This window comes from Amycolatopsis dongchuanensis (assembly GCF_039542405.1).
GTDB classification, from domain to species: Bacteria; Actinomycetota; Actinomycetes; order Mycobacteriales; family Pseudonocardiaceae; genus Amycolatopsis_E; species Amycolatopsis_E sacchari.
This window is the reverse complement of the sequence record NZ_BAABIB010000055.1, coordinates 1-55,650: the sequence shown is the minus strand read 5'-3', so window position 1 is coordinate 55,650 and position 55,650 is coordinate 1. Positions and strand designations below refer to the sequence as shown.

The 55,650-nt window shown below is 71.2% G+C and carries 53 protein-coding genes (1 of these 53 only partly in view); 32 read left to right on the top strand and 21 right to left on the bottom strand.

Annotated features, from left to right (window positions below; translation table 11 throughout):
- Positions 1 to 69 carry the 5' end (the start) of an SAM-dependent methyltransferase gene (locus ABFX51_RS12250; protein WP_091515637.1) on the bottom strand. It extends 783 nt beyond the left edge of the window, so only the first 69 of its 852 coding nucleotides appear in the window; its start codon is at positions 67 to 69; its stop codon lies beyond the left edge, outside the window.
- 89 nt (positions 70 to 158) lie between these two features.
- A complete protein-coding gene (locus ABFX51_RS12245) occupies positions 159 to 845 on the bottom strand; it encodes a helix-turn-helix transcriptional regulator (protein WP_245783396.1) in 687 nt (228 codons plus the stop codon).
- 92 nt (positions 846 to 937) lie between these two features.
- Here ABFX51_RS12245 and ABFX51_RS12240 point away from each other — a divergent pair, with 92 nt between their 5' ends.
- The 6 genes from ABFX51_RS12240 to ABFX51_RS12215 all read left to right on the top strand — a co-directional run bounded on the left by ABFX51_RS12240 (position 938) and on the right by ABFX51_RS12215 (position 8,337).
- Positions 938 to 3,313: a helix-turn-helix domain-containing protein gene (locus ABFX51_RS12240; protein WP_346053776.1), complete on the top strand. Its 2,376-nt coding sequence runs from the start codon at positions 938 to 940 to the stop codon at positions 3,311 to 3,313.
- A 161-nt stretch (positions 3,314 to 3,474) separates the two neighbouring features.
- Positions 3,475 to 4,677, top strand: coding sequence for a branched-chain amino acid ABC transporter substrate-binding protein (locus ABFX51_RS12235; RefSeq protein ID WP_425425884.1), 1,203 nt, complete (start codon positions 3,475 to 3,477; stop codon positions 4,675 to 4,677).
- A 25-nt stretch (positions 4,678 to 4,702) separates the two neighbouring features.
- The gene (locus ABFX51_RS12230; protein WP_091515646.1) at positions 4,703 to 5,692 is read left to right on the top strand and encodes a branched-chain amino acid ABC transporter permease; all 990 of its coding nucleotides are present in this window, start codon (positions 4,703 to 4,705) and stop codon (positions 5,690 to 5,692) included.
- Positions 5,689 to 6,750, top strand: a complete 1,062-nt coding sequence (locus ABFX51_RS12225) for a branched-chain amino acid ABC transporter permease (protein ID WP_346053775.1) — start codon at positions 5,689 to 5,691, stop codon at positions 6,748 to 6,750. The genes ABFX51_RS12230 and ABFX51_RS12225 overlap by 4 nt, the downstream gene beginning before the upstream one ends.
- Positions 6,747 to 7,637, top strand: coding sequence for an ABC transporter ATP-binding protein (locus ABFX51_RS12220; protein WP_091515650.1), 891 nt, complete (start codon positions 6,747 to 6,749; stop codon positions 7,635 to 7,637). Before ABFX51_RS12225 ends, ABFX51_RS12220 begins: the two co-directional genes overlap by 4 nt.
- Complete coding sequence (locus ABFX51_RS12215) at positions 7,624 to 8,337, top strand: ABC transporter ATP-binding protein (protein ID WP_428832468.1); 714 nt, start codon at positions 7,624 to 7,626, stop codon at positions 8,335 to 8,337. The genes ABFX51_RS12220 and ABFX51_RS12215 overlap by 14 nt, the downstream gene beginning before the upstream one ends.
- A gap of 297 nt (positions 8,338 to 8,634) precedes the next feature.
- Here ABFX51_RS12215 and ABFX51_RS12210 read toward each other — a convergent pair whose 3' ends face one another.
- Genes ABFX51_RS12210 through ABFX51_RS12200 form a run of 3 tightly spaced genes read right to left on the bottom strand, consistent with a single transcriptional unit; the run spans position 8,635 to position 10,890 of the window.
- Positions 8,635 to 10,047 carry an alpha/beta fold hydrolase gene (locus ABFX51_RS12210; protein WP_091516320.1) on the bottom strand — a complete coding sequence of 471 codons (1,413 nt, stop codon included), beginning with the start codon at positions 10,045 to 10,047 and terminating at the stop codon, positions 8,635 to 8,637.
- A gap of 9 nt (positions 10,048 to 10,056) precedes the next feature.
- Positions 10,057 to 10,548 carry a ribonuclease E activity regulator RraA gene (gene rraA / locus ABFX51_RS12205; protein ID WP_091516323.1) on the bottom strand — a complete coding sequence of 164 codons (492 nt, stop codon included), beginning with the start codon at positions 10,546 to 10,548 and terminating at the stop codon, positions 10,057 to 10,059.
- 48 nt (positions 10,549 to 10,596) lie between these two features.
- Positions 10,597 to 10,890, bottom strand: a complete 294-nt coding sequence (locus tag ABFX51_RS12200) for a hypothetical protein (RefSeq protein ID WP_177228997.1) — start codon at positions 10,888 to 10,890, stop codon at positions 10,597 to 10,599.
- A 177-nt stretch (positions 10,891 to 11,067) separates the two neighbouring features.
- Here ABFX51_RS12200 and ABFX51_RS12195 point away from each other — a divergent pair, with 177 nt between their 5' ends.
- Together ABFX51_RS12195 and ABFX51_RS12190 are read left to right on the top strand one after the other, a co-directional pair.
- Positions 11,068 to 11,796, top strand: a complete 729-nt coding sequence (locus ABFX51_RS12195; RefSeq protein WP_091516325.1) for a GAF and ANTAR domain-containing protein — start codon at positions 11,068 to 11,070, stop codon at positions 11,794 to 11,796.
- Positions 11,793 to 12,530, top strand: coding sequence for an ANTAR domain-containing protein (locus tag ABFX51_RS12190; RefSeq protein WP_346053774.1), 738 nt, complete (start codon positions 11,793 to 11,795; stop codon positions 12,528 to 12,530). Before ABFX51_RS12195 ends, ABFX51_RS12190 begins: the two co-directional genes overlap by 4 nt.
- Before the next feature lie 39 nt (positions 12,531 to 12,569).
- Here ABFX51_RS12190 and ABFX51_RS12185 read toward each other — a convergent pair whose 3' ends face one another.
- The 4 genes from ABFX51_RS12185 to ABFX51_RS12170 all read right to left on the bottom strand — a co-directional run bounded on the left by ABFX51_RS12185 (position 12,570) and on the right by ABFX51_RS12170 (position 16,318).
- On the bottom strand, positions 12,570 to 13,085 hold the full coding sequence (locus ABFX51_RS12185) for a lytic polysaccharide monooxygenase auxiliary activity family 9 protein (protein WP_346053773.1): 516 nt from the start codon (positions 13,083 to 13,085) through the stop codon (positions 12,570 to 12,572).
- Between the two features lie 127 nt (positions 13,086 to 13,212).
- Positions 13,213 to 13,917, bottom strand: a complete 705-nt coding sequence (gene phtC / locus ABFX51_RS12180) for a 3,4-dihydroxyphthalate decarboxylase (RefSeq protein WP_346053772.1) — start codon at positions 13,915 to 13,917, stop codon at positions 13,213 to 13,215.
- Positions 13,918 to 13,925: 8 nt separating this feature from the next.
- The gene (locus ABFX51_RS12175; protein WP_346053771.1) at positions 13,926 to 14,915 is read right to left on the bottom strand and encodes a substrate-binding domain-containing protein; all 990 of its coding nucleotides are present in this window, start codon (positions 14,913 to 14,915) and stop codon (positions 13,926 to 13,928) included.
- Positions 14,912 to 16,318, bottom strand: a complete 1,407-nt coding sequence (locus ABFX51_RS12170) for an MFS transporter (RefSeq protein WP_346053770.1) — start codon at positions 16,316 to 16,318, stop codon at positions 14,912 to 14,914. Before ABFX51_RS12170 ends, ABFX51_RS12175 begins: the two co-directional genes overlap by 4 nt.
- Positions 16,319 to 16,411: 93 nt before the next feature.
- Here ABFX51_RS12170 and ABFX51_RS12165 point away from each other — a divergent pair, with 93 nt between their 5' ends.
- Positions 16,412 to 16,990 (top strand): PadR family transcriptional regulator, encoded by a 579-nt coding sequence (locus ABFX51_RS12165; RefSeq protein ID WP_091516338.1) that lies wholly within the window; start codon positions 16,412 to 16,414, stop codon positions 16,988 to 16,990.
- A gap of 578 nt (positions 16,991 to 17,568) precedes the next feature.
- Here the strand turns inward: ABFX51_RS12165 and ABFX51_RS12160 are convergent.
- Positions 17,569 to 18,864: a hypothetical protein gene (locus tag ABFX51_RS12160; RefSeq protein WP_091516341.1), complete on the bottom strand. Its 1,296-nt coding sequence runs from the start codon at positions 18,862 to 18,864 to the stop codon at positions 17,569 to 17,571.
- A 196-nt stretch (positions 18,865 to 19,060) separates the two neighbouring features.
- On the opposite strand from ABFX51_RS12160, the gene ABFX51_RS12155 reads away from it, so the two are divergent.
- Both ABFX51_RS12155 and ABFX51_RS12150 read left to right on the top strand, forming a co-directional pair.
- A complete protein-coding gene (locus ABFX51_RS12155; protein ID WP_091516416.1) occupies positions 19,061 to 19,837 on the top strand; it encodes a crotonase/enoyl-CoA hydratase family protein in 777 nt (258 codons plus the stop codon).
- 265 nt (positions 19,838 to 20,102) lie between these two features.
- Positions 20,103 to 20,711, top strand: coding sequence for an Rv1733c family protein (locus tag ABFX51_RS12150; RefSeq protein ID WP_091516343.1), 609 nt, complete (start codon positions 20,103 to 20,105; stop codon positions 20,709 to 20,711).
- A 442-nt stretch (positions 20,712 to 21,153) separates the two neighbouring features.
- Here the strand turns inward: ABFX51_RS12150 and ABFX51_RS12145 are convergent, their stop codons facing one another.
- Positions 21,154 to 21,780, bottom strand: a complete 627-nt coding sequence (locus ABFX51_RS12145) for an alpha-ketoglutarate-dependent dioxygenase AlkB (protein ID WP_091516346.1) — start codon at positions 21,778 to 21,780, stop codon at positions 21,154 to 21,156.
- A gap of 42 nt (positions 21,781 to 21,822) precedes the next feature.
- Positions 21,823 to 23,013 (bottom strand): RtcB family protein, encoded by a 1,191-nt coding sequence (locus ABFX51_RS12140; protein WP_346053769.1) that lies wholly within the window; start codon positions 23,011 to 23,013, stop codon positions 21,823 to 21,825.
- Positions 23,014 to 23,056: 43 nt separating this feature from the next.
- Here ABFX51_RS12140 and ABFX51_RS12135 point away from each other — a divergent pair, with 43 nt between their 5' ends.
- A complete protein-coding gene (locus tag ABFX51_RS12135) occupies positions 23,057 to 24,223 on the top strand; it encodes an LCP family protein (RefSeq protein WP_245783419.1) in 1,167 nt (388 codons plus the stop codon).
- On the opposite strand, the gene ABFX51_RS12130 is transcribed toward ABFX51_RS12135, so the two are convergent.
- Positions 24,220 to 25,035 carry an alpha/beta fold hydrolase gene (locus tag ABFX51_RS12130; RefSeq protein WP_346053768.1) on the bottom strand — a complete coding sequence of 272 codons (816 nt, stop codon included), beginning with the start codon at positions 25,033 to 25,035 and terminating at the stop codon, positions 24,220 to 24,222. The two genes, ABFX51_RS12135 and ABFX51_RS12130, sit on opposite strands and share 4 nt — an antisense overlap.
- A 38-nt stretch (positions 25,036 to 25,073) precedes the next feature.
- Here ABFX51_RS12130 and ABFX51_RS12125 point away from each other — a divergent pair, with 38 nt between their 5' ends.
- Complete coding sequence (locus ABFX51_RS12125) at positions 25,074 to 25,586, top strand: CGNR zinc finger domain-containing protein (protein WP_346053767.1); 513 nt, start codon at positions 25,074 to 25,076, stop codon at positions 25,584 to 25,586.
- Positions 25,587 to 25,645: 59 nt separating this feature from the next.
- On the opposite strand, the gene ABFX51_RS12120 is transcribed toward ABFX51_RS12125, so the two are convergent.
- On the bottom strand, positions 25,646 to 26,365 hold the full coding sequence (locus ABFX51_RS12120) for an IclR family transcriptional regulator (RefSeq protein ID WP_177228998.1): 720 nt from the start codon (positions 26,363 to 26,365) through the stop codon (positions 25,646 to 25,648).
- Between the two features lie 132 nt (positions 26,366 to 26,497).
- On the opposite strand from ABFX51_RS12120, the gene leuC reads away from it, so the two are divergent.
- From leuC to ABFX51_RS12105, 3 genes are all read left to right on the top strand, one after another.
- Positions 26,498 to 27,910, top strand: a complete 1,413-nt coding sequence (leuC, locus tag ABFX51_RS12115) for a 3-isopropylmalate dehydratase large subunit (protein ID WP_091516359.1) — start codon at positions 26,498 to 26,500, stop codon at positions 27,908 to 27,910.
- Positions 27,911 to 27,929: 19 nt separating this feature from the next.
- Positions 27,930 to 28,529 carry a 3-isopropylmalate dehydratase small subunit gene (gene leuD, locus ABFX51_RS12110; protein WP_091516361.1) on the top strand — a complete coding sequence of 200 codons (600 nt, stop codon included), beginning with the start codon at positions 27,930 to 27,932 and terminating at the stop codon, positions 28,527 to 28,529.
- A gap of 220 nt (positions 28,530 to 28,749) precedes the next feature.
- Positions 28,750 to 29,373 carry an HU family DNA-binding protein gene (locus tag ABFX51_RS12105; protein ID WP_346053766.1) on the top strand — a complete coding sequence of 208 codons (624 nt, stop codon included), beginning with the start codon at positions 28,750 to 28,752 and terminating at the stop codon, positions 29,371 to 29,373.
- A gap of 1,243 nt (positions 29,374 to 30,616) precedes the next feature.
- Here the strand turns inward: ABFX51_RS12105 and ABFX51_RS12100 are convergent.
- The 3 genes from ABFX51_RS12100 to cofC form a co-directional block, all read right to left on the bottom strand.
- Positions 30,617 to 31,534: an NUDIX hydrolase gene (locus tag ABFX51_RS12100; protein ID WP_346053789.1), complete on the bottom strand. Its 918-nt coding sequence runs from the start codon at positions 31,532 to 31,534 to the stop codon at positions 30,617 to 30,619.
- Positions 31,534 to 33,717, bottom strand: a complete 2,184-nt coding sequence (locus ABFX51_RS12095) for an RNA degradosome polyphosphate kinase (protein WP_346053765.1) — start codon at positions 33,715 to 33,717, stop codon at positions 31,534 to 31,536. The genes ABFX51_RS12100 and ABFX51_RS12095 overlap by 1 nt, the downstream gene beginning before the upstream one ends.
- 116 nt (positions 33,718 to 33,833) lie before the next feature.
- Complete coding sequence (cofC, locus tag ABFX51_RS12090; RefSeq protein WP_428832467.1) at positions 33,834 to 34,469, bottom strand: 2-phospho-L-lactate guanylyltransferase; 636 nt, start codon at positions 34,467 to 34,469, stop codon at positions 33,834 to 33,836.
- A 58-nt stretch (positions 34,470 to 34,527) separates the two neighbouring features.
- Between cofC and ABFX51_RS12085 the strand changes: the two genes are divergently transcribed.
- The 3 genes from ABFX51_RS12085 to ABFX51_RS12075 all read left to right on the top strand — a co-directional run bounded on the left by ABFX51_RS12085 (position 34,528) and on the right by ABFX51_RS12075 (position 36,891).
- Positions 34,528 to 35,235 (top strand): lysophospholipid acyltransferase family protein, encoded by a 708-nt coding sequence (locus ABFX51_RS12085; protein WP_346053763.1) that lies wholly within the window; start codon positions 34,528 to 34,530, stop codon positions 35,233 to 35,235.
- Positions 35,235 to 36,245, top strand: a complete 1,011-nt coding sequence (locus ABFX51_RS12080; protein WP_346053762.1) for an NAD(P)H-dependent glycerol-3-phosphate dehydrogenase — start codon at positions 35,235 to 35,237, stop codon at positions 36,243 to 36,245. Before ABFX51_RS12085 ends, ABFX51_RS12080 begins: the two co-directional genes overlap by 1 nt.
- Positions 36,246 to 36,411: 166 nt before the next feature.
- Entirely contained in the window at positions 36,412 to 36,891 is a 480-nt protein-coding gene (locus ABFX51_RS12075; RefSeq protein WP_091516373.1) for a cysteine dioxygenase, read from the top strand.
- Here the strand turns inward: ABFX51_RS12075 and ABFX51_RS12070 are convergent.
- Entirely contained in the window at positions 36,869 to 37,525 is a 657-nt protein-coding gene (locus ABFX51_RS12070) for a pyridoxamine 5'-phosphate oxidase family protein (protein ID WP_091516375.1), read from the bottom strand. The genes ABFX51_RS12075 and ABFX51_RS12070 overlap by 23 nt on opposite strands.
- 72 nt (positions 37,526 to 37,597) lie before the next feature.
- On the opposite strand from ABFX51_RS12070, the gene pdxR reads away from it, so the two are divergent.
- Both pdxR and ABFX51_RS12060 read left to right on the top strand, forming a co-directional pair.
- On the top strand, positions 37,598 to 38,968 hold the full coding sequence (gene pdxR / locus ABFX51_RS12065; protein WP_346053761.1) for a MocR-like pyridoxine biosynthesis transcription factor PdxR: 1,371 nt from the start codon (positions 37,598 to 37,600) through the stop codon (positions 38,966 to 38,968).
- Between the two features lie 36 nt (positions 38,969 to 39,004).
- Complete coding sequence (locus tag ABFX51_RS12060; protein WP_346053760.1) at positions 39,005 to 40,099, top strand: D-alanine--D-alanine ligase family protein; 1,095 nt, start codon at positions 39,005 to 39,007, stop codon at positions 40,097 to 40,099.
- An 11-nt stretch (positions 40,100 to 40,110) separates the two neighbouring features.
- Here ABFX51_RS12060 and ABFX51_RS12055 read toward each other — a convergent pair whose 3' ends face one another.
- Together ABFX51_RS12055 and ABFX51_RS12050 are read right to left on the bottom strand one after the other, a co-directional pair.
- On the bottom strand, positions 40,111 to 40,650 hold the full coding sequence (locus tag ABFX51_RS12055; protein WP_091516383.1) for a DUF3515 domain-containing protein: 540 nt from the start codon (positions 40,648 to 40,650) through the stop codon (positions 40,111 to 40,113).
- Positions 40,651 to 40,653: 3 nt separating this feature from the next.
- Positions 40,654 to 40,887, bottom strand: a complete 234-nt coding sequence (locus tag ABFX51_RS12050; protein ID WP_091516423.1) for an Lrp/AsnC ligand binding domain-containing protein — start codon at positions 40,885 to 40,887, stop codon at positions 40,654 to 40,656.
- A gap of 116 nt (positions 40,888 to 41,003) precedes the next feature.
- Here ABFX51_RS12050 and ABFX51_RS12045 point away from each other — a divergent pair, with 116 nt between their 5' ends.
- The 6 genes from ABFX51_RS12045 to ABFX51_RS12020 all read left to right on the top strand — a co-directional run bounded on the left by ABFX51_RS12045 (position 41,004) and on the right by ABFX51_RS12020 (position 45,384).
- Positions 41,004 to 41,975, top strand: coding sequence for a thiamine-phosphate kinase (locus ABFX51_RS12045; RefSeq protein WP_245783421.1), 972 nt, complete (start codon positions 41,004 to 41,006; stop codon positions 41,973 to 41,975).
- A gap of 4 nt (positions 41,976 to 41,979) precedes the next feature.
- Positions 41,980 to 42,453 (top strand): GNAT family N-acetyltransferase, encoded by a 474-nt coding sequence (locus ABFX51_RS12040; RefSeq protein ID WP_091516385.1) that lies wholly within the window; start codon positions 41,980 to 41,982, stop codon positions 42,451 to 42,453.
- 124 nt (positions 42,454 to 42,577) lie between these two features.
- Positions 42,578 to 43,108 carry a gamma carbonic anhydrase family protein gene (locus ABFX51_RS12035; RefSeq protein WP_091516388.1) on the top strand — a complete coding sequence of 177 codons (531 nt, stop codon included), beginning with the start codon at positions 42,578 to 42,580 and terminating at the stop codon, positions 43,106 to 43,108.
- Between the two features lie 11 nt (positions 43,109 to 43,119).
- Positions 43,120 to 43,797 carry a uracil-DNA glycosylase gene (locus ABFX51_RS12030; RefSeq protein WP_091516390.1) on the top strand — a complete coding sequence of 226 codons (678 nt, stop codon included), beginning with the start codon at positions 43,120 to 43,122 and terminating at the stop codon, positions 43,795 to 43,797.
- A 67-nt stretch (positions 43,798 to 43,864) separates the two neighbouring features.
- Positions 43,865 to 44,227, top strand: a complete 363-nt coding sequence (locus tag ABFX51_RS12025) for an effector-associated constant component EACC1 (RefSeq protein WP_091516393.1) — start codon at positions 43,865 to 43,867, stop codon at positions 44,225 to 44,227.
- Positions 44,224 to 45,384, top strand: coding sequence for a caspase family protein (locus ABFX51_RS12020; RefSeq protein ID WP_091516396.1), 1,161 nt, complete (start codon positions 44,224 to 44,226; stop codon positions 45,382 to 45,384). The genes ABFX51_RS12025 and ABFX51_RS12020 overlap by 4 nt, the downstream gene beginning before the upstream one ends.
- A 5-nt stretch (positions 45,385 to 45,389) precedes the next feature.
- Here ABFX51_RS12020 and rpmB read toward each other — a convergent pair whose 3' ends face one another.
- Positions 45,390 to 45,581 carry a 50S ribosomal protein L28 gene (gene rpmB / locus ABFX51_RS12015; RefSeq protein WP_091516398.1) on the bottom strand — a complete coding sequence of 64 codons (192 nt, stop codon included), beginning with the start codon at positions 45,579 to 45,581 and terminating at the stop codon, positions 45,390 to 45,392.
- Positions 45,582 to 45,719: 138 nt separating this feature from the next.
- Between rpmB and ABFX51_RS12010 the strand changes: the two genes are divergently transcribed.
- The 5 genes from ABFX51_RS12010 (at position 45,720) to ABFX51_RS11990 (ending at position 55,425) form a co-directional block, all read left to right on the top strand.
- Complete coding sequence (locus ABFX51_RS12010) at positions 45,720 to 47,297, top strand: DAK2 domain-containing protein (protein WP_346053759.1); 1,578 nt, start codon at positions 45,720 to 45,722, stop codon at positions 47,295 to 47,297.
- 3 nt (positions 47,298 to 47,300) lie between these two features.
- Positions 47,301 to 49,454 (top strand): ATP-dependent DNA helicase RecG, encoded by a 2,154-nt coding sequence (gene recG / locus ABFX51_RS12005; RefSeq protein ID WP_346053758.1) that lies wholly within the window; start codon positions 47,301 to 47,303, stop codon positions 49,452 to 49,454.
- 58 nt (positions 49,455 to 49,512) lie between these two features.
- A complete protein-coding gene (locus ABFX51_RS12000; RefSeq protein ID WP_346053757.1) occupies positions 49,513 to 50,445 on the top strand; it encodes a S8 family peptidase in 933 nt (310 codons plus the stop codon).
- A 187-nt stretch (positions 50,446 to 50,632) separates the two neighbouring features.
- Positions 50,633 to 54,007, top strand: a complete 3,375-nt coding sequence (locus tag ABFX51_RS11995) for a pyruvate carboxylase (protein ID WP_091516408.1) — start codon at positions 50,633 to 50,635, stop codon at positions 54,005 to 54,007.
- Between the two features lie 125 nt (positions 54,008 to 54,132).
- A complete protein-coding gene (locus ABFX51_RS11990; RefSeq protein ID WP_428832469.1) occupies positions 54,133 to 55,425 on the top strand; it encodes a class I SAM-dependent methyltransferase in 1,293 nt (430 codons plus the stop codon).
- Positions 55,426 to 55,650 lie beyond the last annotated feature (225 nt).

Sequence of the window (55,650 nt, the reverse complement as noted above, 5' to 3'; positions counted from 1 at the left end):
GATGCTCGGCCTGGTCGGGTCGACCCCGACCGGGACCTGGCTCGGTGAGGTGGGCGGCGCACCGGTCATGACTGCCTCGCAGGACGTTCGCGTTCGACGCTGGACGTACTGAGAGTAGTGGCCCGTGACACACCCCAGGAAGGGGCCGTCCGGTGTGCTCAGATCAGGCCGTTGCGCAGGGCGTACGAGACGGCGTGGGTCCGGTTGCGCAGCCCCAGGCGCGTGGTCAGCTTGTGCAGGATGTTCTTCACGGTGCGTTCCGAGTACGACATCTCCGCCGCGATCTCCGCGGTGTCCTGGCCCTGCGCGAGCAGCCGCAGCACCGTGGTCTCCCGCGTGGACAGGCCGGTGGGCGTCAGCTCGTTCGGCACCAGCACGTCGCGGTGCAGCCGCGCCATGCCCTGCAGCACCTGCCCCAGCTGTTCCGGTGGCAGGTAGCCGAAGCCGCGGGCGGCGTCGGCGACGGCCTTGCGCAGCCGTTCCGGCGTCACCTCCTTGCGGGGCACGAGCACGACGAGGCCGCTCTCGATCGCCTTCCACAGTTCGGCGGGCTGGGGCGGGTCGGCGACGAGCACGAGCCGGGTGTGGCGGGCGGTCTCGCCGACCAGGTAGGGCAGCGTGCGGAGGTCGTCGGCGACGGCCACCAGCACCCCGGCCTGCCTCGGGTCACCGTCGGCGAGCCGCAGCCCCGGCTGGGTGCGCAGCACGCTGAGCAGTCCGGTGCGCAGCAGCGGGTCGGTGGCGAGCACGCCGACCGAAACCGCTCGGGTCGCGGGTGCGCTCGAGTGTGCCCTCGGAGTCAGCGAAGAGCCGGTGTCCTCCATCCGGGCGATACTGATTGACATGGCGCCAGGAAACCGCGAAGAAGGGTAGTCGGCCAGGAAGAACGACCAGCAGTTTTTCGCCTCCGCTACTTCTGCCGGTTTAATGGTCGCCGGTGAACGAGACTCCCCCTGCCGACGAACCGGGCTTCGGCGAGCTGCTCCTGCGGCTGCGCCGCGCCTCGGGCCTGACCCAGGCCGACCTCGCGGAGGCGTCCGGGGTGAGCGTCCGCGCCCTGTCCGACCTGGAACGCGGCCGCGCCAGGGCCGCGCAGCGGCGCTCCACGGAGGCCCTCGCCGACGCGCTCGGCCTGACCGGTCCCGAGCGGAGCCGCTTCCTGGAGCTGGCGCGCCAGGGCAGGCAGCGCGGGGCCCGCCCCGTCCCGCTGCCGCCCGCGGTCGCGCCGCTGCCGAGCGCGGTGCCGGATCTCGTCGGCCGCACCGCCGAGCTGGAGCGCTTGCGGGCGGCGGCGCTGGACGCCGCCCGGACGCCCGGGGGAGTGGTCGTCTCCGTCGTCGGGCACCCCGGCGTCGGCAAGACCGCGCTCGCCGCGACGGCCGCGTACGCGTTGCGGGAGGAGTTCCCCGACGGCTGCTTCTCGGTGGACCTGCGGGGGATGGACGACCAGCCGGTCGCTCCCCGGGCGGCGCTCGACCTCCTGCTGCGCGCGCTCGGTGTGCCGGTGGAGCAGATCCCGGTCACCGTCGAGGAGCAGACGGCCCTGTTCCGCTCGCTGCTGTCCGGACGGCGCACGATGATCCTGCTCGACAACGCCGCCGACGAGACCCAGCTGCGCCCGCTGCTCGCCCGCACCACCGGCTGCCTCACCGTGATCACCTGCCGCCGGGCGCTCGTGGGGCTGGAGTCGGGGCGGTGGATCTGGCTCACCGCGCTCAGCCAGGACGACGCGGCCTCGCTCGTCGGCACGATCATCGGGCACGAGCGCACGCGCGCCGAACCCCAGGCCGTCGCGGAGCTGGCGGAGCTGTGCGGGAACCTGCCGCTGGCGGTGCGGATCGCGGGCAACCGGCTGGCCAGCCGTCCACATTGGACTATCGAGCACCTGGTCACGCTGCTGCGGGACGAGCGCACCCGCCTCGCCGCGCTGTCGGCGGGAGACCTGCGCGTGCGCTCGGCGTTCGCGATGTCGCACCGGCGGCTGACCGGCGAGGCGCGGCTGGTGTTCCAGCGGCTGGCGCTGATCCCCGGCCCGGCGTTCGGCGTCGAGCTGGCCGCGATCGCCACCGGACTGCCCGAGCCCAGGGTGCGCCTGTACATCGACGAGCTGGTCGACGCGAACCTCCTGCAGGCCGGCGCCCAGGACGGCCGGTACTCCTACCACGACCTGATCAGGCTGTTCGCCCGCGAGCGGCTGGAGGCGGAGGAGGACCCGGACGACCTCGCGAAGGTGCGCACCGCCGTGGTGAGCTACCTGCTGGACACCGCCATGGTCGCCGCCTCGTTGCTGCACCCCGAGGCCACGAAGGGCAACCCGCGGTTCCCCGCGCGGGAGGACGCCGTGCGGTGGCTGGACGGCGAGGCCGCGAACTGGCTCGCCGCGCAACGGCTCGCCGCCCGCGACGGCGACCACCGCCGCGTCGTGGGGCTGGCCGAGGCGATGCACTGGTACTCCGACGTCCGCCAGCAGCACCACCCGTGGGACCAGGTGTTCGAGCTCGGGCTGACCGCCGCCCGCGCGCTGGGCGACCGGCACGCGGAGGCGAAGCTGCTGAACTTCGTCGGCTGGGCGCGGTACCTGCTGATGGACGACCACGAGGGCGGGTACGCCGCGCACCGCGAGGCGCTGGCCCTCGCGCGGGAGATCGGCGACTCCGTGGAGGAGACCTGGGCGCAGGGGTACCTGGGCGCCGTGCTCATGCGGCTCGGCAGGCCGGAGGAGGCGCTCGAGCACAGCAGGGTCGCCGCCGTCGCGCGCGGGCTCGGGTTCTGGGCGGGCCAGGCCCCGCTCCGCAACGTGCTCGGACAGGTCCTGACCGCGGCGGGGCGGCCGGAGGAGGCGCTGGCGGTGCACCGCGCGGTGCTCGCGGACGGCGAGCTGCAGCGTTCCGAGGCCAACCCCGAGACCTACCGGTTCCTGCGCTCGCTGACGTTCCGCTTCATGGGCAACGCGCACGTGAAGCTGGGGGAGTGGGCCGAAGCGGCCCGCGCCTACCGCACCGAGCGCGCCCTGTTCGACGAGGCGCAGGCGCCGATGGACGCGGCCGAGGCCGGGCTGCGGGAAGGCAGGGCGTGGCGCGAGGCGGGCGAGTACGAACCCGCCGTGCGGTGCCTGCGTGCGGCGCTCACCGCCTTCACCGAACCGTTCAGCCGGTGGTCGCGGGCGCAGACGCTGGCCGAACTGGCCTCGGTGCTCGAACTGGCGGGTGACGCCGAGGCCTCGCGGGAGTACCGTGAAGAGGCTGCCGTCCTGTGTGGACAGGTCGGCACCGAGGCCGCGGAACGGCTCGCCGCGGAGCTGGCGGGCGCCTGAGGCCCTTCGGGCATTCCTGCCGTCCGATCAGGAAGACGGATGCGCGGGGCGTTCCCCCATCCGGCCGTATCGGCATACTGGCTTCGCCACGGGGGAGCACGGCACATTCCGACCATCTCGTCGCGTGCTCCAACCCTACCTTTTTTTCAGGCGGAGGAACGATGTCTGCAACACGAATCAGCCGCGTCCTGGTGCTGGCGGCCGCGGCCTCGCTGGCGCTCGGAGCGTGTGCCGCGCGCGACAGCGGGGGCTCGGGCTCGGACGGCAACACGTCCGCCGCGGCACCTTCGCTCGCGGCCAACGCCGCCAACCCGGCGGGTGACGGCAAGGCCGTCTGCTCGGGCGTGTCGATCGCCTACATCGGCACGATCAACGGCAACAGCGCCGCGTTCGGGCAGAACTCGCTGCGTGGCATCGACCTCGCCGTGAAGCAGCACAACCAGGCCAACCCGAACTGCCAGGTCACGCTGAAGAAGTTCGACAGCGAGGGCAAGCCCGACAAGGCACCGGGTGTGGTCAACCAGGCCATCGCCGAGCCCGACATCCTCGGTGTCGCCGGCCTGCCGTTCTCGGGCGAGTCGAAGGCCGTGGGCAACCTGTTCAACCAGGCCGGCCTCGTGAGCGTGACGCCGATCGCGACGAACCCCGACCTCACCAAGAAGGGCTGGAAGACGTTCTTCCGTGGCGTCGGCAACGACTCGGTGCAGGGCCCCGCCGCCGTCAAGCTGATGACGGAGACGTTGAAGGCGAACAAGATCTGCGTCGTCGAGGACGACTCGGAGTACGGAATCGGCCTCGCCGCCCAGGTCACCCAGGCGCTGGGCAGCAAGGCTTCGTGCACCGACAAGGTGAAGACCGGGCAGACCGACTTCTCCGCCGTGGTCAACAAGATGTCCTCGGAGAACCCGGACGCGATCTTCTACGCGGGCTACTACCCCGAGGCCGCACCGTTCGCGCAGCAGCTCAACGACAAGGGTGTCACCGCCAAGTTCGTCGCCCCCGACGGCGTGAAGGACCCGGAGTTCCTCAAGGGCGCCGGTGCCGGTGCGAACAACGCCTACTTCACCTGCCCGTGCGTCCCCGAGGACAACTTCAAGGACTTCACCGCCGCCTTCAAGCAGGTCGAGGGCGCCGACCCGGGCACGTACTCCCCGGAGAGCTACGACGTGGCGACGATTCTGCTCAAGGGGATCGATTCGGGCGTCAAGGACCGTGCGGGCCTGCTGAACTTCGTCAAGAACTACGACGGCCAGGGCCTGACCAAGCACTACAAGTGGGACGCGACCGGTGAGCTGACCGAGACTCCCGTGTGGAGCTACCGCGTGCAGAACGGCAAGATCGTCAACAACGGCCAGCTGAGCTGACCGCTCCTCGCCCGGGAACCCGCAGATGAACGCGTTCTCCACAGACAGCTGGATCCAGTTCGACGTGCCGGGGCTGGCCGAGCAGTTCTGGAACAACACCGTCGACGGCCTGGCGCAGGGCGGTATCTACGCCCTCATCGCGCTCGGCTACACCCTGGTGTACGGGGTGCTCAAACTGATCAACTTCGCGCACTCGGAAGTGTTCGTGGTCGGGGCGTTCGCGACCTGGATCACGTTCTGGCTGCTGGGTTTCCGGGCGGGGACCACACCTGAGCTGCCCCTGCTCGAGGTCATCGGGTTCCTGCTCGTCGCGTGCGTCGCCGCGATGGCGGCGTCGGGGGCGACGGCCGTCGCGCTCGAACGGGTCGCCTACCGGCCGTTGCGGAAGCGGAACGCGCCGCGGCTGGTCTTCCTGATCACCGCGATCGGCGCGTCCTTCGCGATCCAGCAGACGCTGAAGCTGATCTTCGGGTTGAACCAGCAGCCCCAGATCCGCCTGCTGCAGCCCCAGCCGCTGTTCCGCGTGTTCGGCGCGGTCGTCACGAACATCCACCTGGTGCTGTTCCTCGCGGCGGTCCTGCTGTGGTTCGTGGCGGACTACTTCGTGAACAAGACCCGGCTGGGCCGCGGGATCCGTGCGGTGGCGCAGGATCCGGACACCGCGACGCTGATGGGGGTGAACAAGGAACGCGTGATCGTGGTGACGTTCCTGGTCGGTGGTCTGCTGGCCGGTGCGGCGGCGTTGTTCTACATGATGAAGATCCCGCAGGGCGCGATCTACAACGGCGGTTTCCTGTTGGGTATCAAGGCGTTCACGGCCGCGGTGCTCGGCGGTATCGGCAACCTGCGTGGTGCGCTGCTGGGTGGTTTCGTGCTCGGGCTGGTCGAGAACTACGGGCAGTCGCTGTTCGGCGGGGAGTGGAAGGACATCGTGGCGTTCGTGGTGCTGGTGATCGTGCTGATGTTCCGCCCGACCGGAATCCTGGGCGAGTCGCTGGGGAAGGCACGGGTATGAGCATCAGGGAGCGCTGGAACAGCCTGTCCCGGCCGGCGCAGTGGGGCATCCTGGTCCCGCTGCTGGTCCTGATCTACTTCCTGCCGGTGCTGAACCCGCCGATCATCGCGACGACCGGCACCGACTTCCCCACGGCGATGTTCGACGTGGCCCGCTACGCGCTGGTCGCGGTGGGGCTGAACGTGGTCGTCGGGCAGGCGGGCCTGCTGGACCTGGGTTACGTCGGGTTCTTCGCGGTGGGGGCGTACGTGGCGGCGTTGTTCACGTCGCCGAACTCCTCGCTGCACAAGCTGCCGTACCTGTGGACGCTGCCGCTGGCGATGGTGATCACGATGATCTTCGGGATCATCCTGGGCACGCCCACGTTGCGGCTGCGGGGCGATTACCTCGCGATCGTGACCCTGGGCTTCGGGGAGATCATCCGGCTGCTGGCCGACAACGTCACGCCGCTGCGCGGTCAGTCCGGCTTCGAGCGGGTCGGGACGAACAATGCGGGGCAGCCGTTCTACGACAACGCCACCGCCTGGTACTGGCTCACGGTGACGATCATCGTGGGAATCCTCTTGCTGGTCGGGAACCTGGAACGGTCCCGGGTGGGGCGCGCGTGGGTCGCGATCCGGGAGGACGAGGACGTCGCCGAGATCATGGGGGTGGCGACGTACAAGTTCAAGATCTGGGCGTTCGTGATCGGCGCGGCGATCGGTGGGCTGTCCGGGGCGTTGTATGCGGGCAAGCTGGGTTTCGTGAACAACCAGTCGTTCGACGTGGTCACCTCGATGCTGTTCCTGGCTGCGGTCGTGCTGGGTGGTGCCGGGAACAAGGTGGGTGTGCTGCTGGGGGCGGTGGTGGTGGCGTACCTGCCGCTGCGGTTCGTGCAGATCGCCGAGTACAACTACCTGATCTTCGGGATCGCGTTGATCATCCTGATGATCTTCCGGCCGCAGGGGCTGCTGGGCGCCCGGCAACGCTTGCTGGCCAAGGGGCGGCAGGCGTACCAGCGCCTCGTCGGCCGCGGTGAGCAGATCAGCGGGGACAGCGCGATGACGGAGACGCGATGAACGAGGACACCGAGATCCTGTACCACACGGGCGAACTCGACGCGCGGCTCCGGCACGAGGCGGAGGTCGCCGAGGCCGTCGCGCCGGACCGGCACATTTCCGCGCGCTTCGGGGAGACGTTGCTGCAGCTCACCGACGTGACGATGCGGTTCGGCGGGCTGACGGCGCTGGACCGCGTGTCCTTCGGCATCCGGCGTGGCGAGATCCTCGGCCTGATCGGGCCGAACGGCGCGGGTAAGACGACGTGCTTCAACGCGATGAGCGGTGTGTACCGGCCGACGTCGGGTCAGGTGCTGCTGGAGGGCAAGCCGCTGGGCAAGTCCTCGCGGCACGGCATCACGCAGCTCGGCATCGCCCGCACGTTCCAGAACATCCGGCTGTTCGGGGAGATGACCGCGCTGGAGAACGTGGTCGTCGGCGCGGACGCGCGTGCCAAGACGAGTGTGCTGGGGGCGTTGTTGCGCTTGCCACGGCACCACCGCGAGGAGCAGGAGGCGGTGGACCGGGCGATGGCGTTGCTGGAGTTCGTGGGCATCGCCGACCGCGCGGCGGACAAGGCGAAGAACCTGCCGTATGGCTACCAGCGTCGGCTGGAGATCGCGCGGGCGCTGGCGACCGAGCCGAAGCTGTTGTGCTTGGACGAGCCTGCGGCGGGGTTCAACCCGGCGGAGAAGGAAGAGCTGATGCAGCTCATCCGCAAGATCCGCGCCGACGGGTACACGGTGTTGTTGATCGAGCACGACATGAAACTCGTCATGGGCGTGACGGACCGGATCGTGGTGCTGGAGTTCGGGAAGAAGATCGCGGAGGGGCTGCCGGCGGAGATCCGGGAGAACCCGGCGGTGATCGCCGCGTACCTGGGGGTGCCTGACGATGACGTTGCTTGAGCTGTCCGGGGTTTCGGTGCACTACGGCCGCATCCAGGCGGTGTCGGAGCTGTCGATCACGGTGGGTCAGGGCGAGATCGTGGCCTTGATCGGCGCGAACGGCGCCGGCAAGTCCACCACGATGCGCGCGATCTCGGGTATCCGCCCGTTGTCGGCGGGTCGTATCACCTTCGCGGGCGAGGACATCACGCGGTTGCGGGCGGATCTGCGGGTGGTGCGGGGGATCTCGCAGGTGCCGGAGGGCCGGGGGGTGTTCCCGGGGATGACGGTGGCGGAGAACCTGGACATGGGCGCGTACGCGCGCAAGGACCGCAAGAACCTGGGTGCGGATCTGGAGCGGGTGTTCGCGTTGTTCCCGCGGTTGAAGGAGCGGCGGTCGCAGGCGGGGGGCACACTGTCGGGTGGTGAGCAGCAGATGCTGGCGATCGGGCGGGCGCTGATGGCCAAGCCGAAGCTGTTGCTGCTGGACGAGCCGTCGATGGGGCTGGCGCCGCAGTTCATCGCGCAGATCTTCCGGATCATCACCGAGATCAACCAGCAGGGCACGACGGTGTTGCTGGTGGAGCAGAACGCGCAGCAGGCGCTGTCGCGGGCGCACCGGGCGTACGTGCTGGAGACCGGCCGCATCACCCGCGCCGGCACCGGCCGGGAGCTGCTCGCGGATGCCGGTGTGAAGGAGGCCTACCTCGGGGTCGCCTGACGGCGGTGAGGTGGGGCGGTGCCGCGAAGGCGGCGCTTCCGCCTACCCGGCCGAGCCGGTGCCGCCAAAAACCTCGTGGCACGGCCACTGCCGTGAAGGCCGCCACCGCCTCCGGGGATGTGGCGGCCCCTCGACTACCGGGCCATGCCGCCAAGGCAGCGCGGCATCCACCCGCCCCCGCGCCCGTGCCGCCAAGACCTCCCGCTCCCGGCCCCGCCACCGCTGACCAGCGCCCCCGCCCCTACTGCCTCCGCTGACCACCGCCCCCGCCACCCGCGCCACCACGGCGAGGCCCCGTCACCCCACCGAAGCCCGCCGGAACTCCGCGCGCCACAGGTCCAGTTCCTCCACCCGCACGAGAGCCAGCCCGCCCGCGGCGAACGCCTCCACCTCCTCGCGGGTCAGCGGCCACGGCGGCCCCGCCTGCTCGCCCTCGTCCCGCCGCGCGATGACGAGCAGCGTGCCGCCCGGCGCCACGAGCGACGCCACCGCCGCCGTGGCCGCCGCGCGGTGCGTGCGGGGGAGCGCCTGCACCGTGAAGTTCTCCACCACCAGGTCGAAGGCGCCCACGAGCTCCGCAGGAAGCGCCAGCAGGTCCGCCACCCGGTAGTCCACTGTGGACTCCGGGTACCGCTTCGCCGCCACCTCGATCGCCGTCGGGGAGACGTCGAACGCCGTGGTGGCCCAGCCCAGCTCCGCGAGGTACTCGGCGTCCGCGCCCAGCCCGCAGCCGACCACCACCGCCCGTCCGCGTGCCGTCCGCTCCCGCGCCCAGTCCACGAGCAGCGGCGAGGCGCTTCCGCGGTCCCACGGCATCGGCACCTCCCCGGCCACTCCCGCCGAGTACAGCCGGTCGAACCAGCCCGTCGGATCGTCGCAGGCGATGGACCGTGCTGCGAGCCGTCCGGCCTGTGCGTCCCAGCCGCCCGAGGTGTGCCGCAACAGCGCGGGCACCACGGTGTCCCACGAGGACGGCGGTGGCATCTGGTGACCGACACCGTCGAGCGGCAGCAACTCGGCACCGGGGATCTCGCGTGCAAGCGCTTCCGCGTGCTCGAAGGGGAACAGCGGATCGGCCGTGCCGTGGACGACCAGTGTGGGCACCGCGATCTCGCCCAGCCTGTGCCGCACCGGCTCCGGCGGTTCGATCAACGCGTGGTTGGACGCGCACGCCAGCCCACCGGACCGCGCGATCACGCGCTCGGCCACGGCACGCGTGCGGGCTTCGTCGAAGTACGCGGGCGCGGCGAGTTGCCGTTCGAACTCCACCAGGTGCTCCGCGGTCGAGGGCATGGGCTGCACGGCGAAGTACTCCTCCAGCCGCGGGGACATCGGCGGCAGCCCCGCCCAGCCAGGGCTGGTGGAGATCAACGTCAGCGACTCGACCCTGGCGGGGTGGCGCACCGCGAGGTGCTGCGCGATCGTCCCTCCCATGGAGACACCGACGACGTGCGCGCGCTCGATCCCGTACTCGCCGAGCACCCGCAACGCGTCGGTGACCAGGTCGTCGAAGCCGTACCCCGGCTCACCCGGCGGGTAGTGCACGGACTCGCCGGTGTCGCGGTGGTCGTAGCGCAGCACGAACCGGGCGCCCTCGGCGAGCCGCCGGCAGAAGGCGGGATCCCACCAGTCCATCGTCGCGCCCCCGCCGCCGATGAGCAGGATCGCCGGATCCCGGGGTTCGCCGAACGCGTCGCTGCGCAGATCCATTCCCCGACACTAGGGACGGGACGGCAGCAGCACCACCCCGTCGTCGTCCGAATACAGGACGTCACCCGGATGGAACGTGATCCCGCCGAACCCGACCGGGACGTCCACCGCGCCCGCCCCGGCCTTGCTGCTCTTGCGCGGGTTCGTGCCCAGCGCCTTGATCCCGATCGGCAGCCCCGCGAGCACCGCGCTGTCGCGCACGGCACCGTTGATCACCAGCCCGGCCCAGCCGTTGTCCACGGCCGCCTTCGCGATCAGGTCCCCGGTCAGTGCGCTGTGCAGCGAACCGCGCCCGTCCACGACGAGGACGGCCCCCTCGCCGGGCGTGTTCAGCAGCTCCTTGACGAGCCCGTTGTCGTGGTAGCAGGAAACGGTCCGCACCGGGCCGGTGAAGGCCCGGTGGGCGCCGAACTGCCGGAACTGCGTGTCGCAGACCTGGAGCCGGTCCCCGTGCTCGTCCACCAGGTCCGCGGTGCTGAAGGAAGGTGTCACGGCCGCCATGATGCCCGATCGGCCACGACGGCGCGGGTCATGGTCCTCAGTAGACGGTCAGCGGAAGAACAGCCGGGCGACGAGACCCGTGACGACGACCCAGAAGATCGCGGCGAGCCCGTAGTTCACCAGCACGGCCAGCTGCGGGTTGTCGATGGGGAACAGGCCGGGGAAGAACAGGGCCAGCGGTTCCGCGATCGCGCGGATGAAGCGCGTGAAGGCGTTGCCCGCGTTGGCGCCCAGCAGGATCAGCAGGATGTAGATCACTTCGATGAGGGCGAACACGGCCCCGACGCCGGTGACGATCCTGGCGGCGGAGGCGCGGCCCGAGTATGTTCGTGTCCTGGTCATACCGGAGAAATTCCTCCCCTGGCCGGGTGAGAAACTCCCGTGGGGGCCAAATACTCCGTTCGTCGGCGGCCACTGCTCCATCCGCTCCAGCGCCGCCGGGATCCGCGCGGCCCCCGGAACTACTGTAGGTATTGTTCAGCCACCCTGGCCGGAGGACATCGAGGCGGTACGCGGGAGATGAACCAGGACAGGGCGGCCAGGGTCTGGTCGTCCATCGTCGAGTGCGCACGTCGGGAAGCCGCTGCCCTGTCACTGCGGCACGCGTGCCTGGCCTGCGCGGAGGCCGTCTCGGCCGATGCGGCGGTGTTGTTGCTGACCAGTAGTCTGCAGACGGGGCATCTCGTGTTCGCCACGAACCCACTTGGCGAGGAGCTGGTGGAGCTGCAGACCACATCGGGACAGGGTCCGGCGCTGGACGCCGCCGGCGGGTTCGGCCCTGTCCTCGTGCCGGACCTCGCGAGCGCCGAGAGCCGGGCCCGGTGGCCGGGCTACGCCCCCGAAGCGGTGCGGGCCGGCGCGCGGGCGCAGTTCTCCATCCCGCTGAGGATCGGTGCGGTGCGGGTGGGCGCGCTGGACCTCCACCGTCGTGAGGCGCGCGACCTGACCCCTGATGCACTGGCGGACACGATCGTCTACGCCGACGCCGCGCTCGCGATCGTCCTCGACAGCAGGGCGGGGACGAACGGTGGGGAAAGCGGGGAAACCTTCTTCGGACACGGGGCCGAACTCCACCAGGCCGCGGGCATGGTGTCGGTGCAACTCGGAGTACCGGTGGGGGAGGCCATGGTGCGGCTGCGCGCACACGCATACGCTCGCGGTGAGCGACTGGGGGCGGTGGCGAAGGCGGTTGTGCAGCGCCGGCTCAGGTTCGCTCCCAGTGACAAGTCCGAAGGGGAGCACCGATGAGCGGGCCCGACACGAGGGTGACACGGGTGTTCGTCGAACTCGCCGACACCCTGGTCGCCGACTTCGACCTGATCGACTTCCTGCACGGGCTGGCCGCCCGCTGCGTCGAGTTGCTCGCGGTCGACGCGGCCGGGCTGCTGCTGGCGGACGCGCACGGGGTCCTCAACGTCGTCGCCGCGTCCGACGAGCAGGCCCGGCTGCTGGAACTGCTGCAGCTGCAGAACGAGGAGGGCGCCGCGATCGACTGCTACCGGCTGGGCCGCCCGGTGCAGTGCGCCGACCTGAGCCAGGCGCAGCAGTGGCCGAGTTTCTCCCGCGCCGCGCAGGAGGCGGGCTACCAGGCCGTGGTGGCCGTGCCGATGCGCCTGCGGGACGACATCGTGGGCGCGGTGAACCTGTTCGCGGCCACGGCAGGCGAGCTGGGTGAGGAACGGATCAGCGTCGGGCAGGCGCTCGCGGACATCGCGACCATCGGCATTCTGCACGAGCGGACCCTGCGGCGGCACGAGGTGCTGGTCGAGCAGCTGCAGACCGCGCTGACCAGCCGGATCACGATCGAACAGGCCAAGGGGGTGCTCGCCGAGCGGCTCGGCATCGGTGTGGAGGACGCGTTCGTCGCGTTGCGGCTCTACGCCCGCAGCCACCGCCGCCGGCTCGCCGAGGTCGCGCTGTCCGTCGTGGAGCGGCGGCCGGAGGGTGACGACGTCGTGGCGGCGTACCTGCGCGCGCACTGAGGGCCGCGCCCGGTTGCCCGGCCGCGGCCCTCGTTCCGCTCAGCCGATCTGCAGGTCCACGCAGGAGTAGAACGCGTTGGTGGTGTCGGCGATGTTCCAGACGGCGAGCAGTTTCTGCTTGCCGCTGAAGCCGCCGAGGTTCACGCTGTGCGACACCGTCGTCGGAGGCTGTGCGTTGCCGCCGTCGACCGTCTGGACGAGCGTGTCGCCGATGTAGTACTCCCAGTTGCTGGTGCGGTGCGCCGCGGTCATCGTCCACGTGAACGTGACCGTCCTGCCGACCGACGTCACCCGCCAGCCCTTGGCGTCGTCGTCGAGTTCGGCGAAGCGGGTGTTGCCGCCGCTGCAGCTGCGCAGCCCCTTGGGTCCTTCGACGCTCTGCGGCTCGTACTTGATGTCGCCGCACGCGACGATGCCCTGCGCGCACTGCGCCTGGCGGCTCGGCGGGGAGTTGATGTAGCCGTGCGCGCTGGCGACGCCTGCAGGCAGTGCGAGCGCGACGAGCGGGGCGAGTGCCGCTCCGGCGACGAGGGTCCTGACGTGTTTCCCGAACATGGTCGCGCCTCCTCTTCCGCTGGCTGCGGGACGGAGTTGTCTGAACCTTTGTGGTCTAGACCATAATGCCCGGTAATGGGACGGTCAAGTACCGTGATGGTGGAAATTCCCCTACTTCCCTTGCGGGTCAATGGATCTTGACCGAGGCGAGCAACGCGCGCCACTGCGCGCCGGTGGTGAAGGCGGGCCCGAGGTCGGGCAGTTCGGCCAGATCCGCGTCACTGACCGGCGGCACGTCCGCGCCCAGCCGGTCCAGCTCCAGCGTCACGCGCGCCAGCATTTCGAGCGCGATCGTGCGCACCACCGCCTCCTCGACGCTCGCCCCGGTCACCGTCACCCCGTGCCCGCGCAGCAGGCACACCGGCCGGTCACCCATCGCCGCCAGCATCTCCTCCGCCAGCTCCCGCCGCCGGATCAGCACCGACCTCGGGTACACGGGCACGCCGCCGGCGGCCAGGCGCATACCGGGGATGTCGAACGCGCCGTAGACCGGCCGCAGCGGCAGGCCCGCGAGCCCGCACACGAGCAGCGCGGGCGGGTGCGCGTGCACCACCGCACCCACCTCCGGCCGGGTGCGCAGCACCTCGGTGTGGATCGGCAGCTCGTTCGGCACCCGCCATTCGCCGAGGTCGTCGCCCCGCCCGTCCAGGTCGACGAGCCGCACGTCGGCGGGTTCGGTGTACCGCAGCCCGCGCTCGCGAGGGCCACGGGTGCGCACCAGGAGGTGGCCGGAGTCGACGCGAGCGCTGACGTGGCCCAGTATCCCGTCCACGACACCGTGTGCGGCCAGCACCTGGCACGCGTCCGACACCGTCTGCCGCAGTTCGTCCACAGTGGACCTCACAGCTTGAACGAGTCGGCGGCGGAGGCCAGCACGATCTCCTCCGCCGTGCGGAGCCGGGAGGCCAGCCCCTGCTCGTGCGAGTAGCGGGCGAACGTCTCCAGCACGTGCCGGTTGCGCTCCAGGCCGTAGTCCCAGTAGCCGGGGCCCAGCACCTCCAACGTCTCCGCGAGGTGCTGCTGCAGCCACGGCAACATCACCTTGAACGCGTTGCGGTGGTGCAGATCCGCGTACGCCACCTCCAGCGAGCGCGTGAACGCCTTCGTGAGCGAGCGCGCGAGCCACGGGTGCCGCTCGTGCAGCTCGCGCCGCAGCACCACGGTGTGCATGATCGGGAAGATCCGCGTCCGGCGGTAGTAGTCCTTCTCCACCGCCGCGAAGTCCTCGAACAGGTGCCGCACGGTGGGCACGCGGCCGAAGCACGACGGCTGCGTGGCGCTGTAGATCGCGTCGAGCTCGCCGTCGGCCAGCATCGCGGACAGGGTCTGCCCGGGGCCGATCGGCGTGACGCTGACCGAGTCCGGCAGGTTCAGCGCGATCTTCTCCGACCGGCCGGGTTCCTCGACGCCGCCGGTGAAGTACCGCACCGAGTCCACCGGCACGCCGTACTCCTCGGCGAGGATCCCGCGCTGCCACACGCACGCGGTCAGCTGGTACTCGGGCAGCCCGACCCGCTTGCCGACGAGGTCCTGCGGGCGCTCGATGCCGCTCGCGGTGTTGATGTAGATCGACTGGTGCCGGAAGACGCGCGACGGGAACACCGGCAGCGCGACGAACGGCGGGTCGTCGCGGTCCAGTGTGAGCAGGTAGGAGGACAGGCTCATCTCGCTGACGTCGAACTCCTGGTACCGCAGCTGCCGGTAGAAGGTCTCTTCGACGGGCAGGGACAGGAAGTTGAGGTCGACGCCCTCCGGGCGGACGCGCCCGTCCTGCAGCGCGTGCATCCGGTCGTAGTCCCAGCAGGCGAAGGACAGCTGGAGGCGGGTCATGCGGATACTCCTTCGAGGTCGGGAACGGGGGTGGACCGGCGCCGGGCGAGCGGCACGCACAGCAGCAGCGCGACGAGCGCGCACAGCCCGCACACGGCGAACCCGGCGAGGTAGGAACTGAGCGCCGGGGTCCCGGCGGGGGTGGTGAGGCTCGCGAACAGCACCCCGGCGACGGCGCTGCCGCTCGCGTTGCCGACGGCGTACATGACGACCGAAAGTCCCAGTGCGATCCCGGATTCGGCGGCGGGCACGGCACGCAGCACGAGCAGTTGCGTGGCGGCGAGCGCGACCGCGAGGCCCATCGAGTCGAAGCCGAGTGACACGATTTCGACCACCGGCACAGCGTGCCCCAGCGCGAAACCGGCGAAGCCGACCGTGATGGCGGCGAACCCGAGCGCCGACGTGAGCACGAGCCCGCGGGGCCGGGCCGCGCGCAGCACGACGATGCCGAGCACGCTGCCGACGGCCTGGGGCAGCGCGAACCAGCCCGCGGTCAGGCTGCTCCAGCCGTAGCCGAAGCCGGACGAGACGGGGGTTTGCGCGAGGCGGGTGACGGCGGAGAGCGAACCGTAGATGCCGAAGGCGATCAGGAAGGTCATCGCGTAGGGGAGCGCGACCTGGGGGCGCAGCAGGTACGAGACGTCGATGAGCGGTGTGCGGGCGGTGCGTTCGCGCCACCACCACAGCGCGCCGAGCGCGACGCCGCCGGTCAGCAGGCCCAGCACCTGCGCCGAACCCCAGCCCCACGACGGTCCCTGGCTGAGGCCGAGCAGCAGCGTGACGAGCGCGAGGGTGAGCAGCACGGCGCCGGGCACGTCCAGCCCGCCGCGGGCGCGCTCGGGCGAGTCGCGGACGAACACCGCGGTCGCGGCGAGCCCCAGCAGGCTCGCGACCGCGCCCGCCACGAAGAAGAGGTGCCAGTTCTGCGGGTGGATGCCGACGATCGCGCCCAGCAGCAGGCCGCCCGCGATGCCGAGGCCCGTCCCGACGTGGATCGCGCTGATCGCGGTGTGCGCCTGTTTCGGGGGCAGCGTGTCGCTCGCGATCGCCTCGGGCAGGGCCAGCATGGGCAGTTGCGCGCCGATGAGGACGCGGCCGAGCAGGACGAGCGGGAGGTTCGTGGCGAAGCTGTCGATCAGGCAGCCGGCGAGTACGAGCGCCATCGCCAGCAGGATCACGGGTTTCTTGCCGATCAGGTCGGCGAGGCGGGTGAGGACGGCGAGGAAGACGGCGCCGGAGAGCAGGCCGGATGTCAGGATCCAGGACGTGCCCGCGGCGGAGGCGTGCAGTGCCTTGCCGATCGCGGGGAGGAGGGGCAGGAGGCCGACCTGCATGAGCTGCAGGGCGAAACCGAGGTAGGTCAACGTGACGACGGCGGCGCGGCCGTTCGCGGGTGCGCTCATGGGAGGAACTCCGATCGTCGATGATCGAGCGAGCCGTACGCTAGCACAAGTACGTAAGCATTTACGTATGAAGTTACATATTTGGAGGCCCCGATGTCCCTGCGCCACGCGCTGCTCGCCCTGCTCGAGGCCGGGCCGATGACGGGGTACGAGCTCGCGAAGCAGTTCGACCAGTCGGCGGACCGCGTCTGGCACGCGCCGCACCCGCAGATCTACACGGAGCTGCGGAAACTGGAGCGCGAGGACCTCGTGGCAGCGGACGAGGTGGCGCGGGGGACGAAGGCGGTGAAGCGGGCGTACCGGCTGACGGAGGCGGGGGAACGCGAGCTGCGGAGGTGGGTGTCGGAGGTCGAAGCGCCGTCACCGGTTCGTGACGCGGCCTACCTGAAGGCGACGTACTTCGAGTACGCGGACCCCGAGGTGGTGCGGCGGCAGTTCGAGGCGCACCGGGCGCACCACCAGGAGCAGCTGCACCGGTGGGAGCGGCACGCGGCGCAGCTGCGGGCGCGGGAGACGGAGCTGCTGCAACGCCGCCTGGCGCACGCCCCGCAACCCCAACACGAGGCGATCGTCGCGTACAAGGTCCACGTGTACGAGGGCATGGCGGAGCGCGCCAGGGCGGAAATCGCCTGGGCCGAGCGAGGACTGGCACTGGTGGAGAAGTTGGGGTGAGGGGGGTGGGGGCTTCGGGCGGAGCCCGGGGTGGCTGGGCTTCAGGCGGGTTTGGCGCGCTGCGGGTTGGGCTTCGGGCGGGTTTGGCGCGCTGGTCGGTCGGCTTTCGGGCGGCTGGGGTTTGGGGCCGGAGGGCTTCGGGCGGGTTCGGGTGTGCTGGGGGCTGGGCCTCAGCACGGCAGGGCTTCGTTCGGGTTTCGTGGCAGGACTTTGGTGGCGGTTAGCGCCTCCGAGCATCCTGGCTTCGGGGCGGAGGTCAGGGCGGCAGGACGTTGCCCGGAGTTCGGGGCGACCAGTCGCGGGCTCTGCGATGGCGCCACGCGAGTCGGCGCGGGTTGCCGTTGAGGCGGTTCGCGCGGGGACGGAGTTTCCGGTCATCGATCGGTTCGGTGACCGGGTAGTGCCAGTCGGAGGAATCGGGTCTTCGCGCTGGCGCCTTTCCCGTCCCTTGGCGGCAGTCGCGCGGGCGTGGTTCCGCGCTGGCGCCCCTCGGCCCCGCGGCTGATGGCCATGCATCGGCCGAGGCTCAGCGTTCGCGTGGGTGGGCCTTCGCCGCTGCGCAGCCGCTGAACGTCCCGTCAGTCGAGGTCGGCGAGGCGCTTCTCCGCTGCCGAGGCGGTGCGCTTGGCGGACGTGAGTGCCTTCCGCGCGGCGGAGACCTCTGCTCGGAGTGCACGTTCGATCTGGGTCGCTTCCGCGAGCTGCGCCCGGAGATCGGCCACGGCGTCGGCTGCTTCCGCGGCCCGCTGCTCCGCCTCGGAAAGGGCTTCCTCGGCCGCTTCCCGTGCCTCGATCGCCGCGGCCGCCTCGTCGCGGATGGCTTGGCGGCGGGCCTCCTCCGCGCGCTCTCGCTGCCGGGCCGCTTCCGCCTGCTTCCGCTCGGTCTCTCGCTGCCGGTCGGCCGCTCGCTTGCGGTCGGTTTCCTGCCGCTTGCCGGTGGCTCGCTTGCGGTCGGTTTCTCGCCGCTGGTCGGTGCGCGCCTGCTTCCGCTCGGTCTCCCGCTGCCGGTCAGCGGTCGCTCGCTTGCGGTCGGTTTCCTGCTGCCGTTCGGTGGCTCGCTTTCGCTTGGTCTCCCGCTGCTGGTCGGTGGTTCCCTTGCCGTCGGTCTCCCGTCGCCGGTCAGCGGTCGCTCGCTTGCCGTCGGTTTCCTGCTGCCGGTCGGTGGCTCGTTTTCGCGTGGTCTCCCGCTGCTGGTCGGTGGTTCCCTTGCCGTCGGTCTCCCGTCGCCGGTCAGCGGTCGCTCGCTTGCCGTCGGTCTCCTGCGTCCGCTGGGTGGTGCCCCGCTTCCCGGCGCGGTCCGGCCGCTCCGTGGCGCCCTGCTTCCCGGCGCGCTCCCGCCGCCCCTCCGCCCCGCCGGCGTCCCGCGTCCGGGTGCTGCCCGGCTCCGGGAGCACCGCCGCCGTCAGCCATTGTTCCGGCGTGCCGGGCGCCAGTGCGGCGCTCAACCGAGCGGCGCGGACCGCCTCCAGCGCTTGTTCGTCCGACACCGCGGCTTCGAAGGTGTCATCGATCTGCCTGCTCGTCGCGTCGCTGTAGGTGTAGGCCGCCTTGCGCGCCAGCCACTGCGCCCGCTTGTTCAGCAAGCCGATCAGCTCGTGCCGCCGCCGCGACAACGTCCGCAGCTCGTCCCCCGCCAGCGACTGGTGCGCCGCCCGCAACGCGGCACCCACCTCCGCCAGCCGGTCGATCTCCTCCGGGCAGTTCCGGCTCACCTGGTTGACCAGCCACGCCGCCACCGTCGGCTTGCGCAGCCCCGCGATCCGGTCCGCCAGCGCGCGATCCGGCCGCGCCTGCTTCGCCCGCTCGTCCCGCAGCGCGGTGAAGTCCTCCCGCTTCGCGGCGAACAGCTCGTCCGACACCGTCTCGAAGTCCATCGCGCCCAGTCAAGCACGATCCCGGTGCCTACGCCCCGCAGCCGATTGGCATAGACCACGACTCTTTCGGGTGACGACGTTGTGCGGGGGCCGCGCAACCCGGAACGTTCGTGCGAAAGCCGCGAAAAGGGAAGGAAGTTCTCACGAAATCCTCGCGGAAAAGGGAAAACGGCAACGCCTGCTAGTGTCGGTCCTCATGAGCGAGGCAGCCGTCCGCGTCGAACGCCGTGGCCCCGTCACCACGGTCGTCCTGCACCGCCCCGAAGCCCGCAACGCCGTCGACCGACCGACGGCCGAAGCCCTCCGGCAGGCCTTCGAGGACTTCGACGCCGACCCGGACGCCTCCGTCGCCGTCCTCTGGGGCGATGGCGGCACGTTCTGCGCCGGCGCCGACCTCAAGGCCATCGGCACGGACCGGATGAACCGCCTCGCTCCCGACGGTCCCGGTCCGATGGGCCCGACCCGCCTGCGCCTCGGCAAGCCCGTCATCGCCGCCGTCGCAGGTCACGCCGTCGCCGGCGGCCTGGAACTGGCCTTGTGGTGCGACCTCCGCGTCGCGGCGGAGGACGCTGTCTTCGGGGTGTTCTGCCGCCGCTGGGGAGTGCCGCTGATCGACGGCGGCACCGTCCGCCTGCCCCGCCTCATCGGGGAGAGCCGGGCGATGGACCTCATCCTCACGGGCCGCCCCGTCGAGGCCGCCGAAGCGCTTCAGATGGGCCTGGTGAACCGCGTCGTGCCCGCCGGCGAGGAGCGGGCCGCGGCCGAGGAACTGGCCGCCGCGATCGCCCGGTTCCCGCAGACCTGCCTGCGTCACGACCGCCTGTCCGTGCTCGACCAACAGGGCCTGCCCGAGGCGGAAGCGCTTTCCCGGGAATGGGAGCACGGAATGGCGTCGTTCGCGGCGGACGCGGCCGCCGGGGCGAACCGTTTCGCGGCCGGAGCGGGCCGCGGCGGATCATTTTCGGATATTTGAGCGAAAGCGCGTTCGAAATACTTCTGGTCACGGTGGGTCACCAGCGAGGGGCATGCTTTCGGACGATGTCGGCGCGCGGGGCGGGTCCGTGCCAGCATGGGCCGGATGGTGATCTTTCCCGCGCGGGCACGGCAAAGTCCGCGATTGTGACCCGTTGCTCAAAGCGGTGTTGGTCTCGTTCGCGAGCCTTTCGGGTACTCGCGCGGCAAAGTGGGTATTGCCATGGGTGTTCGCCACGTAAGCTGGGAAAGGGGGACTGGGGACCGTGAACGGACCATTCGGGCGTACAGCCCGATTCTGGCGCCGTATCCACCTTGGTCGTAATCCGCTGGCCAGACGCTCCGACCGCGTCGAGGCCGTCGTGCTGCTGGTCGCCGTACTGGGGTTGCTCATCGCGCTGCCGCTCGCCGCGCTCGTCGGGACCAACACCTATCGCGGGCAGCTCGCCGTTTCCGCGCAGCAGCAGGCCTCGCGCCACCTCACCACCGCGACCCTCGTCGAGAACGCCCCGACGCCCGTGCCCGCCACCGACGGCGCCTACCTGAGCGCGAACGGCGGCACCACCGGCACGCACGCCCGCTGGACCCTTCCGGACGGGGCCGAGCGGGTCGGCACCGTCGCCGCGGATCCGGGTTCGCCTGCCGGGACGCGGGTGCCCGTGTGGCTGTCGGACGCCGGAAACCCCGTGCCCGCGCCGATGACCTCCTCCGACGCCACGACGACCGGGATCCTCGCCGGGATCTTCGCGTGGCTGGTGGTCGCGCTGGGGCTCACCGCGGTGTACTGGAGCGTGCGCCTCGTCCTGGACCGCCGTCGCGCCGTGCACTGGGAGCGGGAGTGGCAGTACGCGGGAGAACGCTGGGCTCGTTTCTGAGCCGTCGCGCGGTGACGTGGGGGGCTGGGGCCCTGCGGTGTGGACTGTGGGTGATGACTGTCGGGACCGCGGCCTCCGGGTGATGTGGGGTCACGGGGGCTGAAGACGCCGCGGTGCGGGACTTCGCGGATGGATGCCCGAGCCGGTGCTGTCGAGTGGGGAAGCGCCCCGGTGGGCCGTGGGTTTCGGGACCGCGGTCTCCGGTGACATGGGGGATCAGGAGAGGCGGGCATCCCGCCTGGAGCGGCGCGTGCCCGCACTGCGGGCGGGCGCACGCGGGGCGCGTGACGCCGCGCCCCGCCGGAAACTCGCCGTGCGGCCGCCCGAAACCTGCCGTGCCCCGTCGGAAACCCGGCGTACCCCGTCGGAAACTCGCCGTGCGCCGCCCGAAACCCGCCGCGCCCCGCCGGAGACCCGCCGCGCCGCACCCCCGAAACCGCCCCTAACGCACCCCCCGCGGCCGGAACTGGATGCTGATCCGCGGCCCGACCGGCTTGCCCGTCTTGGGAATCGCGTGCTCCCAGGTCCGCTGGCACGAACCGCCCATGACGATGAGGTCGCCGGGGCCCAGGGCCTGCCGGATGGTCTGCCCGCCGCCACGCGGCCGCAGCAGCAGGCTCCGTGGCGAACCCACCGACAGGATCGCCACCATCGTGTCCTCACGGGAACCGCGGCCGATCGTGTCCCCGTGCCACGCCACGCTGTCCCTGCCGTCCCGGTACAGGCACAGCCCCGCCGTGCGGAACGGCTCCCCGAGCTCGGCCGCGTAGTGCTCGCTCAGCGCCGACCGCGCCTCCACCAGCACGGGATCCGGCAGCTCGTCCTGCTCCCCATAAAAACTGAGCAGCCGCGGCACGTCGACGACCCGGTCGTACATCCGGCGCCGTTCGGCGTGCCACGGCACGCGCTCCATCAGCCGTTCGAACACCGTGTCCGCACCACGCAGCCAGTCGGGCAGCACGTCGATCCACGCGCCGTCACTCAGCGGCGTGCGCCGGATCGCCGACAGCGGCCGGAGCGACGTCTCGTCGGTCTGCCCGAACAGCGAGCACTGGAGTCCCACGGTCATGTCCGCCAGTGTACCCGCTGTTCGAACACCTGTGCGAACTTTTCACCCCTTCACGCACACCACCTGCTTGAGGTGCGCCACCACCTCGACCAGATCGGTCTGCGCGGCGATCACGGACTCGATGTCCTTGTACGCCGCGGGGATCTCGTCCACGACACCCGCGTCCTTGCGGCACTCGACCCCGCTCGTCTGAGCGGCGAGGTCCGCTTCGGTGAACGTCTTGCGCGCCTTGGTCCGCGACATCCGCCGTCCCGCGCCGTGCGACGCCGACAGGAACGACGCCTCGTTGCCGAGCCCGCGCACGATGTAGGACCCGGTGCCCATGCTGCCCGGGATGATCCCCAGATCACCCGAGCCCGCGCGGATCGCGCCCTTGCGGGTCACCAGCACGTCCACCCCGTCGTACGTCTCCTCCGCCACGTAGTTGTGGTGGCACGAGATCGGCTCGTCGAACCGCACGCCCGGCACCTCGTCCGCGAGCGCCCGCTGCACGAGCGCGACCATCGCGGCCCGGTTGCGCGCCGCGTAGTCCTGCGCCCAGAACAGGTCCCTGCGGTACGCGGCCATCTCCGGCGTGCCCGCGACGAACACCGCGAGGTCCCGGTCCGGCAGATCGGCGTTGTGCGGCAGGCGGCGCGCGATGTCGATGTGCCGCTTCGCCAGCTCGTTGCCGATCCCGCGCGAGCCGGAGTGCAGCATCAGCCACACGCGGCCCTCGTCGTCCCCGCCCTGTTCCAGGCAGACCTCTATGAAGTGGTTGCCACCACCGAGGCTGCCGAGCTGGGCCCGCGCGCGGTCACGCAGGTTCTGCACCCCCGCGTGCAGTTCCCCGAAGGACGACCAGAACTCGTCCCAGCCGCCGACACCGGGCACCCGCGCCGGGTTCACCGGGGTCTTGTGCATCGCGAACCCCACGGGCACCGCCGATTCGATCCGGCGGCGCAGCCTGCCGAGGTCGTCGGGGAGGTCGCTCGCGGTCAGGGAAGTGCGCACCGCGCTCATGCCGCACCCGATGTCGACGCCGACCGCGGCGGGGGAGACGGCGTCACGCATCGCGATGACACTGCCGACCGTCGCGCCCTTGCCGTAGTGGACGTCCGGCATCACCGCGAGACCGTGCACCCACGGCAGGTTCGCGACGTTGCGGAGCTGCCGCATCGCGGCGTCCTCCACCGACGACGGGTCGGCCCACATCCTGATCGGTACCCGCGCGCCTTCCAGTGCGGCGTGCATCTTCGTTTCCTCTCCTCGGCTACTGCTTCTTCACGGTATCCGCATGCGGCAACTGGTTTGCTCGTTCCCGATGACCACGAAACGCGCCGGGCTGACGGTGGTCGCACTGGTGTCCCTGCTGGTGTTCGCCGCGACGGGCGTCGGCTGGAGCCAGGTGCACCGGCTGACCGCGGGACTGTCCACAGCCGACGTCCTCGACCCGGGTGCGGCGAGCACCACGGGCGAGCAGAACATCCTGCTCGTCGGCCTGGACAGCAGGACGGACGCGCAGGGCGAGCCGTTGCCCCGGAACCTGCTGGACCAGTTGCACGCGGGGGATTCGAGTGACGGCGGCGACAACACCGACACGATGATCCTCGTCCACATCCCCGCCGGCGGTGGGGCGGCGACGGCGTTTTCCATCCCGCGTGACTCCTATGTCCGGCTCGCGGGCGGTTTCGGCCGCCACAAGATCAATTCCGCCTACACCTACGCGCAGGTCGCGGCGGCGAACCGGTTGCGGGCCCAGGGAGTCACGGGCGCGCAGCTGAACGTCCAGGCGGCGCAGGCGGGGGCGAAGAACGCGGTCCAGACCGTCGAGCAGCTGACCGGGCTGACGGTGACGCACTTCGCGTCGGTGAACCTCGTGGGCTTCTACGACATCAGCGAGGCGATCGGCGGGATTCCCGTGTGCCTCAACGCTCCTGTGCGCGATGCGTACTCCGGTGCGGACTTCCCGGCGGGTGAGCAGACGATCTCCGGCGCGCAGGCGCTCGCGTTCGTGCGGCAGCGGCACGGGCTGCCGAACGGGGACCTCGACCGGATCCGGCGGCAACAGGCGTTCCTGGCGAGCATGGCGCACACGGTGCTGGCCGCGGGAACCCTCACGGATCCGGCGAAGCTGACGAAACTCGTCGGCGCGCTCCAGCAGTCCGTCACGATCGACCAGGGGTGGGACGTCTTCTCCTTCGCCCAGCAGCTGCGGAACCTCAGCTCCGGGCAGATCCGGTTCGAGACGATCCCGGTCGGGAACACCGACCTCAAGACGTCCGACGGGGACGCCGTGCAGGTCGATCCCGCACAGGTCCAGGCCTTCGTCCAGCAGGCGACCGGCGGTGCCGCTCCGTCCACAGTGGCGCCGCCCACGACGGCGAGCAGGGTCACGTCACGGCCCGCGACGCCGCCAGCGGCGCCGCCCGTGACGGCCGGGAACGTGACGTGCGTCAACTAGTGTCCACTCAGGAACGGCAGGAGTGCCGCGGTCAACTGCGCCGGGGCGTCCTCCTGCACGAGGTGCCCGGCGCCTTCGACGCGGTGGAGCCTGCTCCCGGGGATCCGCGCCACGAGCCGCTCGCCGTGCTCGATGGGCAGCCACTCGTCCTGCTCGCCCCAGCACACCAGCACGGGTAGCGCCAGCGAGTCGTAGCGGTCCTCGATCTCACGGGTGTACCGCTCGTCCGCCTGCGCCACCTGGCGGTAGAACGCGGCCTGTCCCGTCGCGCCGAGCCACGGTTCGACGAGCCGGTCGCGCACGTCCGGCAGCAGGCCCACGGCACTGGCGCTGCTCACGTACTCCCGCACGAGAGCTCGGTGCAGATGCGGCGGCAACTGGTGGAAGACCGGGGCGTTCTCGCGGACGAGGCGGAAGAACGGGGTGCCCCACGTGCCCTGCGCGACGGCGTCGACGAGCGCGAGCCTGCCGTAGCGGGCGCCGTGCAGCAGCAGTGCGCGCAGCGCCACGGCGCCGCCGAAGTCGTGTGCGACCACGGCGGGGGAGTCCAGCCCCCAGTGTGCGAGGAGGTCGGCGAAGATCCGTCCCTGCGCGGCGAGCGACACGTCCTGCCCGTCGCGCTTCTCCGATGCGCCGTAGCCGAGCAGGTCCCAGACGAACACCTCGTGCGTGCCGGCGAGCGCCCGCGCCACGTTCCGCCACACGAAGGAGGAGAACGGGGTGCCGTGCAGCAGGACGACGGGCGGGCCCTCCCCGAGCCGGTCCCAGCGCACGGCGCCGTCAGGGGTGTCGAAGGTTCGCGTCAGCTCCATGGTTACCGACAATAGGGTTCAGGTGGTAACTTCGCCGGGTGAGCTACTCGCGGCCAGGAGCGCCGGGCGCACTGGCGCTGCTGGAAACCTTCTGCAACTCCGCGCGCTTCCTCTACGGGGAGGACGCGTTCGCCGACGTGCCGAGCGCGGAGAAGTGGCTGCGGGAGCACGGGATGCGCGTGCCGGCGCTCACCGAGCGCGAACTCCGGCGCCTCGTCGAGGTCCGCGAAGCCATCAGGGACCACCTCGGCGGCGAGTCCCCGGCCGTGCTCAACCGCCACGCCCGTGCGGTCTTCACGGCTCCCCAGTGGACTCCGGAAGGAACTCCCGTGCTGGCCGCCAAGGAGCGGGGCGGGCTCGTCGCGGACCTGCTGTCCGTGTTGTTCCTCGGCGACGTGACGGGGGAGACGGCGCGGCTCAAACCGTGCCGGGCGCCGGAGTGCCGGTGGGTGTTCTACGACCGCTCACCGGGCCGCAACAGCGTCTGGTGCAGCATGGACATCTGCGGCGCACGCCACAAGATGCGGGGCTACCGCGCCCGCCGGGGCTGAGGGCGCGAAAAGAGCGCGGGCGCGGCACCGGATGGCGCCACGCCCGCGGACGTTCCTCCTCATAGGCGTTCCTGCAGCCGTTCGGCGGCTTCGAGCAGATCGCTCGCCCAGCGGGCGCCGGGCTTGCGGCCGATGCGTTCCACCGGACCGGACACCGAGACCGCCGCGATGACCGTGCCCGAGGAATCCCGTACGGGCGCGGAAACACTCGCTACCCCCGGCTCGCGCTCGGCGACGCTTTGTGCCCAGCCGCGGCGGCGCACCTCCAGCAGCGTCCGTTCGCCGAACACCGCGTCCGCCAGGATCGCGCGCTGCGTGTGCGGATCCGCCCACGCGGCGAGGACCTTCGCGCCCGAACCGGCCGTCATCGGCAGCCGGGAGCCGACGGGCACGGTGTCCCGCAGCCCGCTGGACGGTTCCGCCGCGGCGACGCACACGCGCTGCACGCCGTCGCGGCGGTAGAGCTGCACGCTCTCGCCCGTGCTGTCGCGCAGCTTCGGCAGGACGGACCCGGCGGCGTCGAGCAGCGGATCCGCTGTGCCACCGGCGAGTTCCGCCAGCGCCGTGCCCGGCCGCCACCGGCCGTCGGGGCCGCGCCGCAGCAGCCGGTGGACCTCGAGGCCGACGGCGAGGCGGTGCGCGGTCGCCCGCGGCAGTCCTGTCCTGGTGCACAGTTCCGCGAGGCCGCACGGATCCTCGGCGACCGCCTGGAGCACGGCCACTGCCTTATCGAGCACACCGATACCGCTCTGCTGGTTCGAAGGGCTATGCTGTCCCACGAAGCGATATTAGCTTCCCGAATCATGGGAAGTCCACAATCTGGGAAACAACGAACTCGAGCTGCCCGCGCGCGGCTCGGCGGGCGTGGTCGAGTTCCTTTGCTCCCAACCAACCTCTTGGGAGGAGCGCAGATGACCGCCACACGGCCCCGCACGCTGGCCGAGAAGGTCTGGGATGCGCACGTCGTGCGCAAGGGCGAGGGCGCGGAGCCCGATCTGCTCTACATCGACCTGCACCTGGTGCACGAGGTCACCAGCCCGCAGGCGTTCGACGGGCTGCGGCTGGCAGGCCGCCCGGTCCGCCGTCCGGACCTCACGATCGCGACCGAGGACCACAACGTGCCCACGGTCGACATCGAGCTGCCCATCGCGGACCCGGTGTCCCGCACGCAGGTCGACACCCTTCGCCGCAACTGCAAGGAGTTCGGCATCCGGCTGCACCCGATGGGCGACGCGGAGCAGGGCATCGTGCACGTCATCGGCCCGCAGCTCGGCCTGACACAGCCGGGGATGACCGTGGTGTGCGGCGACAGCCACACCTCCACGCACGGCGCGTTCGGCGCGATGGCCTTCGGCATCGGCACCTCCGAGGTCGAGCACGTGCTCGCCACGCAGACGCTGCCGTTGCGGCCCTTCAAGACCATGGCGATCAACGTCGACGGGCAGCTCCGGCCGGGTGTTACGGCGAAGGACATCATCCTCGCCGTCATCGCGAAGATCGGCACCGGCGGCGGCCAGGGCTACGTGCTGGAGTACCGGGGCAGCGCGATCGAGGCGCTGTCGATGGAAGCCCGCATGACCATCTGCAACATGTCCATCGAGGCGGGCGCCCGCGCCGGGATGATCGCCCCGGACGAGACCACCTACGCCTACCTCAAGGACCGCCCGCACGCCCCCAAGGGCGCGGACTGGGACGCCGCGGTGGCGGAGTGGAACGAGCTGCGCACCGACGAGGGCGCGGAGTTCGACGCCGAGGTGCACCTCGACGCCGACAGCCTGACCCCGTACGTGACGTGGGGCACCAACCCGGGGCAGGGTCTTCCGCTGGGCGAAAGGGTGCCGGACCCGGAGACGATCGCGGACGAGAACGAGCGCTTCGCCGCCGAGAAGGCCCTGTCCTATATGGACCTGAAGCCGGGCACCCCGCTGCGCGAGATCAAGGTCGACACGGTCTTCCTCGGCTCCTGCACGAACGGCCGGATCGAGGACCTGCGGGCCGCCGCGAGCGTGCTGCAGGGGCACAAGGTGGCCGACGGGGTGCGGATGCTCGTCGTGCCGGGCTCGATGCGCGTGCGCCAGGCCGCCGAGGCGGAGGGACTGGACAAGGTGTTCCTCGACGCCGGTGCCGAGTGGCGGCAGGCGGGCTGCTCGATGTGCCTGGGCATGAACCCGGACCAGCTCAAGCCGGGTGAGCGCAGCGCGTCGACCTCCAACCGCAACTTCGAGGGCAGGCAGGGCAAGGGGGGCCGCACGCACCTCGTCTCGCCGCTCGTGGCGGCGGCCACGGCCGTCCGCGGCACCCTGTCCAGCCCCGAGGACCTCTGACCCGAAGGAGTCTCCCACCATGGAACCGTTCAAGACACACACCGGTGTCGGGGTGCCCCTGCGCCGGTCCAACGTGGACACTGACCAGATCATCCCGGCCGTCTACCTCAAGCGGGTCAGCCGCACCGGCTTCGAGGACGGCCTGTTCGCCGCCTGGCGGGGCGACGAGACCTTCATCCTCAACCAGGAGCCCTTCAAGGCGGGCAGCGTGCTGGTCGCCGGGCCGGACTTCGGCACCGGCTCCTCGCGCGAACACGCTGTCTGGGCATTGCTGGACTACGGCTTCCGGGTCGTCATCTCCGCCCGCTTCGCGGACATCTTCCGCGGCAACGCCGGCAAGGGGGGCCTGGTGGCCGCCCAGTGCGAGCAGATGGACGTCGAGCAGCTGTGGAAGATCCTCGAGAACGACCCCGGCACGGAGGTCACGGTGGACCTCGAGGAGAAGACCGTGCGGGCCAAGGACTTCGTCGCGAGCTTCTCGATCGACGACTACACCCGCTGGCGGCTGCTGGAGGGGCTCGATGACATCGCTCTCACCCTCCGCCACGCCGAGGAGATCGACGCGTTCGAGTCCCAGCGTCCCAACTGGAAGCCGGTGACTCTCCCGCAGGGGGCCTGACCGGCACGGATTCCCTGCTCAGCAAGGGAATCGGGAGCCCGAAACACCTCGCCGAACGGCGCGCGGAAGCCCCCCAGGGGGTCGCTCGGAGGGCGGAAAGCACGCCCCGAGCCGGAAAAAATTCCGCGCGCCGTTTGGAATTTCCGGCCGATTGGTAATACCGTGTGCGCAAGTCGGCCGAAGTGGCCGTGTGACAAGTAGTTCTTCATGGAGGACTGGAATGGCCAACAAGGCCCAGCTGATCGAGGCGCTCTCCGAGCGTTTGGGCGACAAGAAGGTTGCGTCGGAGGCCGTCGACGGTCTCGTCGACATCATCATCCGGACGGTCAACAAGGGCGAGAAGGTCAACATCACCGGCTTCGGGGTGTTCGAGAAGCGCGCCCGCGCCGCCCGCACCGCGCGCAACCCGCGCACCGGTGAGACCGTGAAGGTGAAGAAGACCAACGTGCCGGCCTTCCGCGCCGGAACCACGTTCAAGGATGTCATCAGCGGCGCGAAGAAGCTGCCGAAGGCCACCGCGGTGAAGCGTGCCACCGGCACCACCAGCCGCAGCACCGGCACCACGGCTTCGCGCGCCACCACCACGACGCGTGCCACCGGCACCCGCGCGACCGGCACCCGTGCCACCACGAGCCGCAGCACCACGGCGACCCGGCCCACCGCCACGCGCAGCACCACCACGCGCAGCACGCGGACCGCCGCCGCCACGAAGACCGCGGCGAAGTCCACCACGGCGAAGAAGGCGTCCACCGCCAAGGCGGCGCCGAAGGCCGCGGCCAAGACCACCGCGAGCAAGACCACGGCGGCGAAGAAGACCACCACTTCGCGCGCGAAGAAGAAGTAGCAGTAGCCCGTTCACTCGAACGGCGTCCCGGCAGGGCCCCCGCGATCCCTTTCGCGGGGGCCCTGCCGCGTTTCGGGGGCTGGCTTGGGAGTGGGGGACCGGGCGAGGGAAGCCGGGCGGGGCGGGGGAGCCGGACCGGGCGAGGGAAGCCCTGGGGAAGGGGAAGCCGGGCAGGGCTGGGAAGCTCGATGGGGTGGGCGCCGCCTGCAGGGCGGGAAGTCCGATGGGGCGGGGGAAGCTCCGCGGGGCGGGAAGACTGGCGGGGCGGGGCGGCGGAGGCCGACAGGCGGGGGAAGCCCAGTGGGCGGGGGAGCCGGACCGGGCGAGGGAAGCCGGGCGGGGCGGGGGAGCCGGACCGGGCGAGGGAAGCCCTGGGGAAGGGGAAGCCGGGCAGGGCTGGGAAGCTCGATGGGGTGGGCGCCGCCTGCAGGGCGGGAAGTCCGATGGGGCGGGGAAGCTCCGCGGGGCGGGAAGACTGGCGGGGCGGGGGAAGCTGGGTATGGCTGGGAAGCCCAATGGGGCGGGCGCCATGTGCAGGCCAGGAACCCCGCTGCGGAGAGGGAAGCCAGGCAGGGCGGGCGAGCCCGACGGCGGGAAGACCCCAGTAGGGCCGGGGGAAGCCAGGCAGGGCGGGGAAGCCCGATGGGCGGGGGCAAGCCTAGTGGGCGGGGAAGCCGGACCGGGCGAGGGAAGCCCCTGGGTAAGGGGAAGCCGGCAGGAAGTCAGGCGGGCAGCGCCATAGGGGCGCGAGCCGCCCGCGCGGCGGGAAGTCCTCCTGCCGGTGGAAAGCCCAAGGCGGGCGGTGACAAGCCCCTACGGCGAGAGGCCCCTGGCGCCGGGTGAAGACTTGGCATGGCGGCAGAACTCCCGTGGCAGAAGCTCACAAGGCCAGGAGCGGCCCGGTGGCCGAAAGCCCCTACGCCCCCAGAGCAGCCAACACCACCCGCCTCAGAAGCCCCACACCGCCTGAGAAGCCCCGCAGAAGCCCCCCGCGCCGCCGCAGAAGCCCGCCCACACCGCTCCCAAGCCCTCCAGCAGCCGGAACCCCGACCACCGCGCCCCAAAACCCACCCCACCGAAATCCCCCACCCCCAGCCCCGAAAGCGCTCACAGCAACCCCACCCCCCTCGGGAATGGACCCCCGCGAGTACCAAACCCCGGCCCGCTATATCCCCGCCCCGGACCCCCTTTCCGGACGTTCGAAAGGCCCCCGGAAAAGCCGCCGCGAACAATGCGCCAAACGTCAGGACCGGGTGGCGCTGGGATGGGGAAGTGCGGTCGGGTGGTAGTCCGCCGCCACGAGACGGGGGCCGCCGTTGGAACCGGGCGCGCTGAACGACAGCACCCAGACCGAACCCTTCTTGCTCGGCACACCGCCGTTCTTGCCCGTCGGCAACGGCAGGCCCGCCGCCAGCCGCGACACGACGTCCGGGATCACGCCACCCTGGCTGCACACGGCAGGCGTGCCCCCGCCCGCCGCGATCGCCAGCAGCCGCGCCAGTCCGCGGTCCGGCTCCGCCCAGTACGTCTCCTCCGCCAGCAACGGCTCCTGCACGACCTCCGCCCCGAGGTCCTCCGCGAGCCCCCGCACCGTCTGCACACAACGCAGCCTCGGCGCCGAGAACACCCGGTCCACACCGAACAACGGCAGCAAGCGCCGCAGCGCCTCCGCCTGCCGCTGCCCCGCCGGCGAAAGCGGGCGCAGGTCGTCGTCGCCGTTCCACTCCTCCCGCTTGCCCGCCTTCGCGTGGCGGACGAGCAGCAGGGTGCCCAGCGCGGCCGGCAGCGCCCTGAACTCCGCCAGCACCGCCACATCCGTCTCGTACGTCAGCACGTCCGCCGCCTCGCCCACGGGCAGCCAGCGCAGCTCGTCGACCTCCTCGTTCGGGGAGAACGCCCCAGCACCGGCACGAGCGCTGTAGTACTCGACGACCTTCTCCTCGCCGCGCACGGGATACCGCACGACCCGCAGCCGCCGCCCGAGCACGACACCGAACCCCGTCTCCTCGGCCAGCTCCCGCACCGCCGCGGCCGGGAACGTCTCACCGGGGTCGAGTTTCCCCTTCGGCAACGACCAGTCGTCGTAGCGCGGCCGGTGCACGACCGCGACCTCCGTGCCCCGCTCGCCGTCCCGCCAGAGCACCGCCCCCGCCGCGGAAATCACCCCTGTGCCCCGTGGCGGACGAGCAGCTCGACCTGGTGGTCACGCACGTTAGAACCCTCGGCGGGCGAGGGCGACCACTCGCCGGTGGACGTCAACACCCAGCAGCGCGTGGCCGGGTCGAGCGCCGAGTCCAGCACCTGCTCCAGCTGCGCCGTCAGTTTCGGGTCCTTCACGCACACCAGCGCCTCGATCCGGCGGTCGAGGTTGCGGTGCATCATGTCGGCGCTGCCGATCCAGTGCGTGCCCCCGGCGCGGAAGTGGAAGATCCGCGAGTGCTCCAGGAACCGGCCGAGGATCGAGCGCACCGTGATGTTGTCGCTCAGCCCCGGCACACCCGGCTTCAGCGCGCAGATCCCGCGCACCACGACCTGCACCGGTACACCCTGCTGCGACGCGCGGTACAGCCCGTCGATGACCTGCTCGTCCACCAGCGAGTTGCACTTGATGCGGATGCCCGCCTGCTTGCCGGCGTGCGCGTGCTCGATCTCCTCGCCGATGAGCCGCAGGATGCCGCGGCGGATGCCGTTGGGGGAGGTGAGGATGTTGCGGTAGGTCTCCTGCCGCGAGTACCCGGTGAGCACGTTGAACAGGTCCGTCAGGTCCGCGCCGATCGCCGGGTCGGCGGTCAGCAGCCCGAGGTCCTCGTACAGGCGCGCGGTCTTCGGGTTGTAGTTGCCCGTGCCGATGTGGCAGTAGCGGCGGATCGTCGAGCCCTCCTGCCGCACCACCATCGCGATCTTGCAGTGCGTCTTGAGCCCGACGAGCCCGTACACGACGTGCACGCCGGCGCGCTCCAGCGTGCGGGCCCACGTGATGTTGGCCTCCTCGTCGAAGCGCGCCTTGATCTCCACGAGCGCCACGACCTGCTTGCCCGCCTCGGCCGCGTCGATGAGCGCGTTCACGATGGGGGAGTCGCCCGAGGTGCGGTACAGCGTCTGCTTGATCGCCAGCACCTTGTCGTCGGCCGCGGCCTGCTCGATGAACCGCTGCACGCTCGTGGAGAACGAGTCGTACGGGTGGTGCACCAGCACGTCACCCTCGCGCAGGGTGGCGAAGACGCTCTTCGGCGTCTCCCGCTCCGCGAACGCCGGGTGCGTCGCCGGCACGAAAGGGCGGTCCTTGAGCTCCTTGCGGTCCAAACTGGACAACTGGAGCAGGCAGGTCAGGTCGAGCAGGCCCGGCACCTCGACCACGTCGTGCGGGTCCACCTCCAGCTCCCGCAGCAGCAGGTCGAGCATGTGCTCGCTCATGTCCTGCGCGACCTCCAGCCGCACCGGCGGGCCGAACCGCCGCTGCGCCAGCTCGCGCTCCAGCGCCTGCAGGAGGTCCTCGTCGCGGTCCTCCTCGACCTCGAAGTCGGCGTTGCGGGTCACGCGGAACACGTGGTGCTCGGTGACCTCCATGCCGGTGAACAGCTCACCGAGGTGCGCGGCGATGAGCTCCTCCAGCGGCAGGAACGTCGCCCGCCGGCTCTCCCGTTGCTGCTCCACCCGGATCAGCCGCGGCACGTTGTTCGGCACCTTGACGCGCGCGAACCGTTCCGTGCCCTCCTCCGGGTCGCGGACCGTGATGGCGAGGTTGAGCGAGAGGCCCGAGATGTAGGGGAACGGGTGGGCCGGGTCGACGGCGAGCGGCGTGAGCACGGGGAAGATCTGCTCGCTGAAGTAGTGCGACAGGCGCAGCTGGTCGGCCGCGTCGAGGTCGGACCAGCCGACGATGTGGATGTCGTGCTCGGCCAGTTCGGGGCGGACGTGCTCCTCGAAGGCCAGCGTGTGCCGCTCCACCAGGTCCTGGTTGCGCTTGGCGATGTAGGCCAGCTGCTCACGCGGGGTCAGCCCGTCCGCGCTGCGCACGGGCAGCCCGGTCTCGTCGCGGCGCTTGAGCCCGGCGACCCGCACCATGTAGAACTCGTCCAAATTGGACGCGAAGATCGCCAGGAACTTGGCCCGCTCCAGCAGCGGCTGGGAGGCGTCCTCGGCGAGCGCGAGCACGCGCGCGTTGAAGTCCTGCCAGGACAGTTCGCGGTTGAAGTACCGGTCGTCGGGCAGTGACTCGCCGCTCGCCGCCACGGGCGCGGTCACCGCGGGCGGCGCGGAGGGCACGGCGCGGAACTGTGTGCCCCTGCTGTCGTCGGTAGCGGGTGCGGTCGTGTCCGGGGTGGTGCTCTCTTCGCTGCTCACACCCGCATTGTTCCTCACTTCGCCCTTGTTCGCCGCTACGCCGATCGCCGCATTCAGCACAGCGCTGGTGAAACGGACAGTGATCTTCAGAAGTTGCCCCAGTGGTCGCGGGAAGTTCACGCGGCGCTCCCCTCGCAGAGCAGTTGCCCGGTGTGCCGCCCGAGGCCCAGCTCCCCGGCTCGTGCCAGGTCGGCGGGGGTGTCCACATCGCGCCGGAGGCTCGGCGCGGGCAGGCCGAGCGGGACCGCACCCGTCGCCGCGTGCGCGAACGCCGAGCCGGCGCCGAAGCGCGGTTCCAGTGCCGCGCCCGGTGCGGACAGCAGGAGTGTGGTGCCGGTGCCCGCCGCGTCGGCGGCGAACGCCCGGCGGCCGTCCGCTTCGGCGAGCGCGGCCGCCAGTTCCTCCGGGCGCAACGCGGGCAGGTCCGCCTGCAGCGCGCCGACGACCGCGGCCGAGTCGTCCGCGCGCAGCAGCGCCTCGCCCCGGCGCAACGCGGCGTTGAGATCACCGGCCCCGTGCTCGCCGACGACCTCCGCGCCGGTTTCGCGGAGCGTGGCGACGGCGGCGGGATCGGCGGCGACGACGAGCACCCGCCGCACCACGGACACCGCCGCGGTGACCGTGTCCGCGGCCAGGGCCAGCACCAACGCCGGGTGCCGGGCGTCGGCGACCGCGCCGCGGAGGCGCGACTTGCCCAGCCGCGGCGGCTTCAGCGGCACGATCAGGTCGACGGGGACGGGCACGGCCCCCATCTTTCCCGATGCCGCCCCCTAGGATCAGCCGGTAGCAGCACAGACCACAGGAGGAGCTTTGTCCGGTCGCGAGAAGGGCGGGTTCTGGGTCGGATTCGCCGCCGCCCTCTTCTACCCCGTCACGTACCTGGCGCGCCGCGTGTACGAGGGGGGCGACCGCATCCCGCTCGAGGGCGGGGCCCTCCTGGTGATGAACCACGTCTCCCACATGGACCCCGCGGTCGACGCGGTGTTCGTGCACCGGCAGAAGCGCGTGCCGCGGTTCCTGGGCAAGGACAGCCTCACGCAGGTGCCGGTGTTCGGCAAGATCTTCCTCGGTGCCGGCAGCATCCCGGTCTACCGCGGCACCAGCAGCGCGGGGGACAGCCTGCGGGCCGCGCACCAGGCGCTGCGGGACGGCAAGGTCGTCGTGATCTACCCCGAGGGCACCATCACCAAGGACCCCGAGGGCTGGCCCAAGCGCTCGTACACCGGCGTCGCGCGGCTGGCGCTCGGCAGCGACGTGCCGGTCATCCCGATCGCGCGCTGGGGCACCAGCGAGATCCTGGACTTCTACCACAAGAAGATCCGCCTCTTCCCCCGCAAGACGATCACGCACAAGGTCGGTGAGCCGGTCGACCTTTCCGCCTACCGCGGTCAGGAACCCACCGCGGCGGTGCTGCGCGAGGTGACGGAGCTGCTGATGGACCGCGTCACGGAGCTGCTGGCGGAGATCCGTGGCGAGGAGCCGCCGTCGAAGAAGCCGGAGCCGGCGGACGGGCAGTGATGGACGTCCAGCGCATCACGGTGCTCGGGGCGGGGTCGTGGGGCACGGCCTTCGCGAAGGTGCTCGCGGACGCGGGCCGCGACGTGACGATGTGGGCGCGCCGCGAGGAGGTGGCGGCGCGGATCCGGGACGAACACGCCAATCCCGGGTACCTGCCGGACATCCGGCTGCCCGGCAACCTCACGGCGACGGCGGACGCGGCGGAAGCACTTGACGGCGCCGAAGCGGTGGTGCTGGCGGTGCCGAGCCAGAGCCTGCGCGCGAACCTCACCGGCTGGCGCGAGCTGCTGCCGCCGGACGCGATCCTCGTCAGCCTCGCGAAGGGCGTGGAACTGGGCACGCGCAAGCGGATGAGCGAGGTGATCGCGGAGATCTCGGGCAGGGCGGAACACGAGATCGTCGTGGTGTCCGGCCCGAACCTGGCGCGGGAGATCGCGCAGGAGCAGCCCGCCGCGGCGGTGCTGGCGTGCAGTGACCACGAGCGCGCGGTCGCGATCCAGCACGCGTGCGCCACCGCGTACTTCCGGCCGTACACCAACACCGACGTCGTCGGCTGCGAACTGGGCGGGGCGTGCAAGAACGTCATCGCGCTCAGCTGCGGAATGGCGACGGGCATGGGTTACGGCGCCAACACCACGGCCACGCTCATCACGCGGGGCCTGGCCGAGATGGCCCGGCTGGGCGCGAAACTCGGGGCGGACCCGTTGACGTTCGCCGGGCTAGCGGGGGTCGGTGACCTCGTCGCGACGTGCTCGTCCCCGTTGTCGCGCAACCGCACCTTCGGGGAGCGGCTCGGCCGCGGGGAAACGGTGGAGCAGGCCCAGCGCGCGACGGGCGGGCAGGTCGCGGAGGGCGTCATGTCGTGCTCGTCGATCCGGGAACTGGCCCAGACCAATGGCGTCGACATGCCCCTGACCGACGCGATGCACCGCGTGTGCCACGAAGGACTGGACCCCAGGGAAGCCGGGGCCGAACTCCTGGGCAGGCAGAAGAAGCACGAGTGGTCCTGAGGATTTCCGGGCAGTGATCCGGCGCCCCCGGGTTCCACTCACTGGGAACGAGTTGCCGGGGGCGGCCGGGCCTGGTTTCCTGGGCGCCATGTTCGCGCTGTGTCCCTGTCGCTGATCCACCCCAGCGACCCCTTTTTCCCTTTTTCACCCCGAGGACACAGCACCCATGTTCGCCGTTCCGGACAACACCGTCGCCCTGGCCGAAAAGCCCGCGCTGCGCCACCCCGTGCGCGTCGCACTCGAGTACGCCGCCGACCGCGACCGCTGGCGGGACCTGCTCCGCTACGACCCCGACCAGCGCTTTTCCACGCGCATCGCCGGTGACGAGCACGAAGAGGTCTGGCTCATGGGCTGGCTGCCCGGCCAGCACACCGACCTGCACGACCACGCCCGCGCCACCGGCGCCTTCACCGTCGTCAGCGGCGGTCTCACCGAGACGGTCGCGCGGCGCGCGCCGGACGGCCGCCCGGTGACCGAGCTGCACGTGCTGTCCGCCGGGCAGTCCCGCGTGTTCGCCCCCGGCTACGTGCACCAGGTGCGCAACGAGGGACCGGACCCGGCGATCAGCATCCACGTGTACCGCTCGGGTGGCCGCGCGATGCGGCCCTACCACCTGGACCCGGTCAGCGGCCCCGTGCGCGACTGACGTGCGGCGGCACCGGGAAGTCCGCGGGCACGTAGTCCGCGGGCACCGGGGCGCCGAAGGTGGTCTGGACCGGTACCACCCCCGCCCACACGCCGGTGGCGTCCACGTCCTCCGGCTCCTCGCCCGGACCACCGCTGCGGATCTTCACCGACGCCTCCTCGAGCCCGATGGCGAGCACCGACACCGACGCGAACTCCTTGGGGTTGACCGCCCGCGCGTGCTGCCACGAGCCCGGCGTCAGGTGCTCGGTCACGACCTTCAGGCCGTGCATCTTCTCCTCGGGATCGGTGACCAGCCGCGCCTGCCCGTGCACGACGGCGCTGCGGTAGTTCATCGAGTGGTTGTTCAGCGAGCGCGCGTACACGAGCCCGTCCAGCAACGTGACCGTGACGCACACGTCGATCCCCGTCGCGGCCGCGCGGAGGTTGCCCGCGCCCGTCGAGCCGTGGAAGTAGAGGGTGTCACCGTCGCGGCCGTACCCGGTGGGCAGCACGACGGGTGAGCCGTTCAGCACGAGCCCCAGGTGGCAGATGAGCGCCTCGTCCAGCACGTCGTAGAGCGCCTGGCGGTCGGTGGCGGCGCGGTCCTTCTTGCGGGTCAGCGTGCTGCGGGGCGTGGGCGAAAGCGTGCTCATGCTCCCAGCCTGCCTGGCGTAGTGGACCGGTAGAATAGCCACTATCGGCCCATTTGAAAGGTCCACTTTGGCATGACGCACTCCGGTACCGCTCTGCCCGTGACGCTCGACCGCGAGTCCCCGGTGCCGCTCGCGGTGCAACTCGCCGACGCCTTGCGCGAGTCCGCGGCCGGCGGTCACCTGCGGGGCGGCGACCGGCTGCCCTCCACGCGCGCGCTCGCCGAACGGCTCGGCGTCAGCCGGACCGTGACTTCCGCGGCGTACGAACAGTTGCACGCCGAAGGCTGGATCGCCGGGCGGCACGGTTCGGGCACCTACGTCACGACGTCACCGCCCAGCGACCGTCCCGTCCACCGCACGGTACCGGGGGAGCAGCACGAACCCGACGGAGTTCTGGACCTCACCCCGGGCACGCCGTGGGCGGCTGGTCTGGACCGCGCCGCGTGGCGCCGCGCGTGGCGGGCCGCCGCCGACGCGCCGCCGTTGTCCCGCGCGCACCGCGCCGGCCTGCCGGACTACCGCGCGGCGATCGCCGAACACCTGCTGCGCCACCGCGGGCTCGCCGTCGGCACGGATTTCGTGCTCGCCACCGGCGGCACGACGGCGGCCGTCGTCGAACTCGCCGGCGCGGTCTTCGAGTCCGGTGACGTGGTGGCCGTCGAGGAACCGGGGTACCAGCGCGCGGTGCAGGCGCTGCGGTCGGCGGGGCTGACGGTCGTGGGGGTGCCGGTGGACGAGGAGGGGCTGCGGCCGGACGCGATTCCCCCTGGCGTGCGGGCGGTCTACTGCTCGCCCGCGCACCAGTACCCGATGGGCAGCAGGATGAGCGCGGGCCGCCGGGTGGACCTGGTGGAGCGCGCCCGCCGGGAGAACCTGCTGATCATCGAGGACGACTACGACGGCGAGCTGCGTTTCGACGTCGCCCCGTTGCCGCTGCTCGCCGCGCTCGCCCCGGACGTCGTCGCGCACCTGGGCACCACGAGCAAGATCCTCACCCCGACGCTGGGCGCGGGCTGGATGGTCGCACCGCCCGCGGTCACCTCGGCAGTGCTGGCCTACCGCGACCGGACCGGCACCCGCCCTTCGCCCGCGGGGCAGCGGGTGCTGATCGAGCTGGCGCGGCACGGGGATCTGGGACGGCACCTGCGGAAGCTGCGGCGTGAGCTGTCCGAGCGGCGGATGCTGCTGGTTTCGGCGCTGCGGGCCGGTGGGGTGCCGGTGCTGGGGGACGAGGCGGGCGCACACCTGGTGGTACCACTGGATTCCCCGGCGGCCGAGCGGGAGCGGTTGCGTGCCGCGGAACGGCGGAACATCCTGCTGGACGGGCTTTCCCGGCATTTCGCGGGTACCCCCACCGCATCCGGTGTGACGATCGGGTACGCCGGCTGTTCGCGGGAAGCCCTGCGTGACGCACTGGATGTCCTGGTGGAATTACTGCGCTGAGCCTGTGACGGCAAGCGCCCGGTAGGGTGACGGCTCATGACGGATCGAAAGACGCGGGTTGCCGTGGTGTTCGGCGGCCGCAGCACCGAGCACACCATCTCCTGCGTCTCCGCCGGCAGCGTGCTGGCGCACCTCGATCCGGACCGGTTCGAGGTCGTGCCGATCGGCATCACCAAGGAGGGCGGCTGGGTGCTGGGCACCTCCGACCCGGAGCGGCTGAGCATCCGCGGTTCGGAGCTGCCGACCGTCGACGAGACCGGCCAGGCGCTCGTGCTCGCCGGTGACCCGACGCGGCACGAACTGGTGTCCGTCGAACCGGGCGCGGCCGCGCTCGGTGGCGTCGACGTCGTGTTCCCCGTGCTGCACGGCGCTTTCGGCGAGGACGGCACCATCCAGGGGCTGCTGGAGCTGGCCGGGCTGCCCTACGTGGGCGCCGGGGTGCTCGCCAGTGCCGCGGCGATGGACAAGGAGTACGCGAAGAAGCTGCTGGCGGCGGAAGGGCTTCCGGTGGGCGAGTACGTGGCGCTGCGCCGCGGCGAGTCCACCGTCAGCGAGGCCGACCGCGAACGGCTCGGGCTGCCGGTGTTCGTGAAGCCCGCGCGCGCCGGTTCGTCCATCGGGATCAGCAAGGTGACCGACTGGGCGCAGCTGGACGACGCGATCGCGCTGGCCCGGGAGACGGACCCGAAGGTGCTGGTCGAGGCCGCGGTCGTGGGGCGCGAGGTCGAGTGCGGGGTGCTGGAGTTCCCCGACGGGCGCGTCGAGGCGTCGCTGCCCGCGGAGATCCGGGTGCTGTCGAACGACGAGAGCGCCTGGTACGACTTCGAAACCAAGTACCTCGGTGAGGACGCCGAGCTCGACATCCCCGCGAAGCTCGACGACGTGGTGACCGAGCGGCTCCGCGAGCAGGCCGTGCGGGCCTTCCACGCGCTGGACTGCCAGGGCCTGGCCCGCGTGGACTTCTTCGTGGGCGCGAACGGTGAGCTGACGGTCAACGAGGTCAACACGATGCCCGGCTTCACGGCGACGTCGGCGTACCCGAAGATGTGGGCCGTCACGGGCCTGGACTTCCGCACCCTGCTGACGACGCTGATCGACACCGCGCTCGCCAGGGGCACCGGCCTCCGCTGACCGGCGCCGCGCTAGAAGCGCAGCGGCACCGCGGGGAGCTTGGCGGCCACGAGGTCCGAGATGGTCTGCAGCGGCCCGGTCCCCGCGGAGTCCGGGACCGTGAGCGCGACGTAGACGTTGCGGTCGACGACGTACCACGTCGAGGTGCCGTCGCCCTCGATCGGGAGCCATTGGACGCCCGAGACCGTCCGCAGCTGGGAGGTCTGCGTCAGCTCGGCCGGGCGGTCGATGCCGCAGCGCAGCACGATCGCGTCGGGGGCGCCCCATGCCACGGTCGCCGGCGGCGCGGGCTCGGCGATCTCCCTCCGGTTCAGCGTCGTGCCGTTCGACGTCAGCTGCGCGGGCAGCGCGGGCACGAGCGTGGCGCACTCCGGCGAGTCCGCCTGGGAGGCCGGCACGGTCACGAGCGCGAGCGGGCCATCGGCGGGTTTGTCCTGTTCGGAGCGTGTGACCAGGCTGAGCACGGCGACGCCCGCCGCGAGCGCCACGGCCAGCACCGCGGCGAGCACGAGCACGCGCCGCGGCGGGGCGCCGGTCTGTTCTTCGGGCACGGTCTAGAGGTGTACCACCGGGCAGGTGAGGGTGCGGGTGATGCCCTCCACGCCCTGCACCTTCGCGACGACGAGCTGTCCGAGCTGGTCGACGGTGTCGGCCTCGGCGCGCACGATCACGTCGTACGGGCCCGTCACGTCCTCGGAGGTGGTGACGCCGGGGATGCCCGAGATCTCCGCCGCGACCGCCGCGGCCTTGCCGACTTCGGTCTGGATGAGGATGTATGCGTGGACCACGGCGCGCCCCTTCGTCTTCTTCGTCGCCCTCACGGTAGGAACGTGGGAAGAACCTACCCCAACGGGGAGACCATAGGTCATCCGACTTTCCGACTTACGAGGGACGGAGCAGGCGAGTGTCGTCACAGCACGTGCCGAACGGCAGCACCGTCGCCGAACTGGGTGAGTTCGGTCTCATCCGGGCGGTGACGGAGAACAGACGACAGCCGGAGAGCACGCTGCTCGGGCCGGGTGACGACGCGGCGGTGGTCGCCGCGGCCGATAGCCGGGTCGTCGCCAGCACCGACGTGCTGGTCCAGGGCGTGCACTTCCGGCTGGACTGGTCCACCCCGCAACAGGTCGGCCGCAAGGCGGTCGCGGTGAACCTCGCCGACATCGCGGCGATGGGCGCGGTGCCGACGGCGGTGCTCGTGGGGCTGGCGTGCCCCGCCGACACGCCGGCCGACCTGGTGCGGGGCCTCACCGACGGCATGTGGGAGGAGGCCGCGGGCGCGGGCGCGGGTGTCGTGGGCGGGGACATGGTGCAGGCCGATCAGCTCGTGGTGAGCATCACGGCCCTCGGTGACCTGCGTGGGCGAGCGGCGATCACGCGTTCGGGTGCCCGGCCCGGTGACGTCGTCGCGGTGTGCGGACGGCTCGGCTGGGCCGCGGCGGGACTCGCCGTGCTGCACCGCGGTTTCCGCTCGCCGGTCTCGGTCGCCAACGCCCAGCGCTTCCCCGAGCCGGTGTACGCCGCCGGTCCCGCCGCGGCGAAGGCCGGCGCGACGGCGATGATCGACGTGTCGGACGGCCTGCTCGCCGACCTCGGGCACATCGCCGAGGCCTCGGGCGTCGGCATCGACGTGCGCACCGAGCTGCTCGACGTGCACCCCCGGCTCGTCGAGGTCGGCACGGCGCTGGGCGCGGACCCGCTGCACTGGGTGCTCACGGGCGGTGAGGACCACGCGCTCGCGGCGACCTTCCCGCCGTTCGCGGACCTGCCGGAGGGCTGGCGGCGCATCGGCGCGGTGACGATGCCGGATTCCGGGGTCACGGTCGACGGAGCCGCGTACGCCGGGGAAAGCGGTTGGCAGCACTGGTTAAGTTGATCGCGTGGACCTGCGTGTGACCCCTTTCGACGCTCCCGACGCCGTCAAGCTGACCGAGGAGGTTCAGCAGGAGTACGTCGTCCGCTACGGCGGCCCCGACGAGACGGCCGTCGATCCCGCGGAGTTCGCGCCGCCGCGCGGGCTGTTCCTGGTGGGCTACCTCGACGGCGCCCCGGTGGCGTGCGGCGGCTGGCGCACGCACGAGGAGCCGCCGCCGGGACTGCTGCCGGGCGATGCCGAGTTCAAGCGGATGTACGTCGTGAAATCCTTGCGTGGCAACGGTTTGGCGCGGGCGGTGCTGGCGGAGCTGGAGCGCACGGCGGCCGCGGCGGGGCACCGGAGGGCCGTACTGGAGACGGGCCAGAAGCAACCCGAGGCGATCGCGCTGTACCGCTCGTCCGGCTACGAGGAGATCCCGAAGTTCGGCTACTACCGGGACGACGAACTGAGCCTGTGCCTCGGAAAGGCGCTGGGCTGAGGTCACTCCTCGCCGGAGGTTCCGTTGCACCTGCGTCCCGGCGACCCACGAGCACCCTGCGGTGCGAGTGCTATGCACTCGTCGTAGAGAACAGCGTGCCCAGAGCCTTCACGAAAGGAACCGCATGGCCATCTACGCGCTCGGCGACCGCGTCCCCCGCATCCACCCCCAGGCCTACGTCCACCCGGACGCGACCGTGATCGGCGACGTGCGGATCGGCGCCTACGCGTCGGTCTGGCCGCAGACCGTGCTGCGCGGGGACCACGGCTACATCGAGGTGGGGGAGCGGTCGAACATCCAGGACGGCTGCGTCGTGCACTGCACCGCCGAGGACCCCACGATCCTCGGGCCCGGCTCGGCGATCGGGCATGCCGTGCACGTCGAGGGCGCGCGGATCGGCAGCGGCTGCCTGATCGCGTCGGGATCGGTGGTGCTCAACGGAAGCGTCGTCGAGGACGGCGGCATGGTCGGGGCGGGCGCCGTCCTGTCGTACCGCTCGCACGTGCCGTCCGGGCACATCGCGCTCGGCGTGCCCGCGAAAACCCGGCCGAACTCGTCGTTCGGGGCGGAGCAGATCCAGCGCGTGGTGGACGGGTACGTGGAGCGCGCGAAGGTGTTCCGAGCCGAACTCCGGCGGCTCGACCCGGCGGACTAGAGTCGCGGGCCGTGGCTGCGAAACCGTTGGCGGAAGTGGTGGAAGCGGGCTGGGCTGAGGCGCTGGCGCCGGTCGGCGACCGGATCGCCGCGATGGGCGACTTCCTGCGGGCGGAGATCGCCGCCGGCAGGCGGTACCTGCCCGCGGGGGAGCACGTGCTGCGGGCTTTCCAGCAGCCCTTCGCGGACGTGCGGGTGCTCATCGTCGGCCAGGACCCGTACCCGACGCCCGGCCACCCGATCGGCCTGTGCTTCGCGGTGGCGCCCGACGTGCGCCCGCTGCCCAAGAGCCTGATCAACATCTTCCAGGAGTACTGCGCGGACCTCGGCTACCCGCCACCCGCCAACGGCGACCTCACGCCGTGGACCGAGCAGGGCGTGCTGCTGCTCAACAGGGCGCTGACCGTGCGCCCCGGCTCGCCGAACTCGCACAAGGGCAAGGGCTGGGAGGAGATCACCGAGCAGGCGATCCGCGCACTGGCCGAGCGCGGCGGCCCGCTGGTGGCGATCCTGTGGGGTTCGCAGGCGCGGAGCCTGAAGCCGCTGCTGAAGGGGGTGCCGTGCATCGAATCGGTGCACCCCAGCCCGCTTTCGGCGCACAACGGGTTCTTCGGCTCGCGGCCCTTCAGCCGCGCGAACGAACTGCTGGAACAGCAGGGCGGCAAGCCGATCGACTGGAAATTGTCCTGATTCCGGACAACGAGCTGTCCATCGAGTACGCTGAGTTCCGATTTCGAGCCGATCAACAGGAGCCGGCGTGCTGGGGAGTGTGGAATTCCGTTGCGCGGAAGCGCCGGAAGAGCTGCGGTCGCTGGAGAAATGGCTGACACCCGCTCGTGAGCTGCGTGGCCGGACACGGCTGGGGCACGCCGCCATCGCCGAGGGGGAAATGGGAGGAGCGCTCGAAGTCCTGACCGTCGGCCTCGGCAGCGGAAGTGCGCTGACGGTCCTGATCCAGAGCGTGTTCTCCTGGCTGGAGCGCCGCCGGGCCGGCTCGACCATCAAACTCAAGCTCAAGCAGCCGGACGGCCGCGAGGCGGACCTGGAGATCGACGGTGCGCAGCAACCAGACGCCATCGTCGAACGCGTCTTCGATTTCTTCGGCGAACGGCGGCGATGAGCAGATATCCGGACGGCGCCCGATCCCGGGTCGTTCTGATCGGAACGAGCGATTACGAGCGGCATCCCTCCCTGCAGAACCTGCCCGCGGTCAGGAACAACCTCAGTGGTCTCCACCGCGCCTTCGTCGAAGCACCGGGTGCGGTGTTCGATCACCTCGGCTGCACTGTCGTCGACAGTCCTGACTCACCGCGAAGCCTGCTCGTCCGGCTCCGCCGGGCCGCGGAGACAGCCGAAGACGTCCTCCTCGTCTACTACGCAGGGCACGGGGTGCTCGACCGGAACGGCGATCTGCACCTGACGGTCCGGGAAACCGATCCGGACCCGTACGGGATCGACGGCACCGCGGTGCCCTTCGCCACGGTCAAGAAGATCATCGAGGACAGCCCGGCTCAAGTGCGAGTGCTGGTTCTGGACTGCTGCTTCTCCGGGCGTGCCGTCGGTGCCATGTCGGCGCAGTCCGCCGCTGCCGAGCAGGTCGAGGTGGCCGGCACCTACATCCTCACGTCCAGCCAAGCGGACCGGGTTTCCCTGGCGGTTCCGGGTGAGCGCTACACGGCTTTCACCGGTGAGGTGGTGAGGTTGCTCACCGAAGGGGACGGTTCGCTGACCCTGCACGAGCTGGATCGACAGTTGCGGGTCGCACTGGCGAAGAAGGGTTTGCCCCGGCCGATGGCCCGTGCGGACGACACCAGCCAGGATCTCCTGGTCAAGAAGCCTTTCGCCGCTCCTGCCCCGGCGGAACCCGTGCCGGTCACCGCCGCGGCACCGCCGAAGCCGGCGGATGCGGTACCAGTGGCGTTCGTGCCGCCCGTCGCGCCTCCCGCGGCAACGGCGTCCGAGGTGCACCAGCCTGCCGCGGCGCCGGCGGAGCCCGTGCGGGCCAAGGTGATCGGAGCCGCCTGGGAGGGTCTTCTGTGGGCAGCGGGAGTTTTCGGTTTGCTTATGGTCGCGACCGGCCTGTCGGAGCTGGCGACCAACCCCGAGCCCAAGGGAGGGGTCGCCCTGTCCGTCGTGATGGTGATCCTCTTCGCGGCCTTGAGCGCGGGCTGTGGTTACGGCATCGTCAGGCGACGCCGCGGGAGGCACTGGGAAGTCGTCCCCCCGGGCACGCCAAAAGGCCCGGGGGACGGCAGTCTCCCCGGGCCTGGAAGCTGATCAGATCAGCCGCGGACGACCTTGCCTGCCTTGAGGCACGAGGTGCACACGTTCAGGCGCTTGCGCTGGGACACACCGACCTTGGCATGGACGGTCTGGATGTTCGGGTTCCAGCGGCGGTTGGTACGCCGGTGGGAGTGCGAGACCGCCTTGCCGAAGCCGGGTCCCTTGCCACAGACGTCGCACACGGCAGCCACGTCGAACTCCTTTGACATTCAGGGAAGACAAACCACGCCCAGCGGGGCCGGGCAACTCGACCATAGTAACGACTGTCCGCACCGCTCCCGCGCCCGGGTCGATACGCTGCCGGGAACCGGGGTGAGGAGGTCGGCGAAGTGCGGGCGTTGGACGGGGCTGCGGTGGTGGCCTGGGCGTCGGCGTGCGTGCACAGCCTCGACGTGCTCCGGCCCGCCATCGACGGCATCAACGTGTACCCGGTGGCCGACTCCGACACCGGCTCCAACCTGCTCCACACCATGATCGGGGCGCGGGCGGCGCTCGCCGAGCCGACGGCGGGCGCGGGGGAGGCGCTGACCGTGCTCGCCCGCGGTGCCGTCCGCAGCGCCCGCGGCAACTCCGGCGTCATCCTCTCCCAGGTCCTGCGCGGGCTCGCCGAGGCCGCGGACGGCCGTGCGGAGCTGGACGGCGAGGCGCTGGCGCAGGCTCTCGTGCACGCGGACCGCGTCGCCACGGACGCCGTCGCCCGGCCGGTCGCGGGCACGATGCTCACCGTCCTGCACGCGGTCGCCACCGCCGTGCGGGGCCAGGACCTGCACGAAGTCGTCACGACGGCAGCCAAGGCCGCGTCGGAGGCGCTCGAACAGACCCCGCAGCAGCTGCCCGTCCTCGCGTCGGCGGGTGTCGTCGATGCGGGCGCGAGGGGGCTCGTCGCGGTCCTCGACGCTCTCGCCGGTGTGGTCACGGGAACGGCGACCGAGCCCGTCCACTCCTGCGAAGCGCACACGGAGTCCGAGGACGCCGAGCCCGCGCCGTACGCGTGGGAAGTGATGTACCTCCTCGACGAGGCCGTCGAGGACGACCTGCCCCAACTCCGTCACGCGTTGAGCGCGCTCGGCGACAGCGTGACGGTCGCGGGTGACGGCTCCGGCGCGTACGCGGTGCACGTCCACTGCGCCGACATCGGCGCCGCCATCGAGGCCGGGCTGGAAATCGGCCGCCCGCGCGGCATTCGCGTAGAGCCGCTCATCACGCCGACGCCGATCGAAGCGCCCTCGGGGCCCGACCGCACCGTCGTCGCCGTCGTGCGAGGCGAGGGTCTCGCCGAGTTGCTGCGCGAAGAGGGCGTCGCGGTCCTCGCGGCGCCTCAGGGCACGAAGCCGAGCGTGGCGGAAATGCTGGGCCTGGTCACCGACCGCGCTGTCGGCCACATCACGATCCTCGCCGGCGATCCGCAGCTCACCGAGGCCGCGGACGAGACGGCCGCGCACGCCATGATCGGCGACCGGGAGGTCGTCGTCATCCCGTGTGCCTCCCCGGTCCAGGTGCTCGCCGCGCTCGCCGTGCACGACCCCGGACGCCGCGTGAACGACGACGTCGTGGCCATGGCGGAGGCCGCGGCGGCGACGCGGCGTGGCGAACTCGTGGTCGCCGAAGAGGAGTCGATAACCTGGGTGGGGCTGGCGCACCCCGGCGACCTCGTCGGGTTCGTCGACGGTGAGGTCGTGCTGGTGGAGCCGCTGTCGGAGGAGAACCTGGTGACCGCGGCGATGACGGTGCTGCGGCGGATGCTGGCGGTCGGCGGCGAGCTGGTCACGGTGCTGACCGGCGCCGCGGCGCCCGAGGGGGTGGCGCGGGAGCTGGCGGACCGGCTGCGCGAGGAACGGCCGGAGGTCGAGTTCGCGAGCTACCCCGGCGGCCAGACCGAAGCGGTGCTGCTGATCGGCGTGGAGTAGGAAATGACAGTCCTTGGCGACAAGCTGACCCCGTTGCTGGGCAAGAAGACGGCGACGGCACTGGACGAGGCCCTCGGCATCGTCACGGTCGGCGACCTGCTGCGCCACTACCCGCGCCGCTACGCCGAACGCGGCGAGCTGACCGACATCGCGGGGCTGGAGATCGGCGAGCACGCCACCGTGATGGCGCGCATCGAAAAGGTCAACAAGCGCCGGATGCGGAACAAGCCCGGGTGGATCCTCGAAATGACGATCACCGACGGGTACCGCAGGCTGGAGTGCGCGTTCTTCGGCAACGCCCACCAGCGCGAGCGGGAGCTGCAGCTGGGCAAGACGGGCCTGTTCGCAGGCAAGGTCACCGCGTTCCGCAACAAGCTGCAGCTGGCCAACCCCGAGTACCAGATGCTCGACGAGAACAACGAAAGCGCCATGGACGACTTCGTCGGCGCGATCATCCCCGTGTACCCGGCGGCGTCGGGGGTCCCGTCGTGGTCCATCGCCCGGTGCGTGCGGCAGGTGCTGGACACACTGGAGCGCGAACCGGACCCGATGCCGGCCGAACTGCTCAAGCGCTACGGCTTCCTGGAGCTCTTCGACGCGCTGCACGCCATCCACCGCCCGCAGGACCAGCGCGCGCTGGAGGCCGCGCGCGAGCGGCTCAAGTGGGACGAGGCGATGGCGATCCAGCTGATCTTCGCGCAGCGCCGGTTCTCCGCCGTGTCACGGCCCGCGCCCGCGTGCCCGCCGAAGCCGGGCGGCCTCCTCGAAGCGTTCGACCAGCGGCTGCCGTTCGAGCTGACGAGCGGGCAGCGCGAGGTGGGCGAGCACATCGGCGCCGACCTGTCCGGCGAGCACCCGATGAACCGGCTGCTGCAGGGCGAGGTCGGCAGCGGCAAGACCGTCGTCGCGCTGCGGGCGATGCTGCAGGTGGTCGACGCGGGCCGCCAGGCGGCGATGCTCGCGCCCACCGAGGTGCTGGCGGCGCAGCACGCGCGGTCGTTGCGGGAGATGCTCGGCGAGCTGGGGCAGGCGGGTGAGCTGGGCGCGGCGGAGCAGGCCACGAAGGTCACGCTGCTCACCGGGTCGATGTCGGCCAAGGAGCGCAAGCAGGCGCTGCTGGACGCGGCGAGCGGCGCGGCGGGCATCGTCGTCGGCACGCACGCGCTGATCCAGGACACGGTGTCCTTCGCGGACCTGGGGTTCGTGGTCGTGGACGAGCAGCACCGGTTCGGCGTCGAGCAGCGGGACGCGTTGCGCACGAGGGGTGCGAACGACACGAGCCCGCACGTGCTCGTGATGACGGCGACGCCGATCCCGCGCACGGTCGCGATGACGGTGTACGGCGACCTGGAGACGTCGGCGCTGCGCGTGATGCCGGTGGGCCGTTCGCCGATCTCCACGACCGTCGTGCCGGTCGCCGAGAAACCCGCGTGGCTGGACCGCGTGTGGCAGCGGGTGCGCGAGGAGGTCCAGAAGGGGCACCAGGCGTACGTCGTGTGCCCGCGCATCGGGGACGAGCCGCCGTCGGACAAGAGCGACAAGCGGCCGCCGCTCGCGGTGCTGGACGTCGCCGCGGAGCTGGAGGCCGGGCCGCTCGCGGGGTTGCGGATCGGCGTGCTGCACGGGCGGCTGCCCACCGACGAGAAGGACGCCGTGATGCGGGCCTTCGCCGCGGGGAAGCTGGACGTGCTCGTGGCGACGACGGTGATCGAGGTCGGGGTGAACGTGCCGAACGCGACCGCGATGGTGATCATGGACGCCGACCGGTTCGGGGTGAGCCAGCTGCACCAGCTGCGTGGCCGTGTCGGCCGGGGCAGCGTGCCCGGCCTGTGTCTGCTGGTCACGGAGGCGATCGACGGGACGTCCACGCGGGAGCGGCTGGCCGCGGTGGAGTCCACAACGGACGGTTTCGAACTGTCCCGGCTGGACCTGGAACTGCGCCGCGAGGGCGACATCCTGGGGGCCGCCCAGTCCGGCAAGCGGTCGAGCCTGAAGCTGCTGTCGTTGCTGCGGGACGAGGAGATCATCGCCGAGGCGCGGGAGCGGGCGCAGGAGGTCGTGGCGGAGGACCCGTCACTGGCGAAGCACCCCGGGCTGGCGCACCTGGTGGCCTCCGTCGTCGACGACGAGCGGGCTGAGTACCTGGAGAAGACGTAGTCCCCTGATGGTGGGACAGCGTTTGTGCCCTGTGGGTGAGCGGTTCACGCTGCCGGATGTGAACAGGTTTCCGGCGCGCACCGCGATCTCGTTGCTCCTGACCCTCGCCGCCACGTTCTCGGCGGCGGCGCCGGCGCTGGCCGACTCGGGCCGGCAGGACAACCCGCCGAGCTGGGGCCTGGACCGCATCGACCAGCGTGACGGGGCCACCGACCACCTGTACCGCTATGACACGACGGCCGACCAGGTGACGGTGTACGTCATCGACACCGGCGTGGACGCGACGCAGCCGGAGTTCGGCGGGCGTGTGCAGCCAGGGCAGAACTTCGTCGACGGCAACACGGACACCACCGACCGCAACGGCGACGGCACGCGGCTGGCGAGCATCCTCGGTGGCAGTGAGTACGGCGTCGCGAAGGGCGTGCGGATCGTGCCGGTCAAGGTGCTCGACGACAGCGGGAACGGGAACCTGCTGAGCATCATCTCGGGCATCGGCTGGGTCGCGCAGAACGCGGCGCAGCCCGCGGTCGCGATGCTCGGCATCGGCGGACCCGGAAACGACCAGCTGGACACGGCCGTGAAAGCGCTCGCCGGGGTGATGCCGGTGGTCGTGCCGGCGGGCTGGGCGTCGGCGGACGTGTCGACGTCGTCGCCGGGCCGGGTGCCGGAGGTGCTCACGGTCGGCGCGATGGACGTCAACGGTGCCGTCGCGCCGAAGTCGAACTTCGGGGCGGGGATCGACCTGTACGCGCCCGGGGTGGACATCCCGTCGGCCGCGCCGGGCGGCCCGGTCACGACGTCGGGCACCTCGATGGCGGCGGCGTTCGTCGCGGGCGCGGCGGCGCTCTACCGCGCGCAACACCCGTCCGCGACGCCCGCGGAGGTCGCGTCGGCGGTCGTCGCCAACGCCACGACGGGCGTGCTGACCGGTGTCCCCCAGGGCACGCCGAACCGGCTGCTCTACACCGGCTCCGCGGCCCAAGCGGGCTGAATCCGGAGTCCACTTCGGGCGCGGGCGCCAGTACCACAGCGCATGCCGGACCGGCTCGTCTGCACCGTTTCCGAGACCGTTTCCGAAGGTGGATGACGTCCATCACCCGGGACAGAACTCCCGCGTCACGGGATCGGCAAGGTAACGTCAGCCATCCACCGATCCAACTCCAGAGGAAGGACCGGGCATGTTCCGGAAGGTACTCGTCGCCAACCGTGGCGAGATCGCCATCCGTGCCTTCCGCGCCGGCTATGAGCTGGGCGCGGGCACGGTAGCGGTGTTCCCGTACGAGGATCGCAACTCACTGCACCGGCTGAAGGCCGACGAAGCCTACGAGATCGGCGTCCAGGGCCACCCCGTGCGCGCGTACCTGTCCGTCGACGAGATCGTCGGCGCGGCGCGCAAGGCCGGTGCCGACGCCATCTACCCCGGTTACGGCTTCCTGTCCGAGAACCCGGACCTCGCGCTGGCCTGTGAACGGGCCGGGATCACCTTCATCGGCCCCAGCGCGGAGATCCTGGAACTGACGGGCAACAAGGCCCGCGCCGTGGCCGCGGCCCGCGAGGCCGGCGTGCCCGTGCTCGGGTCCTCGCAGCCGTCGACCGACGTGGACGCCCTCGTCGCCGCCGCCGACGAGATCGGGTTCCCCGTGTTCGTCAAGGCCGTCGCCGGTGGTGGCGGGCGCGGTATGCGGCGCGTGGACGACCCCGCGCACCTGCGCGAGTCGATCGAGGCCGCCTCGCGCGAGGCCGAGTCCGCGTTCGGCGACCCCACCGTGTTCCTGGAGAAGGCCGTTGTCGACCCGCGCCACATCGAGGTGCAGATCCTCGCGGACGGCGAGGGCAACGTCATCCACCTCTTCGAGCGCGACTGCTCCGTCCAGCGGCGGCACCAGAAGGTCATCGAGCTGGCCCCCGCGCCGAACCTCGACCCCGAGACCCGCGAGCGGATCTGCAACGACGCCGTCGCGTTCGCCCGCCGGATCGGCTACCGCAACGCCGGCACCGTCGAGTTCCTGCTCGACAAGAACGGGCAGCACCACTTCATCGAGATGAACCCGCGCATCCAGGTCGAGCACACGGTGACCGAGGAGGTCACCGACGTCGACCTCGTGCAGTCGCAGATGCGCATCGCGTCCGGCGAGACGCTCGCGGACCTCGGCCTGTCGCAGGACAAGGTCTACCTGCGGGGCGCCGCGATGCAGTGCCGCATCACCACCGAGGACCCGGCCAACGGGTTCCGCCCGGACACCGGGATGATCAGCGCCTACCGCTCGCCCGGCGGCTCCGGCATCCGGCTCGACGGCGGTACGGCGTTCGCGGGCACGGAGATCAGCGCGCACTTCGACTCGATGCTCGTCAAGCTCACCTGCCGCGGGCGTGACTTCAAGACTGCCGCGAACCGCGCCCGCCGCGCGCTGGCGGAGTTCCGCATCCGCGGTGTCGCCACGAACATCCCGTTCCTGCAGGCCGTCCTGGACGACGAGGACTTCCGCAACGGCCGCGTGACGACGTCGTTCATCGAGGAGCGTCCGCACCTGCTCACCGCGCGGCACTCCGCCGACCGCGGCACGCGGCTGCTGACCTACCTCGCCGACGTCACCGTGAACAAGCCGCACGGCGAGCGCCCGCGCCTGATCGACCCGGCGAGCAAGCTGCCGGAGCTGCCCAGCGGCGAGCCGCGGGCCGGGTCGAAGCAGAAGCTGACCGAGCTGGGCCCGGAGGGTTTCGCGCGCTGGCTGCGGGAATCGCCGACGATCGGGGTCACCGACACGACGTTCCGCGACGCGCACCAGTCGCTGCTGGCCACCCGCGTCCGCACGAAGGACCTGCTGGCCGTCGCGCCGGTCGTGGCGCACACCCTGCCGGAGCTGCTGTCGCTGGAGTGCTGGGGCGGCGCGACCTACGACGTGGCGCTGCGGTTCCTCGCGGAGGACCCGTGGGAGCGGCTGGCGCGGCTGCGTGAGGCGGTGCCGAACATCTGCCTGCAGATGCTGCTGCGCGGGCGGAACACCGTCGGCTACACGCCCTACCCGACCGAGGTGACGAACGCCTTCGTCGAGGAGGCCACGAACACCGGGATCGACATCTTCCGGATCTTCGACGCCCTCAACGACGTCGAGCAGATGCGCCCGGCGATCGAAGCCGTGCGGGAGACCGGCAAGGCCGTCGCCGAGGTCGCGTTGTGCTACACCTCGGACCTGTCGGACCCCGGCGAGAAGCTGTACACGCTGGACTACTACCTCAAGCTGGCCGAGCAGATCGTCGGTGCCGGTGCCCACGTGCTGGCGATCAAGGACATGGCGGGCCTGCTGCGCGCGCCGGCCGCGGCGAAGCTGGTTTCCGCGCTGCGCAAGGAGTTCGACCTGCCGGTGCACATCCACACGCACGACACGGCGGGTGGCCAGCTGGGCACGTACCTGGCGGCGATCAACGCCGGGGCGGACGCCGTGGACGGCGCGGTCGCGTCGATGGCGGGCACGACGTCGCAGCCGTCGCTGTCGGCGATCGTCGCCGCGACGGACCACTCCGAGCGGCCGACGGGCCTGAGCCTGCGGGCGGTCGGGAACCTGGAGCCGTACTGGGAGATCGTGCGCAAGATCTACGCGCCGTTCGAGGCGGGGCTCGCATCGCCGACCGGGCGCGTGTACGACCACGAGATCCCGGGCGGTCAGCTGTCGAACCTGCGCACGCAGGCGCGGGCGCTGGGGCTGGGTGACCGCTTCGAGGAGATCGAGGCGATGTACGCGGCGGCGGACCGGATCCTCGGTCACCTCGTGAAGGTCACGCCTTCGTCCAAAGTGGTCGGTGACCTCGCGCTGCACCTCGTGGGCGCGGGGGTCTCACCGGAGAAGTTCGAGGCGGAGCCCAACCGCTACGACATCCCGGACTCGGTGATCGGGTTCCTGCGCGGCGAGCTGGGCGACCCGCCCGGCGGCTGGCCGGAGCCGTTCCGCACCAAGGCGCTGGAGGGCCGTGCCGAGCGGAAGCCGGTCGCGGAGCTGTCCGCCGAGGACCGCGAGGCGCTCGCGACGGACCGTCGCCGGACGCTGAACCGGCTGCTGTTCCCCGGGCCGACGAAGGAGTTCGAGGCGCACCGGGAGGCCTACGGTGACACGAGCGTGCTGCCGAGCAAGGACTTCTTCTACGGGCTGCGGCCGGGGGAGGAGTACCAGGTCGACCTGGAGCCCGGGGTGCGGCTGCTCATCGAGCTGGAGGCGATCGGCGAGGCCGACGAGCGCGGGATGCGCACGGTGATGTCCACGCTGAACGGGCAGCTGCGGCCGATCCAGGTGCGTGACCGGTCGGTGGCCTCGGACCTGCCCACGGCGGAGAAGGCGGACAAGGCCAACCCGAAGCACGTGGCCGCGCCGTTCGCCGGGGTCGTCACGCTTTCGGTGCGCGAGGGTGACGAGGTGGCCGCCGGTGCCACGGTCGCCACGATCGAGGCGATGAAGATGGAGGCGTCCATCACCGCCGCGACGGGCGGCAAGGTGGCCAGGCTCGCCATCAACTCGGTGCAGCAGGTCGAGGGCGGCGACCTCCTGCTGGTGCTGGAGTAGCAGAACGGCCGTGTGCTTTCCCGCGGCATTGCTGTGGGAAAGTACACGGCCGTATTTCCGGCAGTTCGGGCGAATCACCTCGCGGACCTTCGCGTGAACTCCGTGTGAGTGCTTGAATGAGGTACGTGGTGACCTCGCGAAATGCTGCCGCCGAATCCGTCTACGGTTTGGTCCGTGCGGTCCTGGGCGGCGAAATCCCGCTCCGTATCCGCTGCTGGGACGGGAGCGAGGCCGGTCCGCCGGACGCGCCCGTGCGGCTGGTGCTGCGGCGGCGCCGGGCCCTGCGCAGGCTGGTGTGGGCGCCCAACGAACTGGGCATCGCCCGGTGTTTCGTCTCGGGCGATCTCGACGTGGAATCGGATTTCTTCGAGAGCCTTTCCCACCTGGAGCGGGTTGTCGGCTCGCAGTCCGGGACGCTGGACGTGGACGGCGCGGTCAAGTGGGACGTGATCAAGACCGGGCTGCGGCTGCGTGCGTTCGGCCTGCCGCCGAAGCCGCCCACGGAGGAGATCCGGCTGGGTGGCCGGCTGCACTCGAAGCGCCGTGACGCGGAGGCGATCAGCCACCACTACGACGTCGGCAACGACTTCTACGCCCTCGTGCTGGGCCCGTCGATGACGTACTCGTGTGCCGTGTGGGGCGAGGGGGTCACCTCGCTGGAGGAGGCGCAGACCGCGAAGGTCGACCTCGTGGCGCGGAAGCTGGGGCTGCGCGAGGGCATGCGGGTGCTCGACGTCGGCTGCGGCTGGGGCACGTTCGTCATCCACGCGGCGCGGGAGTACGGCGCGCGGGCCGTCGGGGTCACGCTGTCGCAGGCGCAGGCGGATTTCGCCCGCAAGCGCGTCGCGGAGGAAGGCCTGTCGGACCTGGTGGAGATCAGGGTCCAGGACTACCGCGACGTGCGGGACGGCCCCTACGACGCGATTTCGAGCATCGGCATGGCGGAGCACGTGGGCCAGTCGATGCTGCCCACCTACGCGAAGGCGCTGTACGACCTGCTGAAGCCCGAGGGCAGGCTGCTCAACCACGCGATCTCGCGGAAGGCGGGCGTCCCGGGCCGCACGACGGACAAGACGTCGTTCATCAACCGCTACGTCTTCCCGGACGGCGAACTGGAGCCGGTCAGCGTCATGGCGGGCGCGATCGAGGAGGCCGGTTTCGAGATCCGGGACGTCGAGGCGCTGCGTGAGCACTACGCCCTGACCCTGCGCGCGTGGGTCGCGAACCTCGAAGAGCACTGGCAGGACGCGGTCCGCCTGACGAGCGAAGGCAGGGCACGGGTCTGGCGCCTGTACATGGCGGCTTCGGCGCTCACCTTCGAGCGGGGTTCGATCGGCGTGAACCAGGTACTGGCCGTGAAGACCAGCGACAAGGGAAAGTCAGGATTCCCAAGGACCAGGACGGCACTGCTGTCGTAAGACAGCCCCCGAGAGTTGGGTGATCATCCCGTCGCCTGAAACCGGTGGATCACTTTGAGGAGCAGCCGCAACCTTTTTGCTCGCTTGCGGTTGCCTCGCCAAGCTTGCGGCTGGTCCTCAAAGTGATATGCACAAACCGCAGGCGACGGGATGATCACTCAACTCGGCCACCCACCCCAGGTGAGATCCCTTTGGGCCCCGATCATCCTGGAGCCTGCCCGCCGG

Excerpts from the sequence above, each read along its gene's own strand:
- ABFX51_RS12245 (WP_245783396.1), bottom strand. The coding sequence starts at position 845 with ATGTCAATCAGTATCGCCCGGATGGAGGACACCGGCTCTTCGCTGACT.
- ABFX51_RS12235 (WP_425425884.1), top strand. The coding sequence starts at position 3,475 with ATGTCTGCAACACGAATCAGCCGCGTCCTGGTGCTGGCGGCCGCGGCC.
- ABFX51_RS12230 (WP_091515646.1), top strand. The coding sequence starts at position 4,703 with ATGAACGCGTTCTCCACAGACAGCTGGATCCAGTTCGACGTGCCGGGG.
- ABFX51_RS12225 (WP_346053775.1), top strand. The coding sequence starts at position 5,689 with ATGAGCATCAGGGAGCGCTGGAACAGCCTGTCCCGGCCGGCGCAGTGG.
- ABFX51_RS12220 (WP_091515650.1), top strand. The coding sequence starts at position 6,747 with ATGAACGAGGACACCGAGATCCTGTACCACACGGGCGAACTCGACGCG.
- ABFX51_RS12215 (WP_428832468.1), top strand. The coding sequence starts at position 7,624 with ATGACGTTGCTTGAGCTGTCCGGGGTTTCGGTGCACTACGGCCGCATC.
- ABFX51_RS12210 (WP_091516320.1), bottom strand. The coding sequence starts at position 10,047 with ATGGATCTGCGCAGCGACGCGTTCGGCGAACCCCGGGATCCGGCGATC.
- rraA (WP_091516323.1), bottom strand. The coding sequence starts at position 10,548 with ATGGCGGCCGTGACACCTTCCTTCAGCACCGCGGACCTGGTGGACGAG.
- ABFX51_RS12200 (WP_177228997.1), bottom strand. The coding sequence starts at position 10,890 with ATGACCAGGACACGAACATACTCGGGCCGCGCCTCCGCCGCCAGGATC.
- ABFX51_RS12195 (WP_091516325.1), top strand. The coding sequence starts at position 11,068 with ATGAACCAGGACAGGGCGGCCAGGGTCTGGTCGTCCATCGTCGAGTGC.
- ABFX51_RS12190 (WP_346053774.1), top strand. The coding sequence starts at position 11,793 with ATGAGCGGGCCCGACACGAGGGTGACACGGGTGTTCGTCGAACTCGCC.
- ABFX51_RS12185 (WP_346053773.1), bottom strand. The coding sequence starts at position 13,085 with ATGTTCGGGAAACACGTCAGGACCCTCGTCGCCGGAGCGGCACTCGCC.
- ABFX51_RS12175 (WP_346053771.1), bottom strand. The coding sequence starts at position 14,915 with ATGACCCGCCTCCAGCTGTCCTTCGCCTGCTGGGACTACGACCGGATG.
- ABFX51_RS12170 (WP_346053770.1), bottom strand. The coding sequence starts at position 16,318 with ATGAGCGCACCCGCGAACGGCCGCGCCGCCGTCGTCACGTTGACCTAC.
- ABFX51_RS12165 (WP_091516338.1), top strand. The coding sequence starts at position 16,412 with ATGTCCCTGCGCCACGCGCTGCTCGCCCTGCTCGAGGCCGGGCCGATG.
- ABFX51_RS12160 (WP_091516341.1), bottom strand. The coding sequence starts at position 18,864 with ATGGACTTCGAGACGGTGTCGGACGAGCTGTTCGCCGCGAAGCGGGAG.
- ABFX51_RS12155 (WP_091516416.1), top strand. The coding sequence starts at position 19,061 with ATGAGCGAGGCAGCCGTCCGCGTCGAACGCCGTGGCCCCGTCACCACG.
- ABFX51_RS12145 (WP_091516346.1), bottom strand. The coding sequence starts at position 21,780 with ATGACCGTGGGACTCCAGTGCTCGCTGTTCGGGCAGACCGACGAGACG.
- ABFX51_RS12140 (WP_346053769.1), bottom strand. The coding sequence starts at position 23,013 with ATGCACGCCGCACTGGAAGGCGCGCGGGTACCGATCAGGATGTGGGCC.
- ABFX51_RS12135 (WP_245783419.1), top strand. The coding sequence starts at position 23,057 with ATGCGGCAACTGGTTTGCTCGTTCCCGATGACCACGAAACGCGCCGGG.
- ABFX51_RS12130 (WP_346053768.1), bottom strand. The coding sequence starts at position 25,035 with ATGGAGCTGACGCGAACCTTCGACACCCCTGACGGCGCCGTGCGCTGG.
- leuC (WP_091516359.1), top strand. The coding sequence starts at position 26,498 with ATGACCGCCACACGGCCCCGCACGCTGGCCGAGAAGGTCTGGGATGCG.
- leuD (WP_091516361.1), top strand. The coding sequence starts at position 27,930 with ATGGAACCGTTCAAGACACACACCGGTGTCGGGGTGCCCCTGCGCCGG.
- ABFX51_RS12105 (WP_346053766.1), top strand. The coding sequence starts at position 28,750 with ATGGCCAACAAGGCCCAGCTGATCGAGGCGCTCTCCGAGCGTTTGGGC.
- cofC (WP_428832467.1), bottom strand. The coding sequence starts at position 34,469 with ATGGGGGCCGTGCCCGTCCCCGTCGACCTGATCGTGCCGCTGAAGCCG.
- ABFX51_RS12080 (WP_346053762.1), top strand. The coding sequence starts at position 35,235 with ATGGACGTCCAGCGCATCACGGTGCTCGGGGCGGGGTCGTGGGGCACG.
- ABFX51_RS12075 (WP_091516373.1), top strand. The coding sequence starts at position 36,412 with ATGTTCGCCGTTCCGGACAACACCGTCGCCCTGGCCGAAAAGCCCGCG.
- ABFX51_RS12070 (WP_091516375.1), bottom strand. The coding sequence starts at position 37,525 with ATGAGCACGCTTTCGCCCACGCCCCGCAGCACGCTGACCCGCAAGAAG.
- pdxR (WP_346053761.1), top strand. The coding sequence starts at position 37,598 with ATGACGCACTCCGGTACCGCTCTGCCCGTGACGCTCGACCGCGAGTCC.
- ABFX51_RS12060 (WP_346053760.1), top strand. The coding sequence starts at position 39,005 with ATGACGGATCGAAAGACGCGGGTTGCCGTGGTGTTCGGCGGCCGCAGC.
- ABFX51_RS12035 (WP_091516388.1), top strand. The coding sequence starts at position 42,578 with ATGGCCATCTACGCGCTCGGCGACCGCGTCCCCCGCATCCACCCCCAG.
- ABFX51_RS12020 (WP_091516396.1), top strand. The coding sequence starts at position 44,224 with ATGAGCAGATATCCGGACGGCGCCCGATCCCGGGTCGTTCTGATCGGA.
- recG (WP_346053758.1), top strand. The coding sequence starts at position 47,301 with ATGACAGTCCTTGGCGACAAGCTGACCCCGTTGCTGGGCAAGAAGACG.
- ABFX51_RS11995 (WP_091516408.1), top strand. The coding sequence starts at position 50,633 with ATGTTCCGGAAGGTACTCGTCGCCAACCGTGGCGAGATCGCCATCCGT.